Origin of the sequence: Streptomyces sp. DI166 (assembly GCF_900091315.1) — a bacterium.
In the GTDB taxonomy this organism is placed as follows: Bacteria; Actinomycetota; Actinomycetes; order Streptomycetales; family Streptomycetaceae; genus Streptomyces; species Streptomyces fuscus.
In genome coordinates, this window is record NZ_FLSP01000006.1 from 1 (window position 1) to 56,461 (window position 56,461).

General features: G+C 70.1%; 50 protein-coding genes, 1 tRNA gene and 1 pseudogene (1 of these 52 cut by a window edge). 27 read left to right on the forward strand and 25 right to left on the reverse strand.

The annotated features are described in order from the left end of the window. The 3 genes from fahA to GA0115233_RS04490 form a co-directional block, all read right to left on the reverse strand. Positions 1-1,179: fumarylacetoacetase (gene fahA / locus GA0115233_RS04480; RefSeq protein WP_093718753.1), on the reverse strand; the 1,179-nt coding region annotated here is incomplete at its 3' end. Next, positions 1,176-2,039, reverse strand: a complete 864-nt coding sequence (locus tag GA0115233_RS04485) for a hypothetical protein (RefSeq protein ID WP_093718754.1) — start codon at positions 2,037-2,039, stop codon at positions 1,176-1,178. The genes fahA and GA0115233_RS04485, both read right to left, overlap by 4 nt. After that, complete coding sequence (locus GA0115233_RS04490) at positions 2,036-3,217, reverse strand: homogentisate 1,2-dioxygenase (protein WP_093718755.1); 1,182 nt, start codon at positions 3,215-3,217, stop codon at positions 2,036-2,038. The genes GA0115233_RS04485 and GA0115233_RS04490 overlap by 4 nt, the downstream gene beginning before the upstream one ends. 250 nt (positions 3,218-3,467) lie before the next feature. Between GA0115233_RS04490 and GA0115233_RS04495 the strand changes: the two genes are divergently transcribed. After that, positions 3,468-4,133 carry an IclR family transcriptional regulator gene (locus tag GA0115233_RS04495; RefSeq protein ID WP_093718870.1) on the forward strand — a complete coding sequence of 222 codons (666 nt, stop codon included), beginning with the start codon at positions 3,468-3,470 and terminating at the stop codon, positions 4,131-4,133. Positions 4,134-4,299: 166 nt separating this feature from the next. After that, entirely contained in the window at positions 4,300-5,505 is a 1,206-nt protein-coding gene (gene hppD, locus GA0115233_RS04500) for a 4-hydroxyphenylpyruvate dioxygenase (protein WP_093718756.1), read from the forward strand. Between the two features lie 89 nt (positions 5,506-5,594). On the opposite strand, the gene GA0115233_RS04505 is transcribed toward hppD, so the two are convergent. After that, positions 5,595-6,770 carry a UDP-N-acetylglucosamine--N-acetylmuramyl-(pentapeptide) pyrophosphoryl-undecaprenol N-acetylglucosamine transferase gene (locus tag GA0115233_RS04505; protein WP_093718757.1) on the reverse strand — a complete coding sequence of 392 codons (1,176 nt, stop codon included), beginning with the start codon at positions 6,768-6,770 and terminating at the stop codon, positions 5,595-5,597. Between the two features lie 444 nt (positions 6,771-7,214). Between GA0115233_RS04505 and fusA the strand changes: the two genes are divergently transcribed. Continuing rightward, positions 7,215-9,275, forward strand: a complete 2,061-nt coding sequence (fusA, locus tag GA0115233_RS04510; RefSeq protein WP_093718758.1) for an elongation factor G — start codon at positions 7,215-7,217, stop codon at positions 9,273-9,275. Positions 9,276-9,369: 94 nt separating this feature from the next. Here fusA and GA0115233_RS04515 read toward each other — a convergent pair whose 3' ends face one another. Beyond that, complete coding sequence (locus GA0115233_RS04515) at positions 9,370-9,594, reverse strand: twin-arginine translocase TatA/TatE family subunit (protein WP_093718759.1); 225 nt, start codon at positions 9,592-9,594, stop codon at positions 9,370-9,372. A 189-nt stretch (positions 9,595-9,783) separates the two neighbouring features. Between GA0115233_RS04515 and GA0115233_RS04520 the strand changes: the two genes are divergently transcribed. Then, complete coding sequence (locus GA0115233_RS04520) at positions 9,784-10,710, forward strand: ion transporter (protein WP_093718871.1); 927 nt, start codon at positions 9,784-9,786, stop codon at positions 10,708-10,710. Here the strand turns inward: GA0115233_RS04520 and GA0115233_RS04525 are convergent. Further along, on the reverse strand, positions 10,682-10,981 hold the full coding sequence (locus tag GA0115233_RS04525) for a hypothetical protein (protein ID WP_176711641.1): 300 nt from the start codon (positions 10,979-10,981) through the stop codon (positions 10,682-10,684). The two genes, GA0115233_RS04520 and GA0115233_RS04525, sit on opposite strands and share 29 nt — an antisense overlap. A 97-nt stretch (positions 10,982-11,078) precedes the next feature. Further along, a complete protein-coding gene (locus GA0115233_RS04530) occupies positions 11,079-12,380 on the reverse strand; it encodes a cellulase family glycosylhydrolase (protein ID WP_093718760.1) in 1,302 nt (433 codons plus the stop codon). Positions 12,381-12,807: 427 nt separating this feature from the next. On the opposite strand from GA0115233_RS04530, the gene manA reads away from it, so the two are divergent. Continuing rightward, positions 12,808-14,013 carry a mannose-6-phosphate isomerase, class I gene (manA, locus tag GA0115233_RS04535; protein WP_093718761.1) on the forward strand — a complete coding sequence of 402 codons (1,206 nt, stop codon included), beginning with the start codon at positions 12,808-12,810 and terminating at the stop codon, positions 14,011-14,013. 65 nt (positions 14,014-14,078) lie between these two features. Beyond that, the gene (locus GA0115233_RS04540) at positions 14,079-15,035 is read left to right on the forward strand and encodes an ROK family protein (protein WP_093718762.1); all 957 of its coding nucleotides are present in this window, start codon (positions 14,079-14,081) and stop codon (positions 15,033-15,035) included. Between the two features lie 67 nt (positions 15,036-15,102). On the opposite strand, the gene GA0115233_RS04545 is transcribed toward GA0115233_RS04540, so the two are convergent. Both GA0115233_RS04545 and GA0115233_RS04550 read right to left on the reverse strand, forming a co-directional pair. Then, complete coding sequence (locus GA0115233_RS04545; protein ID WP_093718763.1) at positions 15,103-16,131, reverse strand: LacI family DNA-binding transcriptional regulator; 1,029 nt, start codon at positions 16,129-16,131, stop codon at positions 15,103-15,105. Beyond that, positions 16,128-18,557: a glycoside hydrolase family 2 protein gene (locus GA0115233_RS04550; protein WP_093718764.1), complete on the reverse strand. Its 2,430-nt coding sequence runs from the start codon at positions 18,555-18,557 to the stop codon at positions 16,128-16,130. Before GA0115233_RS04550 ends, GA0115233_RS04545 begins: the two co-directional genes overlap by 4 nt. 271 nt (positions 18,558-18,828) lie before the next feature. On the opposite strand from GA0115233_RS04550, the gene GA0115233_RS04555 reads away from it, so the two are divergent. From GA0115233_RS04555 to GA0115233_RS04565, 3 genes are all read left to right on the forward strand, one after another. Next, on the forward strand, positions 18,829-20,154 hold the full coding sequence (locus tag GA0115233_RS04555) for an ABC transporter substrate-binding protein (RefSeq protein WP_093718765.1): 1,326 nt from the start codon (positions 18,829-18,831) through the stop codon (positions 20,152-20,154). Positions 20,155-20,237: 83 nt separating this feature from the next. Next, entirely contained in the window at positions 20,238-21,212 is a 975-nt protein-coding gene (locus GA0115233_RS04560) for a carbohydrate ABC transporter permease (protein WP_093718766.1), read from the forward strand. Further along, a complete protein-coding gene (locus GA0115233_RS04565) occupies positions 21,209-22,066 on the forward strand; it encodes a carbohydrate ABC transporter permease (RefSeq protein WP_093718767.1) in 858 nt (285 codons plus the stop codon). The genes GA0115233_RS04560 and GA0115233_RS04565 overlap by 4 nt, the downstream gene beginning before the upstream one ends. Before the next feature lie 143 nt (positions 22,067-22,209). On the opposite strand, the gene GA0115233_RS04570 is transcribed toward GA0115233_RS04565, so the two are convergent. After that, positions 22,210-24,222: a glycosyl hydrolase gene (locus tag GA0115233_RS04570; RefSeq protein ID WP_093718768.1), complete on the reverse strand. Its 2,013-nt coding sequence runs from the start codon at positions 24,220-24,222 to the stop codon at positions 22,210-22,212. Positions 24,223-25,305: 1,083 nt separating this feature from the next. Between GA0115233_RS04570 and GA0115233_RS04580 the strand changes: the two genes are divergently transcribed. The 5 genes from GA0115233_RS04580 (at position 25,306) to GA0115233_RS04600 (ending at position 30,281) form a co-directional block, all read left to right on the forward strand. Beyond that, positions 25,306-26,433 carry an ABC transporter permease gene (locus GA0115233_RS04580; protein WP_093718770.1) on the forward strand — a complete coding sequence of 376 codons (1,128 nt, stop codon included), beginning with the start codon at positions 25,306-25,308 and terminating at the stop codon, positions 26,431-26,433. Further along, positions 26,430-27,146: an ABC transporter ATP-binding protein gene (locus tag GA0115233_RS04585; protein ID WP_093718771.1), complete on the forward strand. Its 717-nt coding sequence runs from the start codon at positions 26,430-26,432 to the stop codon at positions 27,144-27,146. Before GA0115233_RS04580 ends, GA0115233_RS04585 begins: the two co-directional genes overlap by 4 nt. A 61-nt stretch (positions 27,147-27,207) precedes the next feature. Next, complete coding sequence (locus GA0115233_RS04590) at positions 27,208-27,783, forward strand: TetR/AcrR family transcriptional regulator (protein ID WP_093718772.1); 576 nt, start codon at positions 27,208-27,210, stop codon at positions 27,781-27,783. Positions 27,784-28,143: 360 nt separating this feature from the next. Further along, entirely contained in the window at positions 28,144-29,733 is a 1,590-nt protein-coding gene (gene ctaD, locus GA0115233_RS04595; RefSeq protein WP_255310051.1) for an aa3-type cytochrome oxidase subunit I, read from the forward strand. 2 nt (positions 29,734-29,735) lie between these two features. Next, a complete protein-coding gene (locus GA0115233_RS04600; RefSeq protein ID WP_093718774.1) occupies positions 29,736-30,281 on the forward strand; it encodes a hypothetical protein in 546 nt (181 codons plus the stop codon). Between the two features lie 10 nt (positions 30,282-30,291). Here the strand turns inward: GA0115233_RS04600 and GA0115233_RS04605 are convergent, their stop codons facing one another. The 4 genes from GA0115233_RS04605 to GA0115233_RS04620 form a co-directional block, all read right to left on the reverse strand. Then, positions 30,292-30,804, reverse strand: a complete 513-nt coding sequence (locus tag GA0115233_RS04605; protein WP_093718775.1) for an NUDIX domain-containing protein — start codon at positions 30,802-30,804, stop codon at positions 30,292-30,294. A 60-nt stretch (positions 30,805-30,864) separates the two neighbouring features. Continuing rightward, positions 30,865-31,557, reverse strand: coding sequence for a methyltransferase domain-containing protein (locus tag GA0115233_RS04610; RefSeq protein WP_093718872.1), 693 nt, complete (start codon positions 31,555-31,557; stop codon positions 30,865-30,867). A 254-nt stretch (positions 31,558-31,811) separates the two neighbouring features. Next, positions 31,812-32,591, reverse strand: coding sequence for a maleylpyruvate isomerase family mycothiol-dependent enzyme (locus GA0115233_RS04615; RefSeq protein WP_093718776.1), 780 nt, complete (start codon positions 32,589-32,591; stop codon positions 31,812-31,814). 68 nt (positions 32,592-32,659) lie between these two features. Further along, positions 32,660-33,391 carry an alpha/beta fold hydrolase gene (locus GA0115233_RS04620; protein ID WP_093718777.1) on the reverse strand — a complete coding sequence of 244 codons (732 nt, stop codon included), beginning with the start codon at positions 33,389-33,391 and terminating at the stop codon, positions 32,660-32,662. Between the two features lie 137 nt (positions 33,392-33,528). Between GA0115233_RS04620 and GA0115233_RS04625 the strand changes: the two genes are divergently transcribed. Together GA0115233_RS04625 and GA0115233_RS42205 are read left to right on the forward strand one after the other, a co-directional pair. After that, positions 33,529-34,284, forward strand: a complete 756-nt coding sequence (locus tag GA0115233_RS04625; RefSeq protein WP_093718778.1) for a hypothetical protein — start codon at positions 33,529-33,531, stop codon at positions 34,282-34,284. 251 nt (positions 34,285-34,535) lie between these two features. Next, entirely contained in the window at positions 34,536-35,465 is a 930-nt protein-coding gene (locus tag GA0115233_RS42205) for a calcium-binding protein (RefSeq protein WP_176711642.1), read from the forward strand. A 76-nt stretch (positions 35,466-35,541) separates the two neighbouring features. Here GA0115233_RS42205 and GA0115233_RS04635 read toward each other — a convergent pair. From GA0115233_RS04635 to GA0115233_RS04645, 3 genes are all read right to left on the reverse strand, one after another. Then, positions 35,542-35,615 (reverse strand) — tRNA-Gln (locus GA0115233_RS04635). A gap of 67 nt (positions 35,616-35,682) precedes the next feature. Beyond that, positions 35,683-37,056 carry a hypothetical protein gene (locus tag GA0115233_RS04640; protein ID WP_093718780.1) on the reverse strand — a complete coding sequence of 458 codons (1,374 nt, stop codon included), beginning with the start codon at positions 37,054-37,056 and terminating at the stop codon, positions 35,683-35,685. Between the two features lie 83 nt (positions 37,057-37,139). Then, positions 37,140-37,625, reverse strand: a complete 486-nt coding sequence (locus tag GA0115233_RS04645) for a pyridoxamine 5'-phosphate oxidase family protein (protein WP_093718781.1) — start codon at positions 37,623-37,625, stop codon at positions 37,140-37,142. A 264-nt stretch (positions 37,626-37,889) separates the two neighbouring features. Between GA0115233_RS04645 and GA0115233_RS04650 the strand changes: the two genes are divergently transcribed. Beyond that, on the forward strand, positions 37,890-38,123 hold the full coding sequence (locus GA0115233_RS04650; RefSeq protein WP_093718782.1) for a hypothetical protein: 234 nt from the start codon (positions 37,890-37,892) through the stop codon (positions 38,121-38,123). Positions 38,124-38,150: 27 nt separating this feature from the next. Here GA0115233_RS04650 and menC read toward each other — a convergent pair whose 3' ends face one another. From menC to GA0115233_RS04665, 3 genes are read right to left on the reverse strand one after another with little or no spacing between them, the layout of a single operon-like run. Next, complete coding sequence (gene menC / locus GA0115233_RS04655; protein WP_093718783.1) at positions 38,151-39,260, reverse strand: o-succinylbenzoate synthase; 1,110 nt, start codon at positions 39,258-39,260, stop codon at positions 38,151-38,153. A 54-nt stretch (positions 39,261-39,314) separates the two neighbouring features. Further along, positions 39,315-40,082, reverse strand: a complete 768-nt coding sequence (locus tag GA0115233_RS04660) for a GNAT family N-acetyltransferase (RefSeq protein ID WP_093718784.1) — start codon at positions 40,080-40,082, stop codon at positions 39,315-39,317. Next, positions 40,079-41,149 (reverse strand): M20 family metallopeptidase, encoded by a 1,071-nt coding sequence (locus tag GA0115233_RS04665; protein WP_093718873.1) that lies wholly within the window; start codon positions 41,147-41,149, stop codon positions 40,079-40,081. The genes GA0115233_RS04660 and GA0115233_RS04665 overlap by 4 nt, the downstream gene beginning before the upstream one ends. A gap of 192 nt (positions 41,150-41,341) precedes the next feature. Here GA0115233_RS04665 and GA0115233_RS04670 point away from each other — a divergent pair, with 192 nt between their 5' ends. Beyond that, on the forward strand, positions 41,342-41,737 hold the full coding sequence (locus GA0115233_RS04670; protein WP_250754888.1) for a hypothetical protein: 396 nt from the start codon (positions 41,342-41,344) through the stop codon (positions 41,735-41,737). Positions 41,738-41,758: 21 nt separating this feature from the next. Here GA0115233_RS04670 and GA0115233_RS04675 read toward each other — a convergent pair whose 3' ends face one another. The 3 genes from GA0115233_RS04675 to GA0115233_RS04685 form a co-directional block, all read right to left on the reverse strand. Further along, complete coding sequence (locus GA0115233_RS04675; protein WP_093718785.1) at positions 41,759-42,778, reverse strand: dipeptidase; 1,020 nt, start codon at positions 42,776-42,778, stop codon at positions 41,759-41,761. Positions 42,779-42,811: 33 nt separating this feature from the next. Beyond that, complete coding sequence (locus GA0115233_RS04680; protein ID WP_093718786.1) at positions 42,812-43,024, reverse strand: hypothetical protein; 213 nt, start codon at positions 43,022-43,024, stop codon at positions 42,812-42,814. A 168-nt stretch (positions 43,025-43,192) separates the two neighbouring features. After that, positions 43,193-44,833, reverse strand: a complete 1,641-nt coding sequence (locus tag GA0115233_RS04685; protein ID WP_093718787.1) for a PucR family transcriptional regulator — start codon at positions 44,831-44,833, stop codon at positions 43,193-43,195. Between the two features lie 154 nt (positions 44,834-44,987). Here GA0115233_RS04685 and GA0115233_RS04690 point away from each other — a divergent pair, with 154 nt between their 5' ends. After that, positions 44,988-45,629 carry a hypothetical protein gene (locus tag GA0115233_RS04690; RefSeq protein WP_093718788.1) on the forward strand — a complete coding sequence of 214 codons (642 nt, stop codon included), beginning with the start codon at positions 44,988-44,990 and terminating at the stop codon, positions 45,627-45,629. 98 nt (positions 45,630-45,727) lie between these two features. Here the strand turns inward: GA0115233_RS04690 and GA0115233_RS04695 are convergent, their stop codons facing one another. Next, entirely contained in the window at positions 45,728-47,026 is a 1,299-nt protein-coding gene (locus tag GA0115233_RS04695) for a cytochrome P450 (RefSeq protein WP_093718789.1), read from the reverse strand. 40 nt (positions 47,027-47,066) lie between these two features. Further along, positions 47,067-48,422: a glutamine synthetase family protein gene (locus GA0115233_RS04700; protein ID WP_093718790.1), complete on the reverse strand. Its 1,356-nt coding sequence runs from the start codon at positions 48,420-48,422 to the stop codon at positions 47,067-47,069. Between the two features lie 398 nt (positions 48,423-48,820). Between GA0115233_RS04700 and GA0115233_RS04705 the strand changes: the two genes are divergently transcribed. The 8 genes and pseudogenes from GA0115233_RS04705 to GA0115233_RS04740 form a co-directional block, all read left to right on the forward strand. Then, complete coding sequence (locus GA0115233_RS04705) at positions 48,821-49,009, forward strand: ferredoxin (RefSeq protein WP_093718791.1); 189 nt, start codon at positions 48,821-48,823, stop codon at positions 49,007-49,009. A 3-nt stretch (positions 49,010-49,012) separates the two neighbouring features. Continuing rightward, on the forward strand, positions 49,013-50,221 hold the full coding sequence (locus tag GA0115233_RS04710) for an NAD(P)/FAD-dependent oxidoreductase (protein ID WP_093718792.1): 1,209 nt from the start codon (positions 49,013-49,015) through the stop codon (positions 50,219-50,221). A gap of 14 nt (positions 50,222-50,235) precedes the next feature. Further along, the gene (locus tag GA0115233_RS04715; protein ID WP_093718793.1) at positions 50,236-51,042 is read left to right on the forward strand and encodes an acetoacetate decarboxylase family protein; all 807 of its coding nucleotides are present in this window, start codon (positions 50,236-50,238) and stop codon (positions 51,040-51,042) included. Positions 51,043-51,076: 34 nt separating this feature from the next. Further along, positions 51,077-52,540, forward strand: a complete 1,464-nt coding sequence (locus tag GA0115233_RS04720) for an aldehyde dehydrogenase (RefSeq protein ID WP_093718794.1) — start codon at positions 51,077-51,079, stop codon at positions 52,538-52,540. Further along, positions 52,533-53,468 carry a 3,4-dihydroxyphenylacetate 2,3-dioxygenase gene (locus GA0115233_RS04725; RefSeq protein WP_093718795.1) on the forward strand — a complete coding sequence of 312 codons (936 nt, stop codon included), beginning with the start codon at positions 52,533-52,535 and terminating at the stop codon, positions 53,466-53,468. The genes GA0115233_RS04720 and GA0115233_RS04725 overlap by 8 nt, the downstream gene beginning before the upstream one ends. 21 nt (positions 53,469-53,489) lie before the next feature. Then, a pseudogene (locus GA0115233_RS04730) lies at positions 53,490-54,336 on the forward strand (fumarylacetoacetate hydrolase family protein). A 28-nt stretch (positions 54,337-54,364) separates the two neighbouring features. Beyond that, a complete protein-coding gene (locus tag GA0115233_RS04735) occupies positions 54,365-54,979 on the forward strand; it encodes a TetR/AcrR family transcriptional regulator (protein ID WP_093718796.1) in 615 nt (204 codons plus the stop codon). Positions 54,980-55,219: 240 nt separating this feature from the next. Continuing rightward, a protein-coding gene (locus GA0115233_RS04740; protein ID WP_093718797.1) for an APC family permease crosses the window boundary here: on the forward strand, positions 55,220-56,461 show its 5' portion. 213 nt of this gene lie beyond the right edge of the window; 1,242 of the gene's 1,455 nt are visible here — the first part of the coding sequence; the start codon lies at positions 55,220-55,222; its stop codon lies off the right edge, out of view.

Sequence of the window (56,461 nt, forward strand, 5' to 3'; positions counted from 1 at the left end):
GCTGCTGATGATGCGACCCCGGGCCTCCCCGAAACCGATCCGCGTGCCATCGGCGCCCGGCGCCGTCGCGGTGAGGACGATCTCGTCGCCGTCCTCCAGGAACGTGCGCCGCTGACCTCCCACCGTGATGGGTTCCTTGCCGCCCCAGGTGAGTTCGATGAAGGCGCCGCGCTGGTCCTTCTCCGGGCCGGAGATCGTGCCGGAGGCGAAGAGGTCGCCGGTGCGGGAGGGGGCGCCGTTGACGGTCTGGTGGGCCAGCATCTGGGCGGGGGACCAGTACATGGTGGCGTACGGCGGCCGGGAGACGACCTCGCCGTTCCAGGCGACGGTCAGGTCGACGTCGAGGCCCCACGGCTGCCGCATGTGCAGGTACGGAAGAACTGCGGGCTGCTGAACGGGAGTCGGGACCCGCGCCGCGTCCAGGGCGAGCAGCGGCACCACCCACGGCGAGATGGTCGACGCGAACGACTTGCCCAGGTTGGGGCCGAGGGGGACGTACTCCCAGGCCTGGATGTCGCGGGCGGACCAGTCGTTGAAGAGGACCACGCCGAAGATGTGCCGGTCCGCCTCCTCGGTGCCGATGGACTCGCCCATGGCGTTGCCGGTGCCGACGACGAAGCCGAGTTCGGCCTCGATGTCGAGGCGGGTCGACGGGCCGAAGACCGGTACCGGGTCCTGCGGGCCCTTGCGCTGGCCGGAGGGCCGGATGATGTCGGTGCCCGAGACGACGACGGACGCGGCCCGGCCGTGGTAACCGACCGGCAGGTGCTTCCAGTTCGGCATCAGCGGGTCCGGGTTGTCGGGCCGGAACAGCCTGCCCAGGTTCGAGGCGTGGTGCTCGGAGGCGTAGAAGTCGACGTAGTCGGCGACCTCGAACGGCAGATGCAGCGTCACCGCGTCCAGGTCGTGCACGGCCGCCACCGGGATCTCGCCCTGTAGCTCCTCGGTGAGCGCCGCGCGAACCTCGACCCAGCGCGCGTAACCCTGCGCCATGAAGTCGTTCAGGCTCGGCCGCGCGAACACGTCATCGCCCAGCAGCTCGGCCAGGTCGATGACGTGGTCGCCGTAGCGGGTAGCCACGCGCGGCTGTTGGCCCGGCACGGAGTAGACGCCGTAGGGCAGGTTGGTCAGGCCGAAGAGGGAGTCGGCCGGGACGGTCAGGCGGGTGGTGCTGGTCATGCGGATACCTCGGTCAGGTCGGCGACGGTCGCGGCGGGCAGCAGGCCGAGAGCGGCCGACTCGGTGGCGGGTTCGGCCACGGAACAGGTACCGAAGGAGCGGAACACCTCACGGACTTCGGGCGTGAGGGCCCGTACGCGCTCGGCGATCCGTCCGCCGTCACGCTCGGCCAGCAGCCGCGCCACCTCCGCCTCGTCCGCGCCCTTCAGCGCGGCGTCCGTGGCCAGCAGCAGGTTCAGGAACCCGTGCTGCTCGAAACCCGTCTCCGGGTCGGTGTTGCGCAGTGCGTGATGCAGTCCCGCGGTCGCCTTGAACGGCACCCCGGCCCGTACCGCTGCCAGGACGGCCGAGGCGAGTTCGTGCTCGTCGGGGTAGAGATCGGCACGCACACCGCCCGTGCGGAACTTCGCCAGGTACGGCGTCCCGGCCAGCGAGGCGAGCAGCGGCTCGCGCCGGGTGTCGCGCGGAACCTCGACGAAGACGGTCAGGTCGTCATCGCCGAGGGCGGCGCGCAGCGCGGGTACGACCGCCTCAGCGGCGACCCCGTCCGGGACCGCGACCTCCAGTCCGGCCAGCCGCACGGCCGGGACACGCCGCGCCGCGGCGACCGCATCGGCGACACCCGGCAGCGCGACGGTCACCGAGAGGGCGAAGGAGCCCTCGGGCAGACCGGCGGTCAACTCGGCAAGCCGGCCCACGTCCTTGGCGGCGAGCACGAACGCACCCACCAGATCGCCATGGGCGCCCCGTCGGTGCGCCTCGTGGGCCGCGACGGCCTGTTCAAGGGGCAGGCTGCCGGGCGGGAAGACCGCCGCGTCGTCGAACAGGCCGGCGAGCACGGGAGGGATCTGCGGAGTCATCGGTTCTGCTCCCAGGAGTAGGCGTAGGTCCCGTCGTCCGACGCGCGGGCGGCCTCACCGAGTCGGAGGGGCCGGAAGGTGTCGACCATGACGGCGAGTTCGTCGAAGAAGTCCACGCCGATCGACCGTTCCATCGCGCCCGGCTGGGGGCCGTGCGGATGCCCTCCCGGGTGCAGGGAGATCGAACCCTGGTCGATCCCGGAGCCCTTGCGGGCCTCGTAGTCGCCGCCGCAGTAGAACATCACCTCGTCGGAGTCGACGTTGGAGTGGTAGTACGGCACCGGCACGGCCAGCGGGTGGTAATCCACCTTGCGCGGCACGAAGTTGCAGATCACGAAGTTGTTGCCCTCGAAGACCTGGTGCACCGGCGGCGGCTGGTGGACGCGCCCGGTGATCGGCTCGAAGTCACGGATGTTGAACACGTACGGGTAGAGGCAGCCGTCCCAGCCCACCACGTCGAAGGGGTGGTGGGGCAGCGTGTGGACGGTGCCCACGACCCCGCCCGGGCCGCGGTGCTTGATGTGCACCTCGACGTCCTCGCCGTCGACGGCCCTGGGCCCTTCCGGGAGGCGGAAGTCGCGCTCGCAGTACGGCGCGTGCTCCAGGAGCTGGCCGCGCTTGGAGAGGTAGTGGCGGGCGGGTCCGATGTGCGAGGCGGCCTCGATGGCGTAGATCCGCACGACGCCGTGGGGGACGATCCGGTACGTCGTTGCCCGGGGGACGATGACGTAGTCGCCGTCGCCGGCCTCCAGGTCGCCGAAGACGGTCTCCACGCGGGCCCGCCCGTCCTCGATGTACAGGCACTCGTCGCCGATGGCGTTGCGGTAGTACGGGCTGACCGCGTCGGCCGCGACGTAGGCGAGCCGTACGTCGTCGTTGCCGAGCAGGAGGCGGCGGCCGGTCACCGCGTCGATGCCCGGGTCGCCGTCCGCGAAGAGCTTGTGCGTGGACAGGTGGCGGGGGATCAGGGGGTGGTTGGGCACCAGGGACTGGTCGCCGAGGTCCCACACGCGGTACGCGCGCACCGCCGACGGGATGTGCCGGTGGTAGAGCAGCGAGGAGTCCGAGGAGAAGCCCTCCTCGCCCATCAGCTCCTCGTAGTAGAGGTTCCCGTCCGGGTCCCGGTGCTGGGTGTGCCGCTTAGGCGGAACCGAGCCCGCCCGGTGGTAGTACGGCATGTCTCTTCTCCTCAGGACTCGGAGCCGTGGTGCCGTGCAGCGCGGAGTGTGCACTCAGTGGGGAGTGTGCGTTCAGCGCACAATTTTGTGCGTTCGTGGAAACACTTGGAAGTTAGGTCCCGGGCGGCGGCCCAGTCAAGGCGGCCGGTCGGACGCCGGTGCGCCTCCGGTGTGCGTCAGGTGGCCTAACGTGGCGCCCGAAGACGATCTGATGGGATTCCCGCGCGCCGCGTGGGATCAGGAGGTGCTGATGGCCACGCTGCAAGGTCTGGATCGCGGGCTGCGGGCTCTGGACCTGGTCTCCCGGGCGGCCGACGGTCTGACCGTGGCCGACCTCGCGGCGCAGTTGCGGATCGACCGGGCCGTCGCGTACCGGATCGTGCAGACGCTGGAGGAGCACGCGCTGGTCTCCCGGCAGGGCAAGCGACTGCGGCTCGGTGCCGGTGCCGCGGCGCTGGCGGGACGGTTCCAGCAGCAGCTCGTACCGGCGGCCCAGCCGGTGCTCCAGGAACTCGCCGACGCCACCGGTACGTCCGCCTTCCTGACGGTGGCGCACGGGGCGCGGGAGTGCGTGCCGGTGGCGGGGGCGCGGCCGGCCGTGCAGCAGGGGCCGGTCGAGGTGGGTTACCGGATCGGCGTGCGGCATCCGCTGGAGAAGGGGGCGAACGGTGTCGCCATCCTCGCGCTCCAGCCGCCGCACCCGGACGACTCCGAGGAGGTGACCCGGGCCCGGGAACTCGGGTACAGCCTCACCTCGGGGCAGCTCCAGCAGGGGGCCACGGGGATCGCGGCGGGGTTCGAGGTGCCGGGCGCGGCGGGTGCGTCGGTCGGCGTGGTCGCCATGCACGAGTTCGACGTCGAGTCGGTCGCGGCTCTGGTGAAGGAGGCGGCGGCACGGCTGGCCCGTTCGAGGTGAGGCCCTGCCGGACCCCTCTCCACTGGGCAATTTGTACATGCGAGCCGCCCTTACGGCAGGCAAACTGAGCACCTTGAACAGCCAACAACCCAACTGTTGTGCAGGCGGCCGATCCCGGTGTCTTCTACCGCCACGCGCTGGAAACACGCACCGAAAGGGATGACGCATGAGCATCGAGCAGACCCTCACCAGCCAGGAGCGCCTCGCGGACCTCGATCTGCAGCAGCTCAAGCAGCTGGTCGGGCTCGTCGAGTACGACGCCGAGGGCGACCCCTTCCCGGTGACCGGGTGGGACGCGGTGGTCTGGTCGGTGGGCAACGCGACCCAGGCCGCGCTGTACTACCAGACGGTGTTCGGCATGGAACTGGTCGCCTATTCCGGCCCCGAGACCGGCAACCGCGACCACCACGCGTACGTCCTGCGCTCCGGCGCCGTACGGTTCGTCCTCAAGGGCGGCGTCGACCCGGACAGCCCGCTGCTCGACCACCACCGCCGCCACGGTGACGGCGTCATCGACATCGCCCTTGAGGTGCCCGACGTCGACAGGTGCATCAAGCACGCCCGCGCGGAGGGCGCGACCGTGCTGGAGGAGCCGCACGACGTCAGCGACGAGCACGGCACCGTCCGGATCGCGGCCATCGCCACCTACGGGGACACCCGCCACACCCTGGTGGACCGCTCCCGCTACAACGGCCCCTACCTGCCCGGCTATGTCGCCCGCAGCTCCGGCTACGTGAAGCCCGAGGACGAGCCCAAGCGCGTCTTCCAGGCCCTCGACCACGTCGTCGGCAACGTCGAGCTCGGCAACATGGACGAGTGGGTCGGCTTCTACAACCGTGTCATGGGCTTCACCAACATGGCCGAGTTCATCGGCGACGACATCGCCACCGAGTACTCGGCGCTGATGAGCAAGGTCGTCGCCAGCGGCAACCACCGTGTGAAGTTCCCACTGAACGAGCCGGCGGTCGCCAAGAAGCGCTCGCAGATCGACGAGTACCTCGACTTCTACCGCGGCCCCGGCGCCCAGCACCTGGCGCTCGCCACCAACGACATCGTCCGGACCGTCGACGTCCTGCGCTCCAAGGGCATCGAATTTCTTGACACGCCCGAGAGTTACTACACCGACCCCGAGCTGCGCGCCCGCATCGGCGAGGTCCGCGTGCCGATCGAGGAGCTCGCCAAGCGCGGCATCCTCGTCGACCGGGACGAGGACGGCTACCTCCTGCAGATCTTCACCAAGCCGATCGGCGACCGTCCCACCGTCTTCTTCGAGTTCATCGAGCGCCACGGCTCCCTCGGCTTCGGCAAGGGCAACTTCCAGGCCCTGTTCGAGGCGATCGAGCGGGAGCAGGCGAAGCGGGGCAACTTCTGACCGGGCCTGTCCGGTAACGCGGGTCGGGACCACTGCCGGTGCGGCGGTGGTCCCGACCCGCGTCCCGCCTTCCGCTGATCGCGCTCCCGTCAGCCCGCCGCCGCGGCCAGCACCACGTCCACCAGCCTGTCCGCCGCGTCAGGCCTCCCCAGCGCCCGCGCAGAGCGAGCCATGGCCTCGCGCCGCGCGGGGTCGGCCAGCAGTGGGCCCACAGCTGCCCGGAGGCGGTCGGCGGTGACGTCGCCCAGCAGGGCGACGGCAGCCCCGGACTCCTCCAAGTGGCTCGCGTTGTGCGCCTGTTCGTTGCCCGCCGACGTGGCGAGGGGGATGAAGACGGCGGGCTTGCCGAGGGCCGTCAGCTCGGCCAGGGTTCCGGCGCCGCTGCGCGACACGACGATGTCCGCCAGCGCGAGGACGTCCGGCAGTTCCGGGCCGACGAAGCCGGTGAGGTAGTAGCGGGCGGCGAGCCCGGCGGGCAGGGCCGTCGCGTACCGTCGCAGCTCCTCGACATGGTCCGGGCCGCACTGGTGGATCACATTCGCGCCCTCCAGCAGCCAGGACAGGGAGTCGCGGACAACTCCGTTGATCTGCTGGGCCCCTTGCGCGCCGCCCGTGACGTACACGGTCGGCAGCCGTCGGTCGAAGCCGTGCAGGCCCAGGGACTGGACGGCCTTGTCGGCGTGTCCGGTCAGTACCTCCGGGCGGATCGGGTTGCCGGTGACCACCGCGGCACCGCGCACCTCCGCCGCGAGGAGAGGCAGCGTCGACTCCGAGGACACCGCGATCCGCGTCGCCGAACCGGCCAGCTTCCGGTTCGCCAGGCCCAGGCGGACCGTCTGTTCGTGCAGCACCAGCGGACGTCGGCACATGCGCGCGGCCAAGCCCGCGGGGACCGCCACGTAGCCGCCCGTGGCGAGGACCACGTCCGGCAGGAAGTCCGCGACCAGCTTCCGCGCCTGTGCCACACCCAGCGGCACACGCGCCATGTCCCGCATGTTCGCCGCCGACATCATCTTCAGCGGGTTGCTCGAACGGCGGATCTTCCCCGTCGCCACGGTCGCGAACGGGATCCCCTCGGCGCGCGCGACCCGCGCCTCCAGACCCTCGGCCGTACCGATCCACAGCACGTCGAGGCTCCTGCCCTCGACCGCCAGCCGGTTCTGCAGGGTGCGGATCGCGGTGAGCGCGGGGTACGTATGGCCGCCGGTGCCTCCTCCCGTGACGATGAGACGGAAGGTGCCGGGGTGCCTGGGTTCATTCCTCACTCGGCGCACATTACTGGCCTGAGCCTGGCTCCCTGCAAACTCACGCCCCCGAGGGACAGTTGAGAAGGCGTCCTTGGACGCGGACGCGGAAAATGTCGTGCCCGCTCCCGTCCTGATCCCTACACTCTCGACATGCGCCCGGCCCGAAGCGGCCGCAGCGCCCTACGTGTTCCGAGTTCAGAAGTGAGGGGAGACCAGCCGTGCGTACTGTCACCGCTGTCGCCACCCCCTGGGCACGGTTCGACGTGATCCTCGTGTCTTCGTGAGTCCGGTGCCCGCTGCGCGCCCGGCACTGGAGTTCCCGGTCGTAGACCGTCACTGAGTCCTGCCCGCCAACCGGCCCTTCCCGGTGTGCCGCAGGGCGTGTTCCACGGCTCTCGTCCGTCCCATCGCGCCGCCCGCTCATCACTCATGACACGACTCACGTAGAAGGGCCTCAAGGCCGTGCGTACTGACCCAACACCCCGCGCTCTGCAGACCGTTCGCAACCTCGGCATCCTCGCCCACGTGGACGCCGGCAAGACGACCGTCACGGAGCGGATCCTGTTCCTGACCGGCGCCGTCCACAAGCGGGGCGAGGTGCACGAGGGCACCACCGTCACCGACTTCGACTCCCAGGAACGCGACCGGGGCATCACCATCTTCGCCGCGGCCGTCAGTTGTGACTGGGACGGGCACCGGATCAACCTCATCGACACCCCGGGCCACGTGGACTTCGCCGACGAGGTGACGCGTTCGCTGCGCGTCCTCGACGGCGCGGTCGCGGTGTTCGACGCCGTCGCCGGGGTCGAGCCGCAGAGCGAGGCGGTGTGGCGGGAGGCCGACCGGCACGGCGTCGCGCGCCTGGCGTTCGTCAACAAGATGGACCGCGCGGGCGCCGACCTGGACACGGCGGTCGCGTCCATCCGCGAACGCCTGGGCGCCACGCCCCTGGTCGCACAGATGCCGATCGGCAGCGAGGAGCGGTTCACGGGCGTCGTCGACCTGGTCCGGATGCGGGCCCTGGTGTGGCCGGGCGACACCGGCACGTACGAGGAACGCCCCGTGCCCGACGCGTTGCGCGACGAGGCGCTGCGCCGCCGCCGGGCGCTGGACGAGGCCGTCGCGGAACTGCACCCGCGGGCGCTGGAGGAGTACTGCGCCGACGGCACCGTCTCCGAGGTGACCCTGCGCACGGCACTGCGCGAAGTGACCGTCGCGGGCGAGGCCGTGGTGGTGCTGTGCGGTTCGGCGTACCGCAACCGTGGCATCGAGCCGTTGCTCGACGCCGTGGTGGCGTACCTGCCCTCACCGGCGGACGTCCCTCCCGTACGCGGCACGCTCGACGGCACCGAGCAGGAGCGGGCCGCCGATCCCGCGGCGCCGCTGGTCGCGCTGGCGTTCAAGGTGCACGCGGCGCCGACGGGCCGGATGACGTTCCTGCGGATCTATTCGGGCGTACTGATCAAGGGGGACACCGTGCTGGACACGGGCGTCGGACGCATCGAACGCGTGGGCCGCATCCTGCGCGTGCAGGCGGACCGGCACACGGAGACATCCGCGGCCATGGCCGGGGACATCGTCGCCGTGATCGGCCCGAAGTCCGCGCGCGCCGGTACGACACTGTGCGCCCCCTCGGCGCCGCTCGTCCTGGAGGCGCCCAGCACCGCCGACCCCGTGGTGTCCGTGGCCGTCGAGGCACGCCTCGGCAAGGACACCGAACGGCTGGCCTCGGCCCTCGCCCGGCTCGCGGACGAGGACCCGTCGCTGGTCGTGCGTACCGATCCGGAGACCGGCCAGACCCTGCTGTCGGGCCTGGGCGAACTCCACCTGGAGGTGGCCGTGGAGCGACTGCGCCGCGAGCGGGGCCTGGAGGTCTCGGTGGGCCGCCCGCAGGTGTCGTACCGGGAGACCGTGGTCCGCGGGGTCACGGGTCTGGTGTACCGGCACGTCAAGCAGGACGGCGGCGCCGGGCAGTTCGCCCATGTGGTGCTGGACGTCGAGCCGTTGGAGGAGGGCGACGGTTTCGCGTTCGCCTCGACGGTGGTCGGTGGCCGGGTGCCGCGGGACTTCGTGCGCGCGGTCGAGGCCGGGTGCCGGGACGCAATGGCGGAGGGTCCGCTGGGCGGTCATCCGGTGACCGGTGTGCGGGTCACGCTCACCGACGGGTCCACGCACGTCAAGGACTCCTCGGAACTGGCGTTCCGCGCGGCCGGCCGGCTCGGACTGCGCGAAGCCCTGCGGGCCTGTGAACTGCGGCTCCTGGAGCCGGTCGCCGAGGTGACGGTGACCGCGCCCGAGGACTGCGTGGGCACGGTCCTGGGCGACCTCGCGGCGCGCCGCGGACGCGTGTCGGCGTCGGCGATGCGCGGCAGCACGGCGGTCGTGACCGCCACCGTGCCGCTGGCCGAACTGTTCGGCTACGCCACCCGCCTGCGCGGACGCACCCAGGGTCGGGGCACGTTCACCACCCGCCCGGCGGGCTACGCGGAGGTACCGCAGGGCCTGGCGGCGGGAGCCCGGTAGCCGACCGCCGGCCTGAGGTTTAGGCCGGCGGTAACGGGCGTATGCGGCCCCGGACTTCTCGTCCGGGGCCGCATGCCGTATGGGTGCCCAGGGCTCACGACCGCGGGGAGGGGTCGTCCCGCTCGACAACCACTCCCGGCACGACCCGGCCCTGACCCGACTGCGCCTCGGAGGAGTGCTCCGCCTTCATCGCCTTGGCCTCGCTCTTGAGGATCCGCGCGGCCTTGCCCGCCGAACGCGTCAGCTCGGGCAACTTCTTGATGCCCACGACCACGATGATGACGACGAGGACCACGGCCAGTTCGCTCAAGCCGAACATGATGCTGCTCTCTTCCGGTAGAGGCGTCCGGTGGCGGACGGCGACCGACTTCCGGCGTACCGGCGACGAGCCGCAATCTACAATGCTGTAGAAGTATCCCCTGGGGGGTGATCACCCAACAACCCCGCATTCCGGCCTCGTTGGCCGCGACGGGATCTGCAGCGCGTGAAGGAACAGAAGTACAGCACGATGCCGGACCACCACGATCCAAGGGCCGAGGCGACGGCCCCGTCCACCCGCCAGAACCTGGCCCGCCGCTGCCGCTCCCTCACGGAGGCCCGGTGGTTCGCGCTGTCCGTCATCGCCGTCATCCTGGCCAACGCCGCCCTGCTGGGCGTGGAGACCTACACCGGACTGGCCGACGACTGGCGCCGCTGGTTACGCCTGGCCGAACACACCTGCCTCGCCGCCTTCACCGTCGAGATCCTCCTGCGCCTGGCAGCCCACGCCGACCGACCCAAAGACTTCTTCAAGTCGCCGTGGAACCTCTTCGACCTCGCCGTGGTCCTGTGCGCCTTCCTGCCCGTCGTACGCGAGAACACCACCGTTCTACGGCTGCTGCGCCTGGCCCGGGTCCTGCGCACCGCGCGCTTCCTGCCCCAACTCCGCGTCGTCCTGGTCGCGGTGGGCCGCAGCCTGCCCGGCACGCTCAGCTTCCTGCTCGTCGGCGCCCTGCTGCTGTACGTGTACGCCATGCTCGGGTGGGTCTTCTTCGGTCGCAGCGACCCCGAGCACTACGGCTCCCTGGGCCGTGCGGCCCTCACCCTCTTCCTCCTGGTCACCCTGGACGGCATCGGCGACGCCGTGCACGCGGGCATGGAGATCTCCCGCTGGAGCCTGCTCTACTACGCCTCCTACGTCCTGCTGGCCTCCTTCGTCCTGGTCAACGTCCTCATCGGAGTCGTCCTGACCTCCCTCGACGAGGCGCGGGACATGGAGCGCGAGGAGACTCGGGACATGGAGCGCCTGGAGCCACCTGGTCCGGCTGCTCTGCCGGCCGCGCCCGAGGAACGCCACCTGCTACTCGCACGCATAGCCACCGCCCGCCGTGCCCTGGACGACCTCGAACGCGACCTCGCCCGAGGCCTCAACTCATCGGGCGCGCGCCTGCCTTGACCCGCTCCAGCACCAGCGCCGTGGCGGCCTGAACGGTGTACCGGTACTCCGCCTCGCGATCGAACCGTGCGAGATACGGGGCGGCTTCGGCCAGATGAGGCAGGCGGGAGTCCTCCAGCATGCGCTGCCGCACGGCGATGCCGTCCTGGTCGGCGATGCCGAAGGTGGGGCCGGCCTGAACCTCCCGCAGCAGTGTGCCGATCAGCGTGGCCACGAGAAGGCGCACCAGGTGCACGGACTCCTCGACCGGGCACCCCGCTGAGCGCAGCACGGCCGGGAGCGTTTCGACCGGTGCGAGCCCTTCGCAGGACGCGAGCTGACGGGTCAGAACCGGCCCCGCACTCCAGATGCGGGGCCGGTTCACGGACTCAGTGGTCCGCCGCTCCACCGCGGACGACACAGCTGGCGCTGTTCTCCCAGCCCCAGCCGTCTCCGTCGGGGTCGGAGGAGCTGCTCGCGCAGTACGGGTAGCCGTTGGGCGCGGTGCCGTTGCCGCTTCCGCCGTCGGCGGCGCTTCCGCGGACGACACAGCTGGCGCTGTTCTCCCAGCCCCAGCCGTCCCCGTCGGGGTCGGAGGAGCTGCTCGCGCAGTACGGGTAACCGTTCGGGGCGGTGCCGCTGCCGCCTCCGCTGTTCCCGCCGCCGTAGACGGTCGCCCGCTGCGACGTGGCGGCGATCCCGTTGGCCCCGTTGAAGAGCCGCTGGCCCCAGCTCGTCAGCGAGTTGGGGTTGAAGCCGTTGACCAGGTCGAGGTATTCGACGCCGCTGCCGTTGCCGCTCCAGGACCAGCCGAGGTAGCCGATGCCCAGGGACTGCGCGGTGGACATGATGGCGTCCTCGTTGGGGTCGCCGTCGCTGTGCTGGTCCCCGAACTCGCCCACGACGATGGGCAGGTTGTTGCTCCGGAAGGTGTTGAGGTAGCTCTGGACCTCGGAAGCCGTGTCGTACACCCCGTACATGTGGATGGAGAAGATGGTGTTGCGGTCGGGGTCCGCGGCGAACACCGAGGAGGCGTTGTCACGCATGGTGTTCGACCAGTCCTGACCCCAGTTGGGGGCGTCCACCATCAGCGCGTTGTTGATGCCGGCGTTGCGCAGCTTGACGATGGCGCCCTTGGTGGCGCTGGTCCAGGCACTGTAACCGCTGTTGCCGTAGGGCTCGTTGCCGATGTTGACGATGACGTAGTCCTCCTGGCCGGAGAGCACGCTCTTGATACCGACCCAGTAGTTCGCCGCCTGGTCGAGCGAGGCCGCCGCCGAGTCCTCGCCGTAGCCGGTGGTGTCGTGCACCTCCAGCACACAGATGACCTTGCTCGCCTTGCACTGGCCGATCAGCGACGACACCTCGGACGCCGTGGTCCTGGTCCAGCGGTCACCGCTGCTCAGCACGATGCGGACGGTGTTCGCACCCTTCGCGGCGATGTCCGCGATCGAGTCGGTCTCCTGCGGGTACCAGGCGTGCGCGTGGTTGACGCCCCGCATCACGAACTCCTTGCCGTTCGCCTCGTACAGACGGCCGTTACTGACCCGCAGGCCGGTCGCGGCGGCCTCGGCCTCACCGGACGCGCTGCCGAGCAAGGACAGCAACAGGCCGAGCACAGCGGTCAGACCCGCGGCGACGGAGTAGCGGAACGGCCTTCCGCGCAGCGGACTTCTGCGTTGACTTCTCATGTCACTCCCTGGGGAACATCAAACGGATTGCGCACTCAGCGCACGGCTCTGACAACGTTGTCCCACCTGTAATCAGGCAGGGGACAGCTGTGTCTGATGGGGGATCAGGCCGGGGCTGCAAAGGGCGCGCCGACGTCCTTATGAGAGCACTGAATGTTTCGGTCATGTCAATAGGCGCGACAATCATGTTTCATTTCTACGCGCGATGCACAGGGAGGCGCGAGCTAAAATTTGCTAAACCGATTCCGTGCGCGTCGAAGTCCTTGCCTGCATCGCTCAAGTTCCCCTACTTTGCCGGTCAATGCCGTTCTCGGTGAAGCGTGGAGTGTGCTTGGAGGGGTTCATTGGATGTCGTCGATCTATACCGGTTTAATAACGGAAGCTGCCCCCGATCGGTAAACCATCCATCCACCGTTAACGTAACCGCGTGGATCTACTGCAACCGATCATCAAGCCCTACGCCTGGGGTTCCCGCGAAGCCCTGGCCCGCCTGCAAGGGCGCGTCTCGCCCTCCCCGGGACCGGAGGCGGAACTGTGGATGGGGGCGCATCCCGCAGGACCGTCGGTCCTCGTCCGGGACGGGCGGACGCGCACGCTCACGGACGTGGTGAGCGAGGCTCCGGAACGCGAACTCGGTGCCGAGTGCGTCGCGCGCTTCCGCTCCCGCCTTCCCTTCATGCTCAAGGTGCTCGCGGCCGAGCAGCCCCTGTCGATCCAGGTGCACCCCGACCGCAGGCAGGCGGAGGCCGCGTGCAAGTCCCAGGCGGGCGAGGGCGCGCCGGACGGCCCCTACGCAGACGACTGGCCCAAGCCGGAACTCCTCTGTGCGCTGAGCCCGTTCGAGGTCCTCGCTGGATTCCGGACGCGTGAGGAAGCCGCGGCCGTCCTCGACGGACTCGGCCTGGTCGACATTGCCCCCGTCACGGCGCTGCTGACGGCCGGCACCGACGACTCCGCGCTCACGCGCGCGCTGCGGACCCTGCTGGAGTGGCCCGCCGACCGCCAAGGGGCCTTCGTGGCCGCTGTGGTGGACGCCTGCGCCGTGAAGGCGGACGAGCCCGGCGCGTACGCGGACGCATACGGTGCCGTGGTCCGCATGGCCGAGCACCACCCCGGCGATCTCGGACTGGTGGCCTCCCTGCTGATGCGGCATCAGGTCGTCGACATGGGGCAGGCGCTGTACATGCCCGCAGGTGGACTCCACGCCTACGTGCGGGGGTTCGGCGTCGAAGTCATGGCCGCCTCCGACAACGTATTGCGCGCGGGCCTGACTTCGAAAGCGGTGAACGTTCCGGAGCTGCTCAGGATCGTCGACCCGACAGTCCGGGTTCCCGTGGTGAAGCCCCGGACCGTCGACGGGAATCCGCGGACCGAGATCTTCGACTGCCCGGCCGAGGAATTCGCCCTGTTCCGTACGGCTGTCACCGCCGAAGCGGTCCCCCTGCTGCCGCCGGTCGGGCCGCGCGTGGCCCTGTGTGCGGCCGGTGAGGCCCTGCTGCGCGGATCCGGCGGGGAAGTCCTCGGTCTGCGGGCCGGCGCCTCCTGCTTTCTGCCCGACTCGGACCGCGGCATCACCGTGGAGGGGGCCGGCATCCTCTTCGTGGCCGGTACCGGCTTCCAAGCGCACTTGTGACAACGTTGTCGCACATCGGCACCCCCTCGGACAGGAACACACAGACCAGAGAAGAGAGCAGACAGGTGTACGCAGCACTCGACATCGGCGGCACGAAGATCGCGGGAGCGCTGATCGACGACGCGGGCGCCATCCTGACCCGGGCGGAACTGCCCACCCCGGCCCGTGAGTCGGTCTCCCGGCTGACCGGGACCGTCGACGCGGTGATCGACCGCCTCGCCGCCCATCCGGCCTGGGGCACCGTCCGCGGCATGGGTATCGCCAGCGCGGGCCCCGTGGACACCGCCCACGGCACGGTCAGCCCGGTGAACATACCGGCTTGGCGGGCGTTTCCCCTGGTCGAGTGCGTGCGGGCCCACCCGATGCTCTTCGACGGAATCGACCCGGTACTGATCGGGGACGCCGTGGCCGTGGCCGCCGCGGAACAGTGGCGGGGAGCCGCCCAGGGCGTCGGCAACGCGCTGTGCATGGTGGTCTCCACCGGAGTGGGCGGCGGCTACGTCCTGAACGGCAGGCTTCATCCCGGTCCGTCGGGCAACGCCGGGCACATCGGGCACATCTCCGTGGCCATGGACGGCCCGCCCTGTGCGTGCGGCGCACGGGGATGCGTGGAGAGCTACGCCAGCGGCACCGCGATCGCCCGCCACGCCGTGCAGGCCGGATGGGTGCCGAGGGAGGGGGAGGCGGCGACCGCGGCGGCGGTGGCGGCGGCCGCGCGTGTCGGGGACGCACGCGCCCTCGCCGCGTACGACCGGTCCGCCCGTGCCCTGGCCGCCGCGATCGCGGGCAGCGCCACCCTGCTGGAGATCGAGGTGGCCGTGATCGGCGGGGGAGTGGCCCAGGCCGGAGACGTGCTGTTCACGCCTCTGCGGCGGCACCTGCGTTCGTTCGCGGTCCTCGACTTCGCCCGCGACGTGACAGTGCGGCCCGCCGCACTGGCGCGGGACGCCGGGCTCGTCGGCGCGGCGGCCGCCGCCCGGGCCCGCATGACCGAGCAGGGCTCCGTGTACGTGTCCGGTTGACGGCCGGCGTCCGAACGCGAAAGGGGGGCCGTGGCACGACAGCCACGGCCCCTCACCGCTCGGCACCTCAGGAACGAGGCGGCGCGGTCGACCCCCGGGGCACCAACTGCGGCAGCGCCGCGGGCTGGGACACGGCCTCCTGGCCCGCGATGACATCGAACAGCACCCGGGTGACCTGGGCGCCGAACGAATGCACGTCATGGCTCATCGCCGACAGCGTCGGGTGGGTGAGCCGGCACAACTGGGAGTCGTCCCAAGCCAGTAGGGACAGTTCGTCCGGGATGGAGACGCCCATCTCGGTGGCCACGCCGAGCCCCGCGACCGCCATGATGTCGTTGTCGTACACGATGGCTGTGGGCCGGTTCGACGACAGCAGCAGCGAACGGGTCGCCCGCGCGCCCTCCTCGCCGGAGAAGCCGGTCTCCACGTGCACACCGGGGCCCAGACCCAGCTCGGCCATCACCGCTTCGAAGGCCTCGGTACGGATCGCGCTGTGCCCGAGCCCCGTGGGGCCGCCGACGCGTGCGATGCGCCGGTGGCCCAGGGCCGCCAGATAGCGCACCGCCTCGCCGACCGCGGTGGCGTCGTCGGTCCACACCGACGGGAACCCGCCCGTCAGGCTCGGGTGCCCGACGGCGACGGCGGGCAGACCGGACTTGCGCAGGGGCGCGATGCGCGGGTCGTCCTTGCGCAGGTCGACCAGGATCGAGCCGCCTATCTGCCGCTCCCGCCACCAGCGCTCCTGCAGTTGGATCTCCTCCTCCACGGAGCCGACCAGGCGCAGCAGCAGCGAGCAGTCGCGCTCGGCCAGCACGCTCTCGATGCCGGAGATGAACTCCATGTAGAAGGGCTCAAGGCCCAGCAGCCGGGCGGGGCGGCAAATGGCGAGACCAATGGTGTCGACGGCCTGCCGGGACAGGCTGCGTGCCGAGGAGTTCGGCGCCCAGCCCAGTTCCCGGGCCACCGCGAAGATCCGCTCGCGGGTGGCCTCGGAAACGCCCGGCTTGTTGTTGAAGGCGAGGGAGACAGCCCCTTTGGAGACGCCGGCGGCCGCGGCGACGTCCTTGATGGTGATCCGCTCGGTCGGTGCGCTCACGCCGGTTCCACACAGAACAGGGCCGCGCGTACGGCGTTGGCACCGGTCTCTTTGGCTCCCTTGACCTTGAGGACGGCTCGCTCGCCGGGCAGGAGCGTGCGCAGCCCGGTGTCGCAGACGGCCTCCGGACCGAGCCGGTCGGGCTGGAGCAGGAGGTCCCGAACAAGAGTGTGTGCTGTGACCACAACGTCGAGACTACCGTCATCAGCGCCGGGCACGGACGCCACCGTGACGTCGTAGTCCGGGACGGGGTAGCCGAAGTCCTTGTCGGTCACGGGGAAGTGCACCGCCCGCAGGTCCCCCTCGTCCGCGACCAGGAACTCCTTGCCGGATGCCGCGTCCGGCACCAGTTCTTGCGGGACCGGCTGCCGGTGCACGGCGTACGCGCCCACGGTCAGGTCGACCACCTCGTCCGCCAGCACGGCCCCGTCCGCCTGGACGCGGCGCAGGGTCACCGAGGCCTGCCACGGCTGGGCCGTCTGGTTGACGACCGCCAGAATCGGGCCGTCGGTGCCCGGCTGGAGGGTGACGAGGCGGTCGGCGTAGACCCGGCGCAGTTCGTGGTGGAGCGGCTTGAGGCGGCCGTCGCCGTCGACGGCGGCCCAGGAGCTCACCGGCCAGCAGTCGTTGAGCTGCCACACCACCGTGCCCGCGCACTCGGGCCAGTGACTGCGCCAGTGCTCGATACCCGCCGCGACGGCCCGGGCCTGGACGAGCTGGGTGAGGTAGTGCCAGCGGTCGAAGTCGTCCTCGGGCAGCGGGAAGTGCCGGGCCACCCCGCGGTTGAGCTTGCCGTTGCCGTCCTCCGCCTTCTGGTGGTGGAGCATGCCGGGGGAGTCGGGGGCGAGCCGCTCACCGGGCAGCGCCCGGCGCAGCGTGGCCATGGCGGGCGGACCCTGCCAGCCGAACTCGGCGACGAAGCGCGGGACGTTCGCCCGGTACTCGGCGTAGTCCTGCCGGTTCCACACCTCCCAGGAGTGGTACGTGCCGTGGCCGGGGTCGTTGGGGTGGTGGTCCCAGGAGCCGGACCAGGGACTGCCCGCGGTGTACGGGCGGGTCGGGTCGAGCTCCGCCACCACACGCGGCAGCACCCCGAGGTAGTAGCCCTCGCCCCAGGAGTCCCCGGCGAGCTCGGGCTCCCAGTCCCAGTCCCGGAAGCCCCACAGGTTCTCGTTGTTGCCGTTCCAGAGGATGAGGGAGGGGTGGGGCATGAGCCGGACAACGTTGTCGCGCGCCTCTGCCTCGATCTCCCCGCGCAGGGGCTGTTCCTCGGGGTAGGCGGCGCAGGCGAACAGGAAGTCCTGCCAGACCATCAGGCCCAGCTCGTCGCAGATGTCGTAGAAGGCGTGGTCCTCGTAGATGCCGCCGCCCCAGATCCGCACCAGGTCGACGTTGGCGTCGACCGCCTGGGTCAGCCGCGTCCGGTAGCGCTCGTGGGTGACGCGGGACGGAAAGACGTCGTCGGGGATCCAGTTGACGCCGCGGGCGAAGATCCGCACGCCGTTGACGACGAGGGTGAAGCCGGTGCCGCGCTCGTCGGCCGACCGGTCGATCCCGACGGTACGGAAGCCCACGCGCCGGTGCCACCAGTCCAGCGTCCGCTCCCCGGCACCGTCGGCGTCCTCGCCGAGGGTCACCTCCAGGTCGTAGAGCGGCTGGTCGCCGTAACCGCGCGGCCACCACAGCTCGACATCCGGGACCCGCAGGGTGAGCGTGGCCCGGTCGCCGTCGACAGCGGTGCCGACCCGCGCCCCGCCCACGGACGCCTGGACGTACAGCCGGCGCCCGGCGCCCTGCCCGGTCCGCTCGATCTCCACCTGCACCTCGACGCGCCCCTCGCCGTCCACGACGGTCACCAGGGGACGCACCTGCGCCAGCCGCGCGGTGGACCAGCGCTCCAGGCGGACCGGACGCCAGATGCCCGCCGTCACCAGGGTCGGGCCCCAGTCCCAGCCGAAACTGCACGCCATCTTGCGGATGTACTGGAAGGGCTCGGGATAGACATTGGGCCGGTCCCCGACCATCGCGCGTACGGTTTCGGCCTCGTCGTAGGCCGAGGCGAACTCCACGTGCAGGCCGCCGTGGCGCCCGGTGACGTCGAACCGGTAGGTGCGGTGCATGTTGCGGGTCCGGCCCAGCTCGCGGTCGCCCAGTGTGATCACCGCGGCGGTGTCGAGGCCCTCGAAGACCAGGTCGGTGCGTTCGTAGCGCTGCGCGGAGGTGTCGGAGGCGTCGATGTGCCGGCTGTAGGTCCACGCGCGTTTGCCCACCCAGGCCACGTCGTGCTCGTTCAGGCCGAGGAACGGGTCCTCGATCTCCCCGGCCGCGAGCAGGTCGGTGTGGACGCAGCCGGGCACCCGGGCCGGCAGAGCGCTGCCGTCGTACCCCAGGCTCCACCCCTCGGCGAGCTGGACGACTTCCTTCATGTGCGGCTCCTCTTGGCAGAACACGTGGCGTCGTGCGTGTGACGACCGAGTCAACCTAACGCCGATTGCATGAACCGGTCTAGTCCCCTTCCGTTTCTTGGACTCCGACGCAAACACGCAGGTAGAGGGAGTGCATCTGAAAATGCCCGCTAGTGCATGTAACGATTAAGTATCGCGGATGTGTGAGGAGCTTTACCGGTTCACCAACGGGCTGGCATAGTCCCCGGCAACTGACGAAGCCCGAGCCGTAATCCTTGGAGGAGTGGGGCGTATGGGAACAAGAACGCTGAGTGCCGCGATGCTGGCCACCGCGGTGCTGACGGTCACCACGGCGTGCAGCGGGGGCGGCACGCCGAACCCTGATGAGTCCGCGGTCGCGCCGCTGAACCCGAAGAGCGCGTCCGGCAGCATCACGGTGCTGACCAACCGTACGGACCTCGTGCAGGACGGCACGATGAAGAAGTACGCGGCGGAGTTCAACAAGACCTACCCCAAGGTGAAGGTGAAGTTCGAGGCCATCACCGACTACGAGGGTGAGGTCAAGATCCGGATGAACACCGAGAACTACGGTGACGTCCTCCTCATCCCCGGCGCGGTCTCGAAGGGTGACTACCCGAAGTTCTTCGCGCCGCTCGGCGAGGCGTCGACGATGAGCTCGAAGTACCTGTTCACCGGCAAGACGGAGGTGGACGGCAAGGTCTACGGCATCGGCACCTTCGGCACCGCCAGCGGCTTCGTCTACAACAAGGCCGTGTGGAAGAAGGCCGGCATCACGGACTGGCCGACCACGCCGGAGGAGTTCCTCGCCGACCTCAAGACCGTCAAGGACAAGACCGGCGCCACCCCGTACTACACCAACTTCAAGGACGCCTGGCCCCTGAGCGGCCAGTGGACCAACGGCGTGGGCGCCGTCAGCTGCAACAGCAAGGCGCTCGACACGCTGTCGGCCTCGGACGCGCCCTGGGCCAAGGGCAGCGACCTCAACACGCTCGACAAGCTCCTGCACGACATGGTCGACCAGAAGCTGACCGAGAAGGACCCGAGCACCACGAACTGGGAGAGCTCCAAGACGCTCCTGGCCAAGGGTGAGGTCGGCAGCATGATGCTCGGCTCCTGGGCCATCAACCAGATGCGGGCCGCCGCCGAGGACGCCGGGACCAACCCCGACGACATCGGCTTCATGCCGGTGCCCGCGCAGACCAACGGCAAGTTCTGCGCCACGCTCGTCTCCGACTACCAGCAGGCCGTGAACATCCACTCCGACAACAAGGAGGCCGCCCGGGCCTGGATCGACTGGTTCACCGAGGAGTCCGGCTACTCCGAGAAGGAGGGCGCGGTCTCGGTGCTGCGGTCGGCTCCGCTGCCGTCCACGCTCAAGGACTACGTTGACAACGATGTCAAGATGGTGGAACGTTCTGAGGACAAGACCGCCGAGGTCAACGCCATCGACGATGCCGCGGAGATCGGCCTGAACAAGCCGGACTACCGCCAGAAGCTCATCGACATCGCCCGCGGCGCGCAGGACGGCTCGCTCCAGGGCTACTTCGACGAACTGAACAAGCGCTGGTCCGAGGCCAGGCAGAACGCCGGCTCCTGACGTGCCGGGTGCCCGGGTCCCGGCCCCCGGCCGGGACCCGGCGCGCACCGCCGATCAGCGGATGACGAAAGGCCCTGGCCCTCATGTCCCGAACCGTATCCACCACCTCACCGCCCGCGCCGGTCGCCAAACAGGACCGCACGGCAAGACACCGCGCCCGCCAAAAAGCGCCGGGCGGACGCTCCTGGCGTGACCTGCCGCTGCGGCGTCTGACCCCCTGGCTCTTCCTGCTCGCCCCCCTCGCCCTCCTGGTGACGTTCACCTACGTCCCGGTGGGCAACATGATCTACTACAGCTTCACCGACTGGGACGGCGTCAGCCCCGACCGCAGCTACGTGGGCGGGGAGAACTACACCGACGTCTTCACCCGCTCGGACATGTTCCGGGTCTTCGCGGTGAGCCTGTACTACCTCGCCGCGTCCGTCGTGCAGATCGCGATCGCCCTGTACTTCGCCACCGTGCTCAGCTTCAACCTGCGCTTCCGGAACGTCTTCAAGGGCATCCTCTTCTTCCCGTACCTGATCAACGGCGTCGCGATCGGTTTCGTCTTCCTGTACTTCTTCCAGGACGGCGGCACCCTCGACTCGGTGCTGTCCCTGGTCGGTGTGCACACCGACCACGCCTGGCTGGGCGACCCGGAGTCCGCGAACACCTCGCTCGCCGGAGTCTCCGTCTGGAGGTTCACCGGTCTGAACTTCGTGCTCTTCCTCGGCGCCATCCAGTCGATCCCCGGCGAGCTCTACGAAGCCGCCCAGCTCGACGGCGCGAGCCGCTGGCAGCAGTTCCGGCACATCATCGCGCCGGGCATCCGGCCGGTGCTCAGCCTCAGCGTCATCCTGGCGATCTCCGGCTCGCTGTCGGTCTTCGAGATCCCGTACATCATGACGGGCGGTGCGACGGGGACGTCGACCTTCGTCATCCAGACCGTGAAGCTGGCCTTCCAGTTCAACAAGACGGGCCTCGCCTCGGCCTGCGCCGTGGTGCTGCTGGCGATCATCCTGCTGATCACCTGGATCCAGCGCCGTCTCGTGCCCGACGAGAGGGTGGACATCGTATGACCTTGACCGCACCCCCCAGGCCCCGCCGGCGCCTGGGCATCGCCACCCCGCTGACCTACCTGGTCCTCATCGCGGCATCCCTGGTCGTCCTGGTCCCGCTCAGCGTGGTCTTCCTGACCTCGCTGAAGACATCGGAGGAGGTCGCCGGGGGCAAGGACGCGCTGGCCCTGCCCGACAACTGGCTGAACTTCGACAACTACGTGACCGCCTTCTCCGACGGCCACATGCTCACCGCCTTCGGGAACACGGCGTTCATCCTGCTGTTCTCCATCACCGGCACCGTGATCATCGGCTCCATGACGGCGTACGCGATCGACCGCTTCGAGTTCCGCTTCAAGAAGCTGATCATGGCGCTGTTCCTGGTCGCGACGCTCGTCCCAGGTGTGACGACGCAGGTCGCGACCTTCCAAGTCGTCAACAGCTTCGGCCTCTTCGACACCCGCTGGGCGCCGATCCTGCTGTACATGGGCACTGACATCGTGTCCATCTACATCTTCCTGCAGTTCATCCGCGGTATCCCGATCTCGGTGGACGAGGCGGCCCGCCTGGACGGCGCGAACGCCTTCACCATCTACCGGAAAATCATCTTCCCGATGCTGAAGCCGGCCATCGCGACCGTGGTCATCATCAAGGGCATCACCACCTACAACGACTTCTACATCCCGTTCCTGTACATGCCCTCCGAGGACCTCGGCACGATGTCCACCGCCCTGTTCCGCTTCAAGGGCCCCTACGGCGCGCACTGGGAGACGATCTCGGCCGGGGCCATCCTGGTCATCGTCCCCACGCTGCTCGTCTTCCTGTTCCTGCAGCGGTACATCTACAACGGCTTCGCCCAGGGGGCGAGCAAGTAGCGGGACGCAGTTCGACGGAGGGGGGAGGACCGGCGGTGCCGGTCCTCCCCCCTCCTCTGAAGGGGCCCCGATGGCGTACGAAACGCCGCCCCCTCGCAGAAGCGCGAGGGGGCGGGAGGGTCGTCGGCCACGGACCCGGAGGGTCACTCGGCCCTGATGTCGTCTACGTACACAACTCCCTTGACCGCGGCCCCGTCCCCATGGCCGAGATACAGGTTGAACGCCGTCACGTCCGCGAGGTGCGCGGTGTCGAGTACGTCCCCGGCATGGGCGGTGTCCCAGGGAGCCGGTGCGAACTCACTGAAGGGCGCCCTGATTTCGCGGCCGCTCGTGTCGGACAGCGGGACGTTGTACTCGAAGTAGACACCACCGGCCACGACTTGGAGTGTCGCGCCGCTGCCCGAACCGTCGCCCTGGAGCCACAGCGCCAGTGACGAGAACGCGGTCCAGTCGGCGTCGACCGACTTGCCGATGCCGGTGTACCCGGCACTGCTGAAGTCGTAAGCGTACGCCAGCCCGTAGGAGCCCGAGGCCTTGTGGTCGGGGGAGAGGGCGGTGGTGTTGGCGTTGATGTGGCTGTAGGCCTCGCTGAGCGTGGTGTCGTCGCCGGCGTACCCCTCGAAGTCGTCGATCCAGCCGGGCGGCAGCGGGGCGACCTCGCCGAGGAGGAGCAGGGCGGAGTCGGTGAGCGTCCTGCCGTGCACCCGGGCGTCCACCGAGAGGGTCACGGAACGGTTGTCCAGCCAGGCGGGGTCGATCTTCCAGCGTCCGGAGTAGAACCCGTCCGCGTCCAGGCGCAGCCGCCGGGCGCGCCCGCCGTTCACCGCGTACGTGACACGGCTCGGCATCGCATGGGTCGCCCGCACACGGACCGTGGTCTCGGGGCCGGTCAGGCGCTGCCGGTCGGTGGGAGTCACCAGGTGCAGGAACGGGGCGTTGGGCAGGGCCCTGGTGCGCGCGGCGTACACGCCCCGCAGATCACGGGCGAAGACGGTGTACGGGTCCTTGGCGTACTGGACGAAGTCCGCGTGCAGCGCGTGGCCCGGAACCGGCACGTACTGCCGGGCATCGCCGCCGAAGTTGGCCCAGGTCTGCATGTACGTCACCCGGCGGGCCACCGGGTCGGCCTTTATGGCGCCCAGCAGCTCGGTGAACCACCGAGGGTTGCGCCCCTCCTCCCCGCTCTCGCCGAACTCGGTGTAGGCCGGGACCTTCCCCTTCTCCTCCGCCAGCCGCACCACCATCGCCAGGTCCTTGACCAGGCCCTCCAACCAGGCTTCCGAGCCCGCGGAGTTGTCGTAGGCGTCGTAGCCGAGGACATCGACGTAACCGTCGCCGGGGTAGGTCTTCAGGTAGCCCGAGGCGTCGCCGCCGAAGCTGGAGTTGGGGGAGTAGGAGTAGAGCAGGTTGCGCACGCGCCTGGTGTTGCGCAGGTACTCGACGGTGTAGCGGAAGATCTCGATGTACTCCGCCGAGGTGGTGTGCCCGGCTCCCCACCAGAACCAGCCGCCGTTGTTCTCGTGGAAGGGGCGGAAGATGACCGGGATCAGTGTGCCGTCCTCGCGCCGCGCGCCCTTGACGGCCTTGGCGACGCGGTCGAGGAAGGCGTTGTACTGGGCGTGCTTGGCGCCGCCCGGCAGGATCTGCGAGACGACACGTCCGGAGGTGTCGTAGAAGTCCTCGCCCGTGACGAAGTTCGGCATGTGCGCACTGAGCGTGTTGATGCCGCCCAGGGTGTCCGCCTGCTGGAAGCACCGGGTCAGCGCGGCGATGTTCTCCGCCTCGGTCTGCTCCTTGCTGCCGGGGCGTTCGTCGCCGTCGAGGACGAGGGTGTCCCAGCCGAACAGTGCCGGGTGGTCGCCCACGGCGGCCTTGGTGTCGGACGACTCGCCGTCCTGCGTGGGGAACGTGAACCCGTAGGACAGGGCGTGCTGGTGACCGAAGAGAACACCCTTGCCCTGCTGCCGCATCAGGAAGGCGAACAGTGCGCGCGTGGCGCTCGTCGCCTTGTCGTCGACGATCCTGACCGGCATCGGCGCGCCGGCCGAAGCAGTGGAGCGGGGCGCTGCCGAGGCCATGGGTATACCGGCGCTCGCCACCGCGGCTGTGGCGCCGAGAAGGACGAACGAACGGCGGTTCACGGCAGGTCTGTGCATGGCGTCTCCTAGGAAGGGGTCGGCTCTCGCCACGGGGAAGTGCTGCCGACTTTGCTGGATCACGACAGCGTTGTCCATGCTGCTGCGGAAGTTAAGTAACCGGTTTAGTGAATTGGCGATGGGAGGAGTGCTCAGGGGTGCGTATTCGGGACTCTGGTCTGCCGGGTGGCGACACCGGATGGCGCAAATCTGAGCAGCTCATTGAGGCTTCTCGGATTCACTCCGGGGGTTGGGGTCGATGGGTGGACCTGTTTCGACGATGTGCTTAACCGGTTAGTGTTCGACAGGGCGTCGTGGAATTGGTGGTGAGGTGCAGGAACCCGTCCGGGACGCTGCGCATCATGGACTACGGCGTGCGGGAACCAGCCCGGCGCGGACAGGCGCGACCGGCTCGGTTTCGGCGGTGACGTGGTCGACTCGGCCGGGATCCGGCTCGTCAGCTTGGACAGACCCGGCCTCGGAGCATACGGCCCGGGTCCCGGCCAGACCCTGACGACCCGGGCCACCGGCATCCAGCACCTCATCCAGGAGCGGGCATTTGGCGGCGCCGCTGGCGGTGGGGTTCTCGCAAGAGGCGCCCTTCGCACTCGCTCTGGCGGCCAACGGGAGCGACGAACTCGCCCACCCCCGCTTCGCCGACGCCCTGCCCCCGGAGGTGAGGAGCATGGTGGACGCCGTCGCGGACGACCCCCTGGCAGCCGAAGCGTCCTTCGCGGGCTTCGGCAGCGCCGACGCACTGTGGCGATATTACGGTCCCGGTCGCCGGATGATCCCGGTGGCGTCGCGACGCTCACTTCCCGATGCGGGGGGTTCTTGCTCCGGACGCACGGCGAGGCCGTCCTGCGTGCTCTGGTGGCCCACGTCCGGTGACGGCGCGGGTGTTTCGCAGCTGAGGAGCTGAGGAGCTGAGGAGCCGAGGAGCCGAGGAGCCGAGGAGCTGACGAACATCGGTGACACAACATACCGACAGGCGCGTCGGCAACATCCGATAGGATGCCGACGCCCACGTCGTCAAGTTGCGGCAAAGAGGCGAGCTGGCTCGCCCCGTCGTGTCCTCATTTCCTTCCTCACTCGGAGAGCTCCGTGTTCCTTGCCCTACGCGATCTGCGCTTCGCCCGCGGTCGCTTCGCTCTGATGGGCGCGGTGGTCGCGCTCATCGCCGTACTCGGTGTCCTCCTGTCCGGGCTCGCCTCCGGGCTGGCGGACGCCGGTATATCCGGGCTGCGCGCGCTGCCCGTGACGCACATGGCCTTCGACGAGAAGGCGACCAGCGAGCAGTTCTCCCGCTCGACCGTGGAAGAGGAGGACTGGCAGGCGTGGGCCAAGGCCCCGGGAGTGGAGCGCGCGGAGCCGTTCGGGAACACCCTCGCCAATGCCCAGGTGACCGAGGGCGCCAAGAAGGGCGAGCAGGTCAACCTCGCCGTCTTCGGCATGGCACCGGACTCGCCCCTGGCACCCAGCCCCAGCAAGGGTGAGGGCCTCAAGGAGGGCAGTACGGGCATCGTGATCACCGAGGAGATCGCCGACCTGGGCGTGGAGATCGGCGATGTGCTGACCGCGGACAAGAGCGAGGTGCGGCTGAAGGTCGTCGGGCTGGTCGACGACACCGTCTCCTACGGCCACATCGGCGTCGTCTACGCGGGCCTCGACACGTGGCGGCACCTGCACTACGGCCTGCCCGGCGACCTCCCCGAGGCCGCGAGCCGGCAGGCCACCGCCGTCGCCCTGACCCTGACGCCGGGCGCCGACGTCGCCGCGGTGGAGGAGGCGACCGGGACCCGCGCCGAGACCAAGGAGGCCACGTTCGACGCGTCCCCCGGCTACGAGGCAGAGTCGAGCACCATGGCCCTGATCAAGGGCTTCCTTTACGTCATCTCCGCCCTGGTCATCGGCGCGTTCTTCACTGTCTGGACCGTCCAGCGCAAGCCCGAGATCGCCCTGCTGAAGGCACTGGGCGCCCCCTCCCGGTACATCCTGCGCGACGCACTCGCCCAGGTCGTGGCCGTGCTCGTCGCAGCCACGGCCCTCGGCACCGCCGTCGGCCTGGCCCTGGGCAGCGCGATGATCGGCAAGGCCCCCTTTTCCCTCTCCGCCCCGGCCATCGCCACCTCCTCCGGTCTGCTCATCCTCTTCGGCACCGTGGGAGCTGTCGTCGCCGTCCGCCGTATCACCGCCGTCGACCCCCTGACCGCTCTGGGAGCCACCCGATGACCACACCCGCCACCGACCAGCAGGCCGCCGCGGACACCGACCGCTCCGGCGGGCTGCGCCTGGACGACGTCACCCTCACCCTCGGCGACGGCGACACCGCCGTCACCGCCCTCGACCACGTCGGCCTGACTGTCGCCCCCGGGGAGTTCGTCGCCGTCGTCGGCCCCTCCGGGTCCGGCAAGTCCAGCCTCCTCGCCGTCGCCGGCGGCCTCCAGCGGCCCACCTCGGGCTCCGTGCACATCGCCGGTACCGAGCTGACCGCCCTGTCGGACAAGGAACGCACCGCGGCCCGCCTTCGCCACATCGGTTTCGTCTTCCAGCAGTCCAACCTGCTGGCCTCCCTCACCGTCAGGGAACAGCTCCTGCTGCCCCTGCACATCGCGGGACGCCTCGACTCCGCTGCCCGGGCCCGCGCGGACGAACTCATCGAAGCCGTCGGGCTGACCCACCGCACCGGCGCCCGTCCGCACCAACTGTCGGGCGGCGAGCGCCAGCGCGCCGGCCTGGCCCGCGCCCTGATGACCTCCCCCGCGGTCCTGCTGGTGGACGAACCCACCTCGGCACTGGACCGGGAACGGTCCGCCGAGGCGGTGCGGCTGATCGCCGAACAGACCCATGAGCGCAAGACGGCCACGGTCATGGTCACCCACGACACGGCGATAATGGACGCTGCCGACCGGGTGTACGAGATGGTCGACGGCCGCCTGTCCTGACAGGAACGCCGACCGGCGCCGCACGCCCGGCCCTGTCCACCCCTCCAGGAGCCCACGCCGCATGCCGAAGATCAACGCCTCGACCGTCGCCGAGCACCGTGCCCAGCAACGTGAGGCGCTGATCGGGGCGGCGATCGACATCCTGGTCAACGAGGGCGCCGCCGCCGTCACACCGGCGGCGGTCGGCGCCCGCGCGGGCCTGGCCCGCTCCAGCGTCTATCAGTACTTCGACTCCTCGGCGGCTCTCCTGGCCACCATCACGGAGGAAGCCTTCCGGCGCTCCAACGAGGCCCTCACCCGTGCTATGGCCGACGCGAACGGACCCCTGGAACGCGTCGAGGCGTTCTTCGCGGAAAGCCTCCGCCTGGGCGCCGAAGGCGCACACCGGCCCGCCGTCGCCCTCATGAACGCGGGTCTTCCCCCGGCCTGCCAGCAACGGCTGATGGAACTCCACCTGGACCAGGTCGAACCGTTCCGCGCCGCCGTCCGCGAACTCGGCGCCCCCGAGCCCGCGCTCACGGCCGACCTGATCGCCGGAATGCTGCACACCGCCTTGAGTGCCGTCGAGAACGGCACTCCCCTCGATACAGTCACCCAGCGCACCCTCGCACTCGTGCGCCGCTGCCTCACGCAGTAAGGGCCCTGAAGCCCCGCGCCGGTTCAGACTCAGGATCCGCTCGCACAACTGCACGGAAGCGGCCTGTCCGAGCGAACAGGGCCATTGGTCCCAGTCCCCGGGTCCTGACAGGGACCGGTCGACCCTACCGGGACCAGGGGGCCCTGCGGTGATCATGTGGTGGCGGCCGGGAGGGCCAGGCCACTCCCGTTCGCTGTTGGCACTTCCCGGCTCGTGAAGGACATGAGCACTTGGGGAGGACGACGTCCGGTGGACGAGGCACAAATAGAGCAGGTGGGGATCGCGCGGCCGAGCGCTGTGAGCCCTGCGGGCGGGGACCCCGGCGAACGGGGACACGAACCGGCCCACCGGGCGTCCTGGGTGGACTGGCTGACGACGACCGACCACAAGAAGATCGGGACGATGTACCTGGTCTCCGCGTTCGTCTTCTTCATCGTCGGCGGCGTGATGGCGCTGATGATGCGCGCCGAACTCGCCCGCCCCGGCATGCAGATCATGTCGAACGAGCAGTTCAACCAGGCCTTCACCATGCACGGCTCGGTCATGCTGCTGCTGTTCGCGATGCCGCTGTTCACCGGATTCGCCAACTGGATCATGCCGCTCCAGATCGGCGCCCCGGACGTGGCGTTCCCGCGGCTGAACATGCTGGCCTTCTGGCTGTTCCTGTTCGGCTCGCTCATCGCGGCGGGCGGCTTCCTTACCCCGGGCGGTGCCGCCGACTTCGGCTGGTTCCTGTACGCCCCGCTGTCCAACGAGGTCTACTCGCCCGGTATCGGCGCCGACCTGTGGATCATGGGCGTGGCCCTGTCCGGCTTCGGCTCGATCGCGGGCGCGGTCAACTTCATCACCACGATCATCTGCATGCGCGCCCCCGGCCTGACCATGTTCCGCATGCCGATCTTCACCTGGAACGTCCTGCTGACCGGCGTTCTGATCCTCATGGTGTTCCCGGTGTTGGCGGCCGCGCTGTTCGCCCTCGAATGCGACCGCCGGTTCGGCAGCCACATATTCGATGCCGCCAACGGCGGCGCACTGCTGTGGCAGCACTTGTTCTGGTTCTTCGGTCACCCCGAGGTGTACATCCTGGCGCTGCCGTTCTTCGGCATCGTCTCCGAGGTCATCCCGGTCTTCAGCCGTAAGCCGATGTTCGGCTACATGGGCCTGATCGGCGCCACGATCGCCATCGCCGGCCTGTCGGTGACGGTGTGGGCGCACCACATGTACGTCACCGGCGGTGTCCTGCTGCCGTTCTTCTCCTTCATGACCTTCCTGATCGCGGTGCCGACAGGTGTGAAGTTCTTCAACTGGATCGGCACTATGTGGAAGGGCTCACTGAGCTTCGAGACCCCGATGCTGTGGGCCACCGGCTTCCTGGTCACCTTCACCTTCGGTGGCCTGACCGGCGTCATCCTGGCCTCGCCGCCGCTGGACTTCCATGTGTCCGACACCTACTTCGTCGTCGCCCACTTCCACTACACGCTCTTCGGCACGGTGGTGTACGCGATGTTCGCCGGATTCCACTTCTGGTGGCCGAAGTTCACCGGCAAGATGCTCGACGAACGCCTCGGCAAGATCACCTTCTGGACGCTCACGGTCGGCTTCCACGGCACCTTCCTCGTCCAGCATTGGCTCGGCGCCGAGGGCATGCCGCGCCGCTACGCCGACTACCTCGCGGCCGACGGCTTCACCGCCCTCAACACCCTGTCCTCGATCGGCTCGTTCGTCCTCGGCCTGTCGCTGCTGCCGTTCTTCTACAACGTCTGGAAGACCGCCAAGTACGGCAAGAAGATCGAGGTGGACGACCCCTGGGGCTACGGCCGTTCCCTGGAGTGGGCCACCTCCTGCCCGCCCCCGCGGCACAACTTCACCACCCTGCCGCGAATCCGCTCCGAGTCCCCGGCGTTCGACCTGCACCACCCCGAGATCGCCGAGCTCGAAACGGCGAGCTGACCATGGCCCACGCCATATGGGCACTCGGCGTCGCGACCGTGACCGCCGCGGGCTGCGTCTGGTACGTCCCCGCCCTCGCCGACCTGCGCGCGGGGGCGGACCGGCCGGTGTCCCGCCGCACCGCGGCGGCCGCCTGCCTGAGCGGCTGGAGCACGGCCGGGATCATCGCCGTACTGCTGATGCTGGCCGAGGCGTGGTGGCTTCCCGCCGCCGTGGCTGGCGCGGGCGCCGCCGTCACCGTCGCGCTGCGGGTGTGCGCGGCGGTGCAGCACCGGCGCGAGACACACGAGGCCGCCCGCCAGTGGTCGCAGCTGAGCCAGGGGCAGCCCCTGCCCGGTCCCGACCCCTCCCGGCGCGTGGTCGCCGTCCTCGTGGGCACCGGCCTCACCACCGGGGCGGTCACCGCGATCCTCAGGGTGGCCGCCGGTCCGGAGGACGGCTCGGCCTGGCTGGCGGCGCTCGTCCTGCCGACCGGTGTGGTCGCGGTCTTCCTCACCCTCGCGATCACCTACGTGCGCACGACCCGGCGCACACCGCCCCGAACCTGAGGCCCGGGGTTCACACTTCCCAGTCCCAGGAACCGATGTAGGCGGCCCGGCCGGTGCGCCGGGCCTCCATGGCCGCCTCCAGACGGACGAAGTCCCGCTCGGGCATGAGCGGCCGCCACTGTGCGAGCGGCAGGGCCAGCACCTCGGAGTGCTCGCCCGGATCGAGCCGGATGCCCTTGATCTGCCGCTCCGTGAGACGCCCCCCGTCGAACACGAAACCGGCCGTGGCGTACGGCCATTGCGCCCCGGGCAATCCGAACACCGCTGCCAGCAGCCGTGGAGGCCCCGGTACGACGATCCCGGTCTCCTCCTCGCACTCGCGCACCGCCGTCTCCCACGGCCGCTCACCCGCCTCGGCAGTCCCACCGGGCCACTGCCAGGGGTGTACCTCCACCGAGTACACGGAGCGCAACTGCACCGGCTGGTCACGCTCGTCGGTGAAGAAGACGGCACCGAACATCGTCGCCTTCGGCAGCGTCTCGGCGTACACCTCGGGGGGAAGCCAGGTGGGGTTCTGGGTCATGTAGTGCTCCGTGCGGTCGGGTTGGGGAATTCGGTAGAGGTTCCGGGGTGCGCAGGCGGGTCAGGCTGCCGTCCGGTGGGACACGTACAGCCGGTACGAGGCACGGTTGTCCGCCTCCGGGGCGTCGATCGCGGTGACCGAGTCCAGGACGAGCCCGTGCTCGGCGAGGAGCCCCTCCCACAACTGCGGCGTGAGGACCCACATGTGCCCGGGGAGTTCCTGGTCGGTGCCGGGCAGCCGCAGCGCCTCGGGTCGTGCGATCACGGCGTCCGAGGGGCCGTCGCCACGGGAGTTGGTGTGCAGGACGCTGAAGACGAAGCGTCCGCCGGGCTTGAGCCCCTGGGCCAGAGCGGGCAGGAGCCGACACGGATCCGTGAAGTGCACGGCGCTGACGGAGTAGATCAGGTCGTACGGGTCGGCGTCGCTCAAGTGGGCAACGGCGTCGGCGCACACCAGGTGCAGGCCGGGCGTACCGGGGTATCGGGCGACTGCGCGCTGGTGCTGGGTGGGGGAGGAGTCGACGGCGGTGACCGACGCGCCCATGGCCGCCACGGATGCGGCATGCCGGCCGAGCCCACTGCCGAGTTCGAGCACGCGCAGGCCCCGTACCTCCTCCAGCACCTCACTGCCGGGCCCGACCCCGGTGATGGTCCATGCCCACTGGTCAAGCTCAGGCAGCACGACGTCTCGCGTGAGCTGATGGGCGCCGTACGCGGTCCAGGTGTCCAGATTCTGCGTCTCGTAGTCGGGCACGGTGCTCCTCGTCGACGCCGGCTCGGTCACACGGATCAACGACCCCGCCCGGAGTTCGAACACATGTGTTTCGGACGGACCTGGAACCCCGCGATAGAGCGCGCGGCGGAGCTTGTGCGATGCACCGACCCTTGCCGCGCAACGGGCACGACTCCGGTCCGGGGTGGCCGAAACGCCGAGGGTGTCACCCCGAGTTGGACCTCGTAGGTGTCGTCCGGAGGCCGCGCCTGCTCCAGGCCGTCCCTGGTCGTGAACTACTCCTCGGGCTCCCAGGCCCGCAGCAGGTCCAGCAGTTCGGCTTCTCCGTCGACCCGCAGGTCTTCGGCCCGGATGCGGTCGTAGAGGTAGAGCACCAGTTCACTTGCCGTGCCGGTGACGGAGACGCCGCTTGTGTCCGGGTCCTCGGCGGTGCGGGGAAGGCGGGTAACGCGTGCTCCGTTCGCGTCGACCGTGAGGCGCCAGGAGAAGCCCTCCGTGGTGTGGAAGTCGAAGGCGGTGGGTTTGTGGGGCCAGGCGGCCGTCGTCGCGCAGCAGGTGGACAGGAACTCGTCGACACCGTCGAGTGCCACGTCGTCCGGAAGCGGCTGCGGGGCGCCGAGGGCGACCTGAACGTCGTAGGTGTGCACCGTGGTCTCCTGGACCCGGTGCCGGGCGACGCCGGCGGCGTTCTGCGGCGACTGCGACGCAGGCCACCACGTCCAGCAGCCGCCCTCCTGACCCGCCTCGCGCAGAGCATTGAGGAGTGTCCGCGTCGACTCGGCCAGCCATGCCAGCAGGGCCTCGGGCTCGCGCGGCGGGGTCAGGGCCGCCCGCGCGGCGAGGGCCTCGGGCGCCGGGGCATCGGCGGGTCCCGCACCGACCAGGGCGGCCCAGTAGCGGTCGCCTCCGCCCAAGTGCTGCGCCAGGTCGAACAGGGTCCACCCGGGGCAGGTCGGCACTGGTGCGTCCAGGCTGGGGGCGGAGCCGAGCGTCGCGCGGAAGTCGACGGAGCGTTCGTCTATCAGGCGCAGGAGGCCGGAGAACTCAGGTGTCATGGTCACCTAGGGTGCCTATCACCACGTCGCGGCGCATGTACAGCGAGTTTCCCGGCCCGGCCGCCTGATCAGCCAACTGCCGGGAGTTCCCGGGCGAAGCGGCGGACCGCGTCCGTGAAGGCGTCTGGGGCGTCGAAGTTGGCGAGATGCCGCGCTCGCGGGACCAACTCGATACGGGCGTCGGGATGCGCGCGGGCGAACTCCGCCTCGCCGGACCGGAAGGCGGGGTCCCTCTCGCCGTTGAGAATCAGAACAGGGGCTTGTACGAAGCGCATTGAGTCCGCGTCGAAGCGTCCCAGTACCTCGTCCCAGGCTGCGGGCAGGGTGTGGAAGGCGTAGCCGGAACGGATGGTCGCCTCGACAACTTCCGGCGGATAGAGCCGCCGCAGGAACCGGTCGTGCCACTGGGTGAGCCGGTCCGCCGGTATGCGGGGGACCAGTCTTGCGACCCAGCGATAGGGCGTTGCCCAGAGGCCGCGCGTGGAGGCGCTGGCACCGGCGAGGACCAGCCCGCGCAGGCGTTTCGGGTGGCGGCGTGCGAACTCCAGCGAGGCGTATCCGCCGAGTGAGTGCCCGACGACCAGAGCCGGGCCATGGCCGAGCGAGTCCACCGCGGAGGCGATGATCTCGGTCGCGCTGTTCAGGCTCCAGGGTTCGGCCGAACGCTTGGCGTGGCCCGGCAGATCGACGGCGAGAACCGGGAACTCGTCCTGGAGTGCGGCGAGTTGCATGCTCCACTGTCCAGCGCTGAAGCGTGTGCCGTGCACGAACACAATGGGCACTGCGTCCGCTGCCGTCATCAACTCCCCCAAGGATGTGGCGTCCGGCCGACTGTACCAAGCCGGTTGATCATGGTGCCGGGCCTGAATGGTGGCTGGGGCAGCATGGTGAAGTCTGGGCCTTTGACAACTCCGACAACAGGGGAGGGCTCCATCCGATGACCACCCGGCTCGCACATCCTGAGCGCCACGACTGCAACACCGCCTTGACGCCGCACTCCGCGCCGTTCAAGCCCTCCCTCGTCAAAGCGGTGCTGAGGGACGTGACTTGGATGCACGTCTCGCAAGCTGCCGTGTGCGCCGCCGCCTCGGTGACACGGACCGTGCTGACGGAGATCATCGCGGGTGCGAGGAGGGCGGCGGCCGAGGAAGCGCGAAGGAAGCTGATCCCCAGGGACCTTCTCTCGGCGATCGACCGGAACGTCGAGGTCGAGGTGGGGACCAAGTGGTACGACCACAGCCCGACGTTCTGGGGCCTGACCGGTGTCCGGTACGACGCCGATGGCGTCGTCGTGCCGCGCAAGGGCAAGGGGGCGCCCAAACCGAGTGCCTTGGTCGGCGCCCACAGGTTCGAGGCCGGAGTCAAGAAGCTGCTGCGGAGCCAGGGTGTCACTGCTGTCCCTGTCATGGTCCGCGACCTGGACGGAATCGCGAGCGCGTTCCTGACGGACCTTGCCCGGGACGCGGTCATGGTCGTCCGTGAGGGCGGGGTCAAGCGCTTCGGTGCGGTAGCCCTGGCGATGCCGGGTGAGTCGGCCCCACCGCCGCACCTCAAGGATTCGCCGGCTCTCTCCACGCGCAGGGGGGACGGGCGGACCATCGGCAAGGACGACATCCTTGCGGCCACCACGATGCAGTTGTTCGGCGGTGTCAGGGAACGAGCCCTCACCGAGGCACAGGGGGCGACACAGTAGGCCATCCGATGGAGAGCCTCGTGATCGCGGGCGTGCATACCGCGTCCACACCCGGTCCGTGTCGATGATCACTTGAGATGACATGCCGGACGACGGCGATCCGCTCGGAGGCCACATTGAAGCGTTACCGACTCACCTGCTCGCGCGCGTCCCTCAGCGACTCACTCCGCCCGGGCCGCACGGGCTCGTCCGTGATCGCTGCGGCCGCACTGTTCACCCTGGCACTGCCGGGCGTCCCGGCCCACGCGGCCGTGGCCACCTGCTTCGGGGTGCCGGCCACGATCACGGGCGCCGGAACCCTCACCGGCACTCCGGGCAACGACGTCATCGTCGGGTCCCCCGGTGCCGACACGATCGACGGCCGCGGCGGACATGACCTCATCTGCGGACTGGCGGGGGGTGATTCGATCCAGGGAGGCACCGGCAATGATTGGATCGATGCCGGCCCTGGCGACGACATGGTGCGTGGGGACCTCTTCAGCGCGAGTGGCGACGTGGTCGCCAGTGACGGCAACGATGTCCTGCTTCTGGGCGACGGGAACGACCGCGGCACTGGTGACAACGTAGCCGTCAGCGGAAATGCGTCGGGCGCGGGAAATGACCGCATCGAGGGTGGAGCGGGCGACGATCGTCTGGCCGGGGACAACAATTCCTTCATCGGCCGTACGACAGGAGCCGGAAACGACATCCTGAACGGCGGCCCAGGGGTCGACGAGCTGCATGGTGACGGCCAGGCGGGCACCGTCGCCACCGGGGCGGGGAACGACCTCCTGGACTTGGGCGCCGACGGCGGACGGTTCGCCATCGGTGACAACAACCTCCTGACGCGGGGCGGTGTGGCGACCAGTGCGGGCAACGACGTGATCCGAGGTGGCACGGCGGGTGACCTCCTGGTCGGCGACAACTGGGCGGACAACTCCCTTCGGGCCGGTACCGACCAACTCGTTGGCCGTGCCGGAGACGACACGTTGTTCGGGGACAACGTCGACTTCGACCAGGCCATGACCGTGGGCAGCGCGGGCGGGCGGGATCTCCTCTCCGGCGACGCGGGCAGCGATACGCTGCGGGCCGGGCCGGGGAACGACGTGCTCAACGGAGGGCCGGACAGCGACACCTGCGACGGGGAAGCGGGTACAGGTGACCTGGCCCTTGCCTGCGAGGCGGTGACCAGGGTCCCGTAGCGGACCTCAACGTCTCCCGCTCCCAGCCCGGTCGGGACGTCGCCCGTGACTCGATCGAGGTCGCGGACTGAAAAGGCGACGAGGGTAGGATTCGAACCTACGTCCACCCGGAGATCAGAGCCGGGCGCTCCTCCGCAGAGCTTCCTCGTCGCCGATGTGATCATCGCCCAGGGTGAGGCGGAGGGGCAACTCAATTACGGCGCGAGTGCCTGGCCCGTCACAGCCACTCCTGCGCGGCGGCACGCTTGTTCTTGCCCGAGAAGACCCCGGCCGACCGAAGCGCGCTCGCCATGAGGGGGTCTGCCACGGAGACGCCGTGCACCAGTTCGGGTGTCCGTCGGAAGGAGACGGCCTTGGCGGTCGGCCTGGCGGTGGTCCAGGCTCCGGCCACCGGGTCGACCCGGTGCCGGGCACAGACCGATTCCACGAGCGAGCGCGGACACTCCTTCTCACCGCGGAGCACTTCCCAGGGCAGCGGAAGCTCCGCCCACACGTAGGTGTCGGGGTGCAGCCCGCCCCCGCTCATGCGGTGCCAGTACGCGACATCGGAGGCCATGAGACGCGGAACCTTGCCGGGACAGAAGCGGTCCAGGATCTCGTGCTGCCCCAACTCCTCTATCAGCGCGAACCAATGGGCCCGAGCCGTGTTCCACGCCTGCGCGGCCTGATTCCACGTCGACGAGTCGTCACCGCGGCGCACGATCATCGTGTCGCGTTCCAACGGGTGCCGGTTCCAGGCGTCTTCCAGCAGCTCGGCGACCTGACGCAGGACACCGTTCCAGCGCACCAGCAGCCGCGCGAGGTCCTCGTCGGAGACATGGGCCAGCACTTCGGCCTTCGGGTACACATGCGCGACCGCGTACCAGCAGGCCCGCCCGGGGGCGTCCCGCAACCGCTGGAGCAAGGCCTCGGCGACCTCGTCGTACACCTGACGCTGGCTGCCGTTGGTGAAGACGCTGCGCATGTAACCGCGGGCGGTGATGTAGGCGATGAACGCTGCCGAGTCGGTGTCGGTGGCGAACAGCTCGTACGACAGGGCGTGTGCCAGGGCGCCCTTGCCGGTCATGGTGACTTCGCGGCGGTGCTGTTCGTGAATGACCCGCGCCAGCTTGGCCTCCATCCGGCGGAGCAGCCGGAAACGCTTGTTGTACTGGCGCTTGGACATCTCGCCGATGCCCGCCGCCGTGCGCTCGGCGCGGTTGAGGCGGTCCAGGCCGAAGTCGTTCTGCCCGTACGACCGGCGGATCTCCTCGCCCGCACGCCGGATGACCGCTTCTATGCGGGCGGGGTCGTCGCCGGCGTCGGCGGGGAGTTCCGGCAGGCTCGTGAACAGGCTCTTCGCCCGGGCGAGTTGACGCTGGGCGCCGACGGGACGGGCGAAGTCCTCCAGCATGGAGGTGTAGCCGTGCCAGAGGTTGCGCAACGAGTGCTCGGCGGCCTTGGCGAGCGCTTCCTCGGTGGCGGGATCGAGGTCGGTGCCCTGTGCGGCGTACAAGTCCTGGATGAGGCGGGCGACATCCTCAGGGCGCTTGCGCTGACTGAGTGAGGCGTGCAGGTCACGGAGCAGTTGTTCGGCCGAGGGCGACAGCATGAGCGTCACCTTGTCATCAGCTCGGCGAGTGCTCCACCGGATATTCGCCCGCCCGCTCTGGAGGGCCGGAACCGGCGGGAGACTCAGCCCGACTTGCTGGCCAGGTCAGCCAGGAACCGCGGTACCCGCCCGGCCCCGAAGTCGTAGAACCGCGCCCACCGAGGCTCCACCGCGAGACGCGCCATACGGTCGTACAGGGCCCGGCAGTTCCGCTCGAACTCGGCCGCGTACTCGGCGTCGAAGTTCTTGCGCGCGGCCGCGAGGTACTCCGGCACGACCCCGTCGACGACGGTCAGGTGCACCACCCCGCGCACGGACAGCGCCCTGGCCGAGCCCGGGCCGTCGCCGGCCTCGATGGTCAGCGCGACCTCGGGCCGGGCGGTCAGCGCCTTCACCTTGGGCGCCGTGGCCGCGGTGGACATGACGATCTCCTCGCCGGTCCAGAAGATGCCGATCGGCACGACCCGAGGCAACCCGTCGGGGCCGATGTACGCCAGCCGCGCCATCGACGCCTGCTCCAGCAGCTCACGGGCATCGGCCAGCTCCTGCTCGATCTGCTCCCGGTCCATGATGTTCGTCCTCCCGCGTCACACGGCCCTCGGGGCCGCTCACGCCCCTGGGACGGAGCCGTCGTCCCGTTCTCGACATTCCGGCCGCGCCGGTGGGGGACGGGCCCCGCGTCGAAGGGGTGAGCCGAGGGGGTGTGCGCCAGAATGAACCTTCTGCGTGCCGTATGCATCTTTAAGTGCGTCATCAATGGATCATCGATATGTCGTCAATGCGGCCTCGCGGCAGTGCCAGGCCGTTGACCTGCGGTTGAAGAGGAGAAACGAATGAGCGGGGCCCTGCCCGGCGAGGAAACGTGCGAGCTCGATCCGATCACCTGGGACGCGCTCGTCGAGGCGATGCGCGAGCACGGCGTGACGCACGACGTCATGGGCAAGGTGTGTCACGACGCGCTGCGCGTGATCAATGCCACCCCGGTCGCCGAGCGGGACAGGCTCAACGCCGAGGCCGAGGAGAACTTCGCCAAGCGGCAGGCGGGGCTGCTCCACCCTCCCGCGTGATCGTTCTCCCGGCCCGGCTGCCGACGCCTACAGCGGGATCCACTCGCTGGACGTGGTGACCTCGTCCAGTACGTCCGGCAGCGGCTCGGTGCCGAGACCGGGGCCCGTGGGAACGTCGAGGTGGCCGTCGGCCAGGACGAACGGCTCGGTGATGTCGGTGGCGAAGTAGCGGCGGGAGCCGGAGGTGTCGCCGGGGAGGGTGAAGCCGGGCAGGGCGGCGAGGGCGACGTTGGCGGCGCGGCCGATGCCGGTCTCCAGCATGCCGCCGCACCACACCGGGATGCCGTGGGCGCGGGCGAGGTCGTGGATGCGGCGGGCTTCGAGGTAGCCGCCGACCCGGGCGGGCTTGATGTTGATGACGGAGCAGGCGCCCAGCGAGATGGCCGCGGCGGCATGGGCGGCGGACTCGATGGACTCGTCCAGGCAGATCGGGGTGCGTAGCAGCTTGGCGAGCTGGGCGTGCTGGACCATGTCGTCGTTGGCCAGCGGCTGTTCGATCAGCAGGAGGCCGAAGTCGTCGAGCTTGGCGAGCTGTTGGGCGTCCACCAGGGTGTACGCGGCGTTGGCGTCGACCTGGAGCAGCAGGTCGTCACCGAAGCGCTCGCGTACGGCGCGTACCGGCTCCACGTCCCAGCCGGGCTCGATCTTCAGCTTGATCCGGACGTAGCCCTCGGTGATGTACCCCTCCACCGCGTCCAGGAGTTGGGGGATCGAGTCCATGATGCCCACCGACACACCGCACGGGACACGGTCGCGGGCGGCGCCGAGGTAGGCGCCGAAGGACTCACCGGCACTGCGCAGTTGGGCATCGAGTACCGCCGTCTCCAGCGCCGACTTCGCCATGTGGTGGCCGGTGAAGGGCTCCAGGACCCGCCCCACCGCGTTCGCGTCCACGCCGTCCTTCGGCAGCGCGGGGATGAGGAACCTGCGCAGGACGTCCTGTGCGCCGTCGACGTACTCGGAGCAGTAGCGGGGCTCGGACATGGCCGCGCACTCGGCCCAGCCCTCCCCGTCGGCGGTGACGACACGGACCAGCAGGACGTCGCGGCTGGTCTCCACGCCGAAGGAGGTGCGGAACGGGGCGACGAGCGGCATCGCGATACGGCGCAGTTCGACGCCGGAGATCTTGGTCTTCACGAGGGTTCCTTCGCGGGTGTCGGTTCGCGGGGTGTCGGGTTCGCCGGGTGTCAGTCAGGAGTGGGTCGCGGGGCGCCGGACGACGTAGCGGCGGCGCTCGTGGAGTCCGACGACGCGGGCGCCCTCGGTCAGCAGGCCGCCCAGGGTCTGCCGCAGGGCCAGCCGCCAGGCGCGGGCGGCGCTCGGGTCGGTGCGGCGCAGGGCCTCGATGTCGTCGGGGAGGTCGATGAGCACGGTCCCGGCGTCGGTCGTCCCCGTCACCGGGCGGCCTTCATGGTCCCGCAGGACGTGGACGGCGTCGGCGGGCAGCTCGAACAGCTCGGGCGGTGCCGGCACGGTGAGGTCCCAGGCGGCCAGGACGCGGTCGGAGTCGTCGCCGCCGTTGATCGCGTCGTCCATGGCGCCGTAGAAGGACACCAGGTACTCCTCGGGGCGCGCGCCGAGCTTGACCAGGTTGAAGTAGGCGTTGCGGCGGATGAGGGGGTCGTAGGTCCAGGTGATGCGCTTCAGCCCGCGGTCGAGGGCCCACTGCCGCTGGTGCAGCTTGAGGGCGAGGCCTGCGCCGCGCCCCGGGACGGCGCCGGTGATGTGGGAGTGCAGGCTCACTCCGACGGGTTCGCCGAGGAAGGCGACGGAGGCCCCTACGAGGCGGCCGTCGTCGTAGGCCCCGGCGACGTAGTTGCCGGCGTGGGCGAGGGCTCGCATCAGCTCGGCGGAGACGGGCGGGTTTGTCGGTTCGGTGCCCCATATCCCGGCGTAGAGGACGGCGGCGGTGTCGAAGTCCTCCATGGTGTGCAGTTCGCGGACGCGGGGCGCGGTCATCGCAGTGCTCCGAGGAGGTGGGCCAGGAGGCGGGCGCGGGCGGGCATTTCGGCGGTGATGACGTGTTCGTGGTCCGCGTGCGCGCCGTCGCCGACCGCGCCGAGGCCGTCGAGGGTGGGGCAGCCGACCCCGGCGGTGTAGTTGCCGTCGGAGGCGCCGCCGACGGCCGTCTGCCGCAGTGGGCCGAGGCCGAGCCGTTCGGCCTGCTCCGAGGCGAGGGCGAACAGTTGCCGGGAGGCGTCGGGGGCGAGCGGCGGACGGTTGGGGCCGCCGTCGATGTGGAGCGTGGCGCCCGGGAGTTGGGGCTGCAGCGTCCTGATGCGCTGGTCGACCGCCTCCTGCGCGGCCGGTGTGGTCACGCGGACGTCCACGTTCAACTCGGCGCGTGAGGGGACGGTGTTCGTGGCCGTCCCGGCCGACACCAGTGTCGGGGTGACGGTGGTGCCCATGCCGACGGAGGTGGCCATGGTCTGCAACGCCAGTATCTGGTGGGCGAGTTCGGTGGCCGCGTTGACGCCCCTCTCCGGTTCCAGGCCCGCGTGGGCGGCACGGCCGTGCACGGTGATGTCGTACAGGGACACGCCCTTGCGGCTGGTCTTGAGGGCGCCGCCTGGTGCCGAGGGCTCCAGGACGAGGGTGGCCGAACAGGTGCGGGCGATGTCCTCGATGAGCGCGCGGGAGGTGTCCGAGCCGGTCTCCTCGTCACCGGTGACCAGGACGCACAGGCCGTCGAGGGAGGGGAGCGAGGCGAGGGCGTGGAACATCTGCACCAGGCCCGCCTTCATGTCGAAGACCCCGGGGCCGCGGGCGACACCGCCCTCGACCGACCAGGGATGCGTGGTGAGGGAGCCGATCGGCCAGACGGTGTCGTGGTGGCCGAGCAGCAGGACGCGCGGCGTGCCGAAGGTCCACTGGACGTGGGTGACGCCCCCGATGTCCAGCAGCCGGGGCCGGGCGCCGAGCAGACGGCTGCCCTGCTCCGCGACCACCTGGGCGCTGCGGGCGACGGCCGCGTAGTCGGCGGAGAAGGACTCGCAGGTCACCAGTTCTTCGAGGTCGGCGAGCATGGCGTCGACAGTGGCCGGGTCCGCGGGAGCGGAGAGTGCTTCGGTCACGGAAGGTTCCTCCTGGGTGGGATGACCGCCACGCTAGGTATGCGGACCCCGGCCGAGTTGGTCGAACGGTGACAACATCGGCGCCCCCATTCGTACCGTGCTCCCAACCGTCCGCAAGCCATGTCCTCCTGCTTGAATGCGGGAGTGATCGAACTCGCGATGTGTGTGGCCGCCGCCGGCCTCGTCGGATGGCTGGTGCGCCGGAAGCGGCAGCAGAGGTCCACCGCGACAGCCGCCGGGGAACCGGCCGGGCTGCCCTGCATGCTGCGGTGGTCCGCTCAGGGAGCGCGCTGGAGGCCGGGACGCCTGCTGATCGGAGAGGCGGGTCCGCTGGTCTGGCAGCCTTCCTGGGGTAAGCGGGAGGCCGCCCTGCCTGCCGGTCTGCGGCAGACAGGGCTGCGCTCGCCCACGATGCGCGAGGCGATGGGCCTGAACCCGAGGTCCCGGATCGTGGAATGCGAGTCGTCCGAGGGGGAGGTCCTGGTCGCGGTCATGCCGGAGGACCTGGACGAGCTGATCAAGGCGTTGGAGCGTGCATAACCCTCGCCTCGAAACAGGCGCCTACCCCATGGCCGTGCCCATCAGGCGCCGCGTGTTCCCGCCGAGGATCTTCAGGATGTCCTCCTCGGGCAGGCCCCGGCGGACCAGTGCCTCGGTGACCAGCGGCATCCCGGCCGGGCCCTCCAGACCGGGGAAGTCGAACAGGAAGTCGGGGTCCTCGCAGCAGGGCGGGGTGACGTCGTGCAGGACCTCGCGAACGAAGTCCGACCCCAGGCCGACGTGGTCGATCCCGGCCACGGAGACGATGTGCTCGATGTGGTCGACGACCAGGTCGACGCTCACCTTCTCCCGGTCGGCGGTGTCGGTGAGGAAGTCGGGCACGAAGTTCACGCAGACCACGCCACCGGTGGCGGCCACCCCGCGGATCTGGTCGTCGGTGAGGTTGCGGTGGTGGTCGCGCAGGGCGCGGGCACAGGAGTGGGTGGCGATCAGGGGGCGGGTCGCGAGTTCCAGGACATGTGCGACACCGGCGGCGCCGAGGTGGGAGATGTCGAAGAGCATGCCCAGGCGCTCCATCTCGCGCAGCGCCTCCACCCCGGGTGCGGTCAGTCGGCTGCCGGTGGCGTCCTCCCGGCTGCCGTCGGCGAGCGGGGTGCGGCCCCAGTGGGCTATGGACGCGATACGCACACCGAGCCGGAAGACGGTGGAGAACAGTTCCACGGAGGCGTCGATGCCCGGTGCGCTCTCCAGCGCCAGCACGAGGGCGATACGGCCCTCGGTGAGTGCGGTGTCGATGTCGGCGCCGTTCAGGCACAGGGCGACCTGGTCGGGGTTGGCCTCGGCGAGCTCATGCGCGCACTCGATCATGCGCAGGGTCTGCCGCAGCGCGCCTTCGGGACGGTACTGGTCGTCGATGAACACCGGCAGCACCTGGATGTCGATACCGCCCTCGCGCAGCTGGGGCAGCCAGCGGTCCCGGAAGAACCCGCCCCAGCGCCGCGGCGGGCGCGCGGCGACGGCCATCAGCAGGTCGTTGTGGGCGTCGGCGACGACAGCACGGCGGTGCAGGTCCAGGGGCACGGCGGGAGCCTTTCTTCTCGGGCGGGACACTTCTCAGCCGGCGCCCTGATACTCACTGAGTCTGCGCCGCCGCCGGTAGGTCAACAGCGTGGCGACGACGAACACGAGGGGAAGGTCCACTCCCATGGCCATCCAGGGGGTGAACACCGCCTCCAGCACTCCGGGCAGGTCGGTGAGCAGGGCGACGATCATCAGCACGATCAGTACGAAGGCGCCCTCCCTCGGCAACGACGTCCCGACGCCCATACGCCTCCCACTCCCGGCCCAACGGCCAACCCCGGCACAGGCGTTCACTGCTCAAGCGGGTGCTCATTCTGGCAGCGGTACGGTACGCGGGCCAGAGGGTCGCCTCGACCGGCAGTGGGGGTCCAGGGCAACGGCGGGAGCCTTCGGCGGGGGGTCTACGCACTCGGCTCACTCGGCGCTGGACCTGTCGGCGATGGTGATCAGCCGTAGCTGCACCATCGCGGCGAACCGGGCGGACGGGTCCTGAAGGTCGATCCGCCCCACCTCGGCGACCCTGCGCAGCCGGTACCGAAAGGTGTTGGGGTGGACGTACACACTGGCCGAGGCCGCGATCACGTCGCCGAAGGCGTCCAGCCAGGCCCTCAGTGTCTCCACGAGGTGCGCGTTGTGCTGGGCGTCGTAGGCGGCGAGCAGGGCGAGCGGGCCGGAGAGTTCGTCGCGGTTGGCGATGGCCAGATCCCGCATCTCCAGCATGAGGGCGTCGACGTACACCTCGGAGATCGGGGCGACACGCTGGGAGGACCGGCCGCTGAGCAGCACGCGCAGCGCGCGGTCGGCGTTGGTGCGTGAGCGCGGGAGGGCCGCCGGTTCCTGGGCCACCGAGCCGATCCCGATGACGGCGCCGATGCGCTCGCCGGTGCGCTGGAGGAAGTTCGACGCCACGTGGGCGGCGCGTTCCCGCGCGTGCGCGGTGTCGCCCGACACCGGCAGGAGGGCGTAGATCGTGTCGCCGAGCAGGGCCACGGCGGAGCGCGGCTGCACGGCGGTGAGATGGACGGCCAGGGCACCGGCCAGTCGCTGGCGCTCGGCAGCGATGTGGGCGCGGTCCTCGTCGTGGTCGGGCACCAGGCCCATGGCCATGACCAGCGTGGGCTCGTCGACCAGATCCAGGCGGCCCAGCGCCTCGACGGCCCCCGCGCCTCCCTCCAGCACGGTCGTGACGAGACCGGCTCGCAGCCGGTTCTCGGCGTCGGCGCCGGCCCGGAAACGCAGCATGTGCAGCGCCACGAGCTTGGCCGACTCCAGGAACGCCTCCTCCCGCTCGGGGGTGAGCGGTCTGCGTACCGCCGCCCAGACCGAACCGAGGAACTCGTCCCCGGCGCGCACGGCGACCGCGACCCTGGGCAGCGCGTCGGCGTCCTCGGTCTTCGCCGCGGGGACGTGCACCAGACCGTCACTGAGGTACAGCTCCCGGAAGACGCCGTCCTCCTCATGGATGCGCAGGTAACGCTCCGGAACCTGTCGGGCCAGGATGGTCTCCACGCGCGAGGAGTCCGCCTCGTCCTGCCTCCCCGAGAAGGCGAGCACCCTCGACCGCCGGTCCTCGATGGTGACGGGTGCGTCCAGCAGGGTGGCGATCGCGTTCGCCAGGGCGAACAGGTCACCGGACGGAACCCCGCCCAGCGTGTGCGCCCCGGCGTCGCCGACGTCCTCTTCGGAGAGCAGCGTGCGCAGCATCGCCGCCAGCTGCGCCCAGGACGCGCCGCGGGTCAGGGCCAGCAGGGCGACGCCGGTCTCGGTGACGACCGGCTCCAGCGCGTCCGCGTCCTCGACGGGGGCCCGCACCACCAGTGCCGTGGCCTTCTTGCCCTGGAGGCTGCGCAGCAGGCCGGCGATGTCCTCGGTGCCGTGCACGCCCACGCCGAGCACGATGGCCTGCGCCGGGTAGTGCTGCTCGTCGTACGGATCATGGATGCCGACGCCACCGATCTCGCGTGCGGCGAGCGCGTCGCCGTGCACCAGGTCGAGAAGGGTGGAACCGAGATCCTCCAGCACGCGGCTGAGGCTCCCGGCGGGGTACGTCGACATGTGCCTGATCATCTCCGCAGGTTAGGCACGAGGGCAGACCCGGACCTCGTTCCAGGGTACGAGCCTGTGCCGGTGTGTTCGTCGGGCGGAACGAACGGAGGTGGCGTGCCCGGGGACAGACGGGCCACGTAAGATCGTTCCCAGGGGTGGTGGCATGGCCATGAAGGGCTACCGGTGGTGTGCGGGGATCGCGGCGCTGTGGCTGCTGACGGCGTGCGGGGGAGGCGGGGACAGTGGCGAGGTCACGGCGCTGACGAAGAAGCAGGCGCAGCAGGCGCTGCCGGACAAGCAGGCCATGGCGGGTTGGCGCGAGCAAGCGGAGCCTCTCGCCATCAAGATGGAGAAGATCCACCGTGAGCAGGCGTGCCCGTCGAAGGGCAACGCCGGCTGCGAGAAAGCCCGTTACTACGGCACGTCCACATTCCGGCGCGACGAGAAGCCGACCGACGTCACCTTCTTGATCATCACGTACGACAGTGAGGAGTCGGCCCGGAAGGCGTACGACGTGCTCTGGGACGGCTACTACGGCGACCGGGCCGGGCCGGAGGCGAGGACGTTCGACATCGGTCCGGTCGGTGACGAGCGGGACGCCAGGTTCGGTAGCGCCGGTTTCAAGGGCGAGCCCGGAGCGGTGGCCCAGGCGCGGGTCGGCTCGGTGGTGCTGTGGACGCTCGCGGCCGGCCTGGCCAAGGGCACCCTTGAGGAGGACGAGGTCCGGGACCTGACCGAAGTGTTCGTGGAGCGGGCTCAGCAGGCGCACGACGGGAAGACGCCGTCGGCCGCGCTGGGCGACTGACCGACGGCGCTGTCCGTGCAGTCGCGTATCGCGGCACGAACTGTTCAGTGGGGCGGCCCCGGTGCGAGGACCGCCCCTCCCGCGTCCGCCCCGTCAGCTCACGCCGGCGTCACCTCCACCGGCAGGCGCTTGATGCCGTTGACGAAGTTGGAGCGCACCCGCGGTACGTCGCCCACGAGGCGGATGTCGGCCAGCCTGGGGATCAGCTCCTCGAACATGATGCGGATCTCGGTGCGGGCCAGCAGGTTGCCCAGGCACAGGTGGGGGCTGCCCTTGCCGAAGGTGATGTGGTCGTTGTTCTCGCGGGTGACGTCGAAGTCGTAGGGGTTGCCGAAGACTTCCTCGTCGCGGTTGCCGGAGGCGAACCACATGACGACCTTGTCGCCCTCCTTCACCTTCTTGCCGCCGAGTTCGACGTCACGGGTCGCGGTGCGGCGGAAGTGGTAGACGGGGGAGGCCCAGCGCAGGAACTCCTCGACCGCCGTGGGGATGAGGGACGGGTCGTCCTTAAGGCGGGCGAGCTGGTCCGGGTGCTGGAGGAGGGCCAGCATGGAGTGGGTGATGGTGTGCCGGGTGGTCTCGTTGCCGGCGACGACGAGGAGCAGGAAGTAGTTGTCGAAGTCCTGCGCGGAGAGCGGGACTCCGTCGCGCGGGGTCTCGTTGACCAGCCGCGAGATCAGGTCGCTGCCGTTGCCGCCGCGCCGCTGCCGGGCCAGTTCCCGCCCGTACGCGAAGACCTCCAGTGAGGCGGGGGAGCGGAAGGGCAGGTCGCGGTACTTCTCGCTCTCCTCGCTGTGCAGCAGGACATCGGCGTAGTCGGGGTCGGTGTTGCCGATGATCCGGTTGCCCCAGTCGATGAGCTGCTGGTTGTCCTCCGGCGGCACGTCCAGCAGCCGGGCGAGCACGTTGATGGGGAAGTCGGCGGAGACTTCCTTGACGAAGTCGAAGGTGCCCATGGCCAGGGCGGCGTCGAGGGTGGTGGCGGTGAGGCCGCGCAGGAAGTCGGCGTAGCTGTTGATGACGCTCGCGCCGAACTGCCGCTGGAGCAGGCTGCGCAGGGCCCGGTGCCGGACGCCGTCCAGTTCCAGGATGGAGGCGCGCTTCTTGATCTGGTCGTCGTCGAGCTCTTCGAGGTTGACGAACTTCGAGGAGGTGAAGGTCTCGGCGTCGCGGTCGACGCGGGCGATGTCGGCGTGCCGGGTCACCGCCCAGAAGCCGGAGTTGGGGGCGTCCTCCTCCTGCCAGTGGACGGGGTCCTCGTGCCGAAGGGTGTGGAACATGCGCCACGGGGTGACGCCGTCGGTGAAGTTGTCGAGGTTGGCGAGGTCGACGTCGGCCAGCGGCAGCGGCTCGCGCACGGCCTCGGTGACGGACTGGGCGGGGGTGCTGGTGGTCATGCGGTGTGTGCTCCTCGGCGGTGCGTACGGGGGCCGGTGCTCAGAGGTGGTAGGCGTACTCGGTGAACTCCCAGTCGGTGACGTGCCGTTGGAAGCGCTCGACCTCGTCGCGCTTGTAGGCGAGGTAGGAGGAGGTGAAGTCCTTGCCGAGCACCTCGGTCAGCGCCGTGTCGGCCTCCAGGGCGTCGAGCGCGGCGGGCAGGGACATCGGCAGCAGGGGTGACTTGGTGGTGTCGTAGCCGTAGCCCTCCAGCGGGGCGGGGGGCTCCTCGCCGGCCAGCACTCCCAGCAGGGCGGCCGCGATGGTGCCCGCGACCAGCAGGTACGGATTCGCGCTGGCGTCGCCGAGACGCAGTTCCAGGCGGGCGGCAGCGCCGCGCTCCGGCGGTATGCGGACCATGGCGCTGCGGTTGTCCAGGCCCCAGTCGACCAGCCAGGGGGCGAGGGTGTCGGGACCGAAGCGCTTGTAGGAGTTGACGGTCGGGTTGGCAAGCGCGGCCAGTGCGGGGGCGTGGGCGAGGATGCCGGCCACGGCGTGGCGTCCGGCGGTGGACAGGCCGTAGGGGGCGGACGGGTCGTCGAAGGCGTTGGCGCCCCGGTCGTCCGTACAGGAGAGGTGCAGGTGGAAGCCGGAGCCGCCCGCGCCGTTGAAGGGTTTGGCCATGAAGGTGGCCAGGCGGCCTTCCTTGCGGGCGAGTTCCTTCACGGCCGACTTGAAGCGGAAAGCGCGGTCCGCGGCGGTCATGGCGTCGCAGTGGGTCAGGTTGATCTCGAACTGCGAGCCGTCGAACTCGTGGTTGCCGCTGCTGACGCCGATGTTCATGGCGTGCAGCTGACGCAGGGTGCGCAGCAGGTGGTTGTCGTCGTCGGCGCGCAGGCCCGCGGTGTAGACGACGCCCTGGATGTCGCTGTACTTGCGCCAGCCGGTCGGGGCGCCGGGGTCGGCGTCGCACAGGAAGTATTCGAGTTCGGGTCCGACGACGGGGTTGAGTCCGTGCTCGGCGCACCGGTCGAGGACGGCGCGCAGCAGGTCGCGCGGGGATTCCGGGGCGGGCCGCCCGGTGGCCGGGTCGGTCACGTCGCCCAGGCAGGTGGCGACGCCCGGTTCCCACGGCAGGGCAGTGAGGGTGTCGAGGTCGGGGCGTACGCAGATGTCGGGCAGGCCCGCGTCCAGCCCGCCGGTGACGGGGACGACGTCGCCCTGCGGGGTGGTGTGGTAGACGGCGCGGCAGAAGGCGAGGCCGTGGTCGCAGGCCGAGGGCAGATGGTCCAGCAGGACGTCCCGGGCCCGCTCGGTGCCGATGAGGTCGGGATAGGTCACCCGGACCACGTCGATGCCCTCGGCGGCCAGCCGTTCCATGTGCCGGCGGACGGGTGGGGTGTCGGATGCGCTCACCGGTGTCTCCTCTGGGGAAGGGGGCGCCTTGCAGACTCGGGGCTCAGGGCGCTTCGGAGAAAGCAGGGGGAGAAAGCAGGGGGAGAAAGCAGGGGGAGAAAGCAGGGGGAGAAAGCGAAGGATGAGGGCGGCCGTGCACCGCGGGACCACGGCAGGCCGCTCTGTTTGGTGCCAAACGGTAAGGACGCCGGTTGCCTCGCCGCAAGGGGGCTGAAGCGAAAATTTATCCATGTGGATAGCTATTGACCAGGGGTCTGCGGCTTCCTATGTTGTTTGAAGCCAAACGAGTTGGGGTGCGGTGTTCACCGCGCCCTTTGGCCGGGGCCCGGCCGGTCGCTGGACCGGGCCCCTTTCTTCCCTCTCCCCGACGCCCCTGCTCAGCCCCAGGAGGACCGGCCATGAAGGTCGTCGTCGACATGAACAAGTGCCAGGACCACGGCCAGTGCGTCTTCGCCGCCCCCGATGTCTTCAGCTTCGACGACGCCGGCCGACTGGCCTACGTCGCCGACCCCGACGACGCGCTGCGCGACGAGGTCGAGGAGGCCGCCGACGTCTGCCCGCTCCAGGCCATCCGGATCGAGGACTGAGCCGTGCGCGCACCCATCGTCGTGGCCGGCGCCTCCATGGCCGGCCTGCGCACCGCCGAGCAACTGCGCGCCGCGGGCTGGGACGGACCGATCATCCTGATCGGCGACGAGTCGCACATGCCCTACAATCGGCCCCCGCTCTCCAAGGAGGTGCTGGCGGGCAGGGCGACCTTCGACTCCCTCGCCTTCCGGCCGCGCACGGCCGTCGCCGACGTCACCTGGCGGCTCGGCACCAAGGCCGTACGCGCCGACCTCGACCGGCACCTCGTCGAACTCGACGACGGCGAGGCCCTCACCTACGCCGGACTCGTCATCGCCACCGGAATGCGCCCCCGGCGCCTGCGCTGCCCCGGCCCCACCACCGGCCGGCACACCGTCCGCACCCTGGACGACGCCCGCGGCCTGCGCGACGCGCTGACCAGGCCGGGTGTGCGCGTGGTCGTGGTCGGGGCGGGCTTCATCGGCTGCGAAGTCGCCGCCACCGCCGTGGCGCTCGGCGCCGCCGAGGTCACCGTGGTCGACCCGCTGCCGCTGCCCATGATCGGCCCCCTCGGCGAACCCCTCGCCCGGGCGCTGCGCGACCGCCACGAGCAGCGGGGCGTCCGCTTCGCCCTCGGCACCGGCGTGACCGCCTTCGAGGGCGAGGACCACGTCACCGGAGTGATCCTGGCGGACGGCTCGGTACTCGCCGCGGACGTGGTCGTCGAGTCCGTCGGCTCCGTCGCCAACACCGAATGGCTCGACGGCAACGGCCTCGACCTGACCGACGGCGTCCTCACCGACGAGCACCTGCGCGTCGGCTGCCGCCCCGACGTCGTCGCTGTCGGCGACATCGCCCGCTTCCCCAACGCCCGCTACGACGGCGTACCGCGCCGCGTCGAGCACTGGTCCATCCCGACGGACACCGCCAAGCACGCCGCCCGCGTCCTCGCCGCCCACCTGGGCGGCACCGAGTCCGGCCTCGCGCCCTTCGCCCCGCTGCCCACCTTCTGGAGCGACCAGCACGACTTCCGGCTCCAGTCCTTCGGCGCCCCCGCCCTCGGCAAGGACGACATCCGCGTCCTCGAAGGAGACCTCGACGGGGACGTCCTGGTCGGCTACCACACCGACGGCCGCCTGGTCGGCGTCGTCGCCCTCGGCGGCACCGCCGCGGCGGCAGCGGCCGCCCGCCACCGCGCCGAACTGCTAAAGCAGCCCGCCCTCACCGCCTAAGGACCTCGCTGACCATGACCACCGTTCGTGGATTCTTCTCCCCCAAGACGGCGAGCGGCGCCTCGTCACTGATCCCCTCCCCGCCCTGGCGCTACTCCGGCGACCTGCTCACCGTCGAGTACCGCACCGACCCCGCCCGCGTACGCGAACTGCTCCCCGAGCCGCTCCAGCTCGCCGACGAGGACCCCGGTGCCGTCGCGCTGATCTGGGCCGACTGGCAGTCCTGCTCGACCTCCGGCGACGAACTGCTCGACCCGGTGCGCGCCCAGTACAAGGAGGCCTTCGCCGTCGTCCGCTGCAAGTACAAGGGCCGGACCTACACCCGCTGTGTCTACATCTGGGTCGACAAGGACTTCGCGATCGCCCGCGGACTGCACCAGGGCTACCCGAAGAAGCTCGGCTCCATCCACCAGACCCGCCCGCACCCGTACGGGCCCGCCCCGCGCATCGAGGCCGGCGCGCGCTTCGGCGCCACCCTCGCCGCCGCCGACCGGCGCCTGGCCCAGGCCGTGGTCACCCTGCGCGAGCCGTCCGAGACCAACGGCTTCGTCAACGGCCACCCCATGGCCCACCACCGCTGGCTGCCGTCCATCGAGAAGGGCAAGGGCCTCGCCCTCGACGAGCTGATCGAGTCCGGCGCCGCCTCCTTCGAGGGCGGACAGCCGTGGATGGGTGACGCCGAGCTGGAACTGTTCGAGGCCCCCACCGAGGAGCTGGCCCGCCTGGAGGTCCGCGAGCCGATCGCCGCCTACTACCGGCAGCTCGGCGTGGTCTGGGACGGCGGCCGACTGCTGGAGTCCGGCACGTCCGGAGCCGAGTGAACCCGCCCCCCACCCCGCGAGGAGCCCCCGCGACATGAGCACCCACTCCATCACCGTCGCCGGTGTCGCCGTCGACACCCGGCACTTCATTGGCGGCGAACGCGTCGCCTCCACCGAGACTTTCACCGACGTCTCACCCATCGACGGCAGCACCCTCGGCGAGATCTCCCGGGGCACCGCCATGGAGGCCGCAGCCGCCGTCGCCGCCGCCAAGGCGGCCTTCCCCGGCTGGGCCGCCACCCCGCGCGCCGAACGCGCCCGCATCCTGCACGCCATAGCCGACGGCGTCGACAAGCGCCTCGAAGAGCTGGCCATCGTCGAGACCACCGACAACGGCGCCCTGCTCCGCTCCCACCGTCGCGGCGTCATGCCCCGCGTCGCCCACAACTTCCGCTTCTTCGCCGACTGGCTGCTCACCCTCGGCCACGAGGACTTCGACACCCGCGGCCACACCAACCACGTCAGCTGGGACCCGGCAGGCCCCTGCGTCCTGATCACCCCGTGGAACGCCCCGCTGATGCTGGCCACCTGGAAGATCGCCCCCGCCCTGGCCGCGGGCAACACGGTGATCCTCAAGCCCGCCGAATGGACCCCGCTCACCGCGTCCCTGCTCGCCGACATCGCCACCGAGGCCGGGCTGCCCGCCGGTGTCCTCAACGTGGTCCAGGGCTACGGCTCCGAGATCGGCGACGCCCTCACCTCGCACCCCGACGTGCGGCGCATCAGCTTCACCGGGTCCGTGCCGACCGCCCAGCACATCGCCGCCTCGGCCGCCGCCAACCTCACCCCGCTCAGCCTCGAACTCGGCGGCAAGTCCCCGCTGCTGGTCTTCGCCGACGCCGACCTCGATCTCGCCGTCGACCTCGCGGTCGAACAGTACGACAACGCCGGGCAGGTGTGCCTCGCGGCCACCCGCATCCTGGTCGAGGAATCGATCGCGGAGGAGTTCACGCGCCGCTTCGTCGAGAAGGCCCAGCAGCTCAAGCAGGGCGACCCGCGCGACGAGGCCACCGACATCGGGCCCAACATCCACCCCCGCCAGCTGGAGAAGATCGACGGTTTCGTGCAGCGGGCCCTCGCGGCCGGCGCCCGCGCCGTCATCGGCGGCCACCGCAACGAGGGCCAGTACTACGCGCCGACCCTGCTCACCGACGTGGCGCAGGACAGCGAGATCGTCCAGGAAGAGGTCTTCGGGCCCGTCCTGACCCTCCAGACCTTCACCACCGAACAGGAAGCCGTCCGGCTCGCCAACGGCACCCGCTTCGGCCTGGCCGCCACCGTCGCCACCGGCGACCGCGCGCGCGCCGAACGCGTCACCGCGCAACTGGTCGCGGGCACCGTCTGGGTCAACTGCTTCTTCGTCCGCGACCTCCAGGCCCCCTTCGGCGGCTCCCGCCAGTCCGGGGTCGGCCGCGAGGGCGGCACCTGGAGCTTCGACTTCTACTGCGACCTGAAGAACACCGTCACCGCGCCGAAGGGATGGAAGGACCATGGGTGAGATCGTCGGAGCGGGCCTGCTCGCTCACGTCCCCACCATCGTGCTGCCCGAGGAGACCCGGCTGGAGCTGAACGGGGGCAAGGAGATCACCCTCGTCACCGGCCTTCAGCAGCTCAGGAAGGACGTCTTCGAGCGCGACGACTACGACACCGTGGTCGTCCTCGACTCCCACTGGGCCACCACCGTCGAGTTCGTCGTCACCGCACAGGACCGCAGGGCCGGACTGTTCACCTCCGAGGAACTGCCGCGCGGCATGAGCCGTATGCCGTACGACTTCCCCGGCGACCCCGAACTCGCCCGCAACATCGCCTCGTTCGCCGACAGGCACGGCACCTGGATCACCGCGATCGACGACGCCTACCTGCCGATCTTCTACGCGACCATCAACCTGTGGAAGTTCCTCGGTGAAGGCCTGCCCGACAAGCGGTGGGTGACCATCGGCGTCTGCCAGACCGGCGACATCGAGGACCATCTGCGCCTCGGCCGGGCCCTGGCGGACGGCATCGCCGCCACCCCCGGCCGCCGCGTGCTGCTCATCGCCTCCGGCGCCCTCTCGCACACCTTCTGGCCGCTGCGCGAACTGCGCGACCACGAGGCCAGCGACCCCGCGCACATCTTCACCGCCGAGGCGCGCGAGGCCGACTACGAGCGCATCGCCTGGTTCAAGGAGGGCCGTCACGACAAGGTCCTCGACACCATGGACGAGTTCTCCAGGTACAGGCCCGAGGCGAAGTTCTTCCACTACCTGATGATGGCCGGCGCGCTCGGCGAGCAGGCCTGCGTCGCCAGGGCCCGCCAGTACGGCGAGTACGAGAACTCCATCGGCACCGGCCAGGTCCACCTCTGGTTCGACCGCCCCGCCGACGGCTGGACCGGCGCCGGACTGCCCGCACCGACCGCCCCGCGCACGCCGCACAGCCGCGGCTGAGCGTCCCCGAAAGGCTTCACCATGCCCGAGTACCGCCGCATCCTCCTCGACGGCGCCGCCGTCGAGACCGTCCGTGACGGTGACGAGCTCGTCGCCGGGGACGGCCGCCGCGTCAAGATCGACGACGCGCACCACCTGCCCCCCGGTCGTCCCCTCAAAGATCATCGCCGTCCACCTGAACCACCGCAGCCGGGTCGACGAGTTCCAGATCGGCCTGCCCGACACCCCCACCTACTTCCACAAGCCCACCTCCTCCCTCAACTCCCACCAGGGCGCGATCGTGCGCCCCGAGGGCTGCAAGTGGCTGAACTACGAGGGCGAGATCGCCATCGTCATCGGCAGGACCGCGCGCAACATCGCCCCGGCCGACGCGGGGGAGTACATCGCGGGCTACACCATCGCCAACGACTACGGCCTGCACGACTTCCGCGACACCGACGCCGGGTCGATGCTCCGCGTCAAGGGCTCCGACACGCTGTGCCCCCTCGGCCCCGGCCTGGTGACCGACTGGGACTTCCATGGCAAGCGGCTGCGCACCTACGTCAACGGCGAGGTGGTCCAGGACGGCTCCACCGACGAGATGACCTGGGACATGCACTACCTCGTCGCCGACATCGCCCGCACGATCACCCTGTACCCCGGAGACGTGCTGCTGTCCGGCACCCCTGCCAACTCCCGGCCCGTCCAGCCCGGCGATGTCGTCGAGGTCGAGGTCGAGGGCCTCGGCCGCCTTACCAACCGCATCGTCACCGGCCCTGCCGCGATCCGTACGGACGTCGGCGCGCAGCCCACCGAGTCCGAGGAAGTGGTCTCCACCGCGCTCGGCGGCGACTGGGAGTTCCGTGGCGTCAGGCCTCCGCGGCGCTGACCGGAGCGCCGCCGGTAGGGTCGTCGGCATGACCGAATCCGTCGAACCCGCCGGTGAGCGCCGTGGTCGCAAGCGCGTGACCAACTACGGGACAGGGCGCACCGCCCTGCTGGAGGCCGCCGTGCGCGTGGTGGCCAAGGGCGGTCTGCGCAAGCTCACCTACCGTGCCGTGGCCGAGGAGGCCGGTGTCACCCACGGGCTGGTCGTCCACCACTTCGGCTCGCGGGACGCGCTGATCGAGGAGGCCGTCACCCACGCCATCCGCACCTCGCTCAAGGACAGCACGCTCGGCATCGGCAACGGCAGGCCCGCCGACTTCGCCACGGGCCTGACACGGATGGTGCAGTCCGGGCCCGAACTGCAGGCGTTCCAGTACGAGTTGCTGCTGGAGGCGCGGCGCAGGCCGGAGCTGCTGACCCATCTGCGGAGCCTGTACGAGGAGTACTTCGAGGCGACCAGGAGCGAGCTGGCCCGCATGCTGCCGGGACCGGTGGACCGGGGCCTGTCCCGGCTCGTCTTCGCCGCCCTGGAGGGCCTGGTGCTGCACCAGCTCGTCTTCGGCGAGCAGGACGTCACCGAAGAGGCACTCGCGGAGCTGCGGACCCTGCTGGAGGGGCTGGCCGGGGGCCCTGCGAGCACCTGACCCGCGTCCCACCCAGGAGCCCCGGCCATCCGGCCGGGGCTCAGCCATGCGCCTCCGCCCGGCCCCGGAAGGCTCCGCTACCGACGCGTACGCGTACGTCGTGTTACGGCGACGTAAGGATCCGCCGCGCCGCCCGGATTCGCCGTTCCCAACCCCTTGTCAAACGGATAGTTCGGCCACCAGGATGAGGCAACTCGTTTGGCCTGAAACGATCCTTCCCTTCTCTGGCAGGTGATCCGAGTGGACAGTCAGACGGCAACCGCGAAGCGGACCGTACGGGACGCCCCCACTGCAGCAACGCTCAAGCCCAATGCCCTGGGTGTTCTGGGCATCCTCTTCTTCGTACTGTCCGGTCAGGCCCCGCTCACGGGCATCGCCGGTGCCGCCCCGATCTCGGTCGCCATCGGCAACGGATCCGGCACACCGGCCGCCTACGTGGTGGCCGGAGCCGTGATCCTGCTCTTCTCCGTGGGCTTCGTCGCCATGGGACGCCACGTCGTGGACGCCGGCGCCTTCTACACGTACATCGGCACCGGCCTCGGCCGCTCGGCCGGCGCCGGCAGCGCGAGCGTCGCCCTGTTCGCGTACTGCGTCATCCAGGCCGCGATGTACGGCCTGTACGGCTCCATCGTCAGCGCGCTGGTCGCCGACCACACCGGCGTGGATTTGGCGTGGTGGGTCTACGCCCTGGTCACGATGGCCGTCGTGCAGGCCCTCGGTGCCGCGGGCATCGAGATGGGCGCCAAGGTGCTGGCCGTCTTCGTGCTCGCCGAGTTCTCCATCCTGCTGGTCTTCGGCCTCGTCACCTTCTTCAAGGGCGGCGGGCCTGCCGGACTCGGCGTGGCCGACAGCTTCTCCCCGTCCGCGGCGCTCCAGGGCGCGCCCGGCGTCGCCATCATGTTCGCCGTGGCGTCCATGTTCGGCTTCGAGGCCACCGCCATCTACGGCGAGGAGGCCAAGGAGCCGAAGAAGACCGTGCCGCGGGCCACCTACCTGTCGGTGATCGTGGTCACCGCCTTCTTCGCCCTCACCTCCTGGATGCTCATCTCCTCCTATGGCGCCGCCCAGGCACCCGCGGCGGCGGGCGAGGCACTGACCGCCGGTGACTCCGCGGGCTTCGTCTTCGCCCCCATCGCCGACCAGTTCGGCGGCTGGGTCAACGACGTCCTGCCGATCCTGCTCGCCACCTCCCTCTTCGCAGGTGTACTGACGTTCCACAACTCCGCCAACCGTTACCTGTTCTCACTCTCCCGCGACGGCCAGCTCCCGTCCGGCCTGTGCCGCCTCAACACCCGGCACTCGCCCTGGATCGCGGGCTGCACCCAGACCGTGATCGCCGCCGCCCTGGTCGTACCGTTCGCCCTGGCCGGTGAGGACCCGGTGCTCACCCTGTTCTCCTGGTTCAGCGGTCTGGCCGTCCTGGCGATGATGCTGATGTACCTGCTGACCTCGGTGTCGGTCGTGGTGTTCTTCCGACGCAGC

Bases quoted from the DNA above. Each gene is read 5' to 3' on its own strand.
- GA0115233_RS04605 (WP_093718775.1), bottom strand. From the start codon at position 30,804: ATGACCCAGAACCCCACCTGGCTTCCCCCCGAGGTGTACGCCGAGACG.
- GA0115233_RS04615 (WP_093718776.1), bottom strand. From the start codon at position 32,591: ATGACACCTGAGTTCTCCGGCCTCCTGCGCCTGATAGACGAACGCTCC.
- GA0115233_RS04640 (WP_093718780.1), bottom strand. From the start codon at position 37,056: ATGCTGTCGCCCTCGGCCGAACAACTGCTCCGTGACCTGCACGCCTCA.
- GA0115233_RS04560 (WP_093718766.1), top strand. From the start codon at position 20,238: ATGTCCCGAACCGTATCCACCACCTCACCGCCCGCGCCGGTCGCCAAA.
- GA0115233_RS04690 (WP_093718788.1), top strand. From the start codon at position 44,988: ATGGCCATGAAGGGCTACCGGTGGTGTGCGGGGATCGCGGCGCTGTGG.
- GA0115233_RS04555 (WP_093718765.1), top strand. From the start codon at position 18,829: ATGGGAACAAGAACGCTGAGTGCCGCGATGCTGGCCACCGCGGTGCTG.
- GA0115233_RS04590 (WP_093718772.1), top strand. From the start codon at position 27,208: ATGCCGAAGATCAACGCCTCGACCGTCGCCGAGCACCGTGCCCAGCAA.
- GA0115233_RS04490 (WP_093718755.1), bottom strand. From the start codon at position 3,217: ATGCCGTACTACCACCGGGCGGGCTCGGTTCCGCCTAAGCGGCACACC.
- GA0115233_RS04720 (WP_093718794.1), top strand. From the start codon at position 51,077: ATGAGCACCCACTCCATCACCGTCGCCGGTGTCGCCGTCGACACCCGG.
- GA0115233_RS04665 (WP_093718873.1), bottom strand. From the start codon at position 41,149: ATGCTCGCCGACCTCGAAGAACTGGTGACCTGCGAGTCCTTCTCCGCC.
- GA0115233_RS04520 (WP_093718871.1), top strand. From the start codon at position 9,784: ATGCCGGACCACCACGATCCAAGGGCCGAGGCGACGGCCCCGTCCACC.
- GA0115233_RS04660 (WP_093718784.1), bottom strand. From the start codon at position 40,082: ATGACCGCGCCCCGCGTCCGCGAACTGCACACCATGGAGGACTTCGAC.
- GA0115233_RS04515 (WP_093718759.1), bottom strand. From the start codon at position 9,594: ATGTTCGGCTTGAGCGAACTGGCCGTGGTCCTCGTCGTCATCATCGTG.
- GA0115233_RS04565 (WP_093718767.1), top strand. From the start codon at position 21,209: ATGACCTTGACCGCACCCCCCAGGCCCCGCCGGCGCCTGGGCATCGCC.
- GA0115233_RS04650 (WP_093718782.1), top strand. From the start codon at position 37,890: ATGAGCGGGGCCCTGCCCGGCGAGGAAACGTGCGAGCTCGATCCGATC.
- GA0115233_RS04585 (WP_093718771.1), top strand. From the start codon at position 26,430: ATGACCACACCCGCCACCGACCAGCAGGCCGCCGCGGACACCGACCGC.
- GA0115233_RS04680 (WP_093718786.1), bottom strand. From the start codon at position 43,024: ATGGGCGTCGGGACGTCGTTGCCGAGGGAGGGCGCCTTCGTACTGATC.
- GA0115233_RS04715 (WP_093718793.1), top strand. From the start codon at position 50,236: ATGACCACCGTTCGTGGATTCTTCTCCCCCAAGACGGCGAGCGGCGCC.
- hppD (WP_093718756.1), top strand. From the start codon at position 4,300: ATGAGCATCGAGCAGACCCTCACCAGCCAGGAGCGCCTCGCGGACCTC.
- GA0115233_RS04695 (WP_093718789.1), bottom strand. From the start codon at position 47,026: ATGACCACCAGCACCCCCGCCCAGTCCGTCACCGAGGCCGTGCGCGAG.
- GA0115233_RS04735 (WP_093718796.1), top strand. From the start codon at position 54,365: ATGACCGAATCCGTCGAACCCGCCGGTGAGCGCCGTGGTCGCAAGCGC.
- GA0115233_RS04625 (WP_093718778.1), top strand. From the start codon at position 33,529: ATGACCACCCGGCTCGCACATCCTGAGCGCCACGACTGCAACACCGCC.
- GA0115233_RS04685 (WP_093718787.1), bottom strand. From the start codon at position 44,833: ATGTCGACGTACCCCGCCGGGAGCCTCAGCCGCGTGCTGGAGGATCTC.
- GA0115233_RS04645 (WP_093718781.1), bottom strand. From the start codon at position 37,625: ATGGACCGGGAGCAGATCGAGCAGGAGCTGGCCGATGCCCGTGAGCTG.
- GA0115233_RS04620 (WP_093718777.1), bottom strand. From the start codon at position 33,391: ATGACGGCAGCGGACGCAGTGCCCATTGTGTTCGTGCACGGCACACGC.
- GA0115233_RS04725 (WP_093718795.1), top strand. From the start codon at position 52,533: ATGGGTGAGATCGTCGGAGCGGGCCTGCTCGCTCACGTCCCCACCATC.
- GA0115233_RS04550 (WP_093718764.1), bottom strand. From the start codon at position 18,557: ATGAAGGAAGTCGTCCAGCTCGCCGAGGGGTGGAGCCTGGGGTACGAC.
- GA0115233_RS04705 (WP_093718791.1), top strand. From the start codon at position 48,821: ATGAAGGTCGTCGTCGACATGAACAAGTGCCAGGACCACGGCCAGTGC.
- GA0115233_RS04495 (WP_093718870.1), top strand. From the start codon at position 3,468: ATGGCCACGCTGCAAGGTCTGGATCGCGGGCTGCGGGCTCTGGACCTG.
- GA0115233_RS04570 (WP_093718768.1), bottom strand. From the start codon at position 24,222: ATGCACAGACCTGCCGTGAACCGCCGTTCGTTCGTCCTTCTCGGCGCC.
- GA0115233_RS04485 (WP_093718754.1), bottom strand. From the start codon at position 2,039: ATGACTCCGCAGATCCCTCCCGTGCTCGCCGGCCTGTTCGACGACGCG.
- GA0115233_RS04530 (WP_093718760.1), bottom strand. From the start codon at position 12,380: ATGAGAAGTCAACGCAGAAGTCCGCTGCGCGGAAGGCCGTTCCGCTAC.
- GA0115233_RS04600 (WP_093718774.1), top strand. From the start codon at position 29,736: ATGGCCCACGCCATATGGGCACTCGGCGTCGCGACCGTGACCGCCGCG.